Annotated in this window: 55 protein-coding genes and 1 riboswitch (1 of these 56 only partly in view); of the genes, 30 read left to right on the top strand and 25 right to left on the bottom strand. The window is 69.4% G+C overall.

What is annotated here, in order from left to right; genetic code table 11:
• The first annotated feature begins 365 nt into the window (after nt 1-365).
• Nucleotides 366-776: a hypothetical protein gene (locus ABD298_RS18160; RefSeq protein ID WP_344301242.1), complete on the top strand. Its 411-nt coding sequence runs from the start codon at nt 366-368 to the stop codon at nt 774-776.
• A 1,627-nt stretch (nt 777-2,403) separates the two neighbouring features.
• Here ABD298_RS18160 and ABD298_RS18155 read toward each other — a convergent pair.
• Complete coding sequence (locus tag ABD298_RS18155; protein ID WP_344301241.1) at nt 2,404-3,144, bottom strand: helix-turn-helix transcriptional regulator; 741 nt, start codon at nt 3,142-3,144, stop codon at nt 2,404-2,406.
• A gap of 149 nt (nt 3,145-3,293) precedes the next feature.
• On the opposite strand from ABD298_RS18155, the gene ABD298_RS18150 reads away from it, so the two are divergent.
• From ABD298_RS18150 to ABD298_RS18120, 7 genes are all read left to right on the top strand, one after another.
• Nucleotides 3,294-4,637 (top strand): MFS transporter, encoded by a 1,344-nt coding sequence (locus ABD298_RS18150; RefSeq protein ID WP_344301240.1) that lies wholly within the window; start codon nt 3,294-3,296, stop codon nt 4,635-4,637.
• Nucleotides 4,638-4,709: 72 nt separating this feature from the next.
• Entirely contained in the window at nt 4,710-5,102 is a 393-nt protein-coding gene (locus ABD298_RS18145; RefSeq protein WP_344301239.1) for a RidA family protein, read from the top strand.
• 26 nt (nt 5,103-5,128) lie between these two features.
• Complete coding sequence (locus ABD298_RS18140; RefSeq protein ID WP_344301237.1) at nt 5,129-6,439, top strand: type III PLP-dependent enzyme domain-containing protein; 1,311 nt, start codon at nt 5,129-5,131, stop codon at nt 6,437-6,439.
• A gap of 24 nt (nt 6,440-6,463) precedes the next feature.
• On the top strand, nt 6,464-8,044 hold the full coding sequence (locus ABD298_RS18135; RefSeq protein ID WP_344301236.1) for an N-acyl-D-amino-acid deacylase family protein: 1,581 nt from the start codon (nt 6,464-6,466) through the stop codon (nt 8,042-8,044).
• A gap of 7 nt (nt 8,045-8,051) precedes the next feature.
• Nucleotides 8,052-8,996, top strand: coding sequence for a sugar kinase (locus ABD298_RS18130; RefSeq protein ID WP_344301235.1), 945 nt, complete (start codon nt 8,052-8,054; stop codon nt 8,994-8,996).
• 17 nt (nt 8,997-9,013) lie between these two features.
• Nucleotides 9,014-9,646, top strand: a complete 633-nt coding sequence (locus tag ABD298_RS18125; RefSeq protein ID WP_344301234.1) for a bifunctional 4-hydroxy-2-oxoglutarate aldolase/2-dehydro-3-deoxy-phosphogluconate aldolase — start codon at nt 9,014-9,016, stop codon at nt 9,644-9,646.
• A gap of 2 nt (nt 9,647-9,648) precedes the next feature.
• Nucleotides 9,649-10,077, top strand: coding sequence for a rhodanese-like domain-containing protein (locus ABD298_RS18120; protein WP_344301233.1), 429 nt, complete (start codon nt 9,649-9,651; stop codon nt 10,075-10,077).
• Nucleotides 10,078-10,144: 67 nt separating this feature from the next.
• Here ABD298_RS18120 and ABD298_RS18115 read toward each other — a convergent pair whose 3' ends face one another.
• The 7 genes from ABD298_RS18115 to ABD298_RS18085 form a co-directional block, all read right to left on the bottom strand.
• Nucleotides 10,145-10,525 carry a cupin domain-containing protein gene (locus ABD298_RS18115; protein ID WP_344301232.1) on the bottom strand — a complete coding sequence of 127 codons (381 nt, stop codon included), beginning with the start codon at nt 10,523-10,525 and terminating at the stop codon, nt 10,145-10,147.
• A gap of 65 nt (nt 10,526-10,590) precedes the next feature.
• Nucleotides 10,591-12,264: a helix-turn-helix transcriptional regulator gene (locus ABD298_RS18110; RefSeq protein WP_344301230.1), complete on the bottom strand. Its 1,674-nt coding sequence runs from the start codon at nt 12,262-12,264 to the stop codon at nt 10,591-10,593.
• A gap of 86 nt (nt 12,265-12,350) precedes the next feature.
• Entirely contained in the window at nt 12,351-13,154 is an 804-nt protein-coding gene (locus ABD298_RS18105) for a DeoR/GlpR family DNA-binding transcription regulator (protein WP_344301229.1), read from the bottom strand.
• Between the two features lie 98 nt (nt 13,155-13,252).
• Nucleotides 13,253-13,933: an SDR family NAD(P)-dependent oxidoreductase gene (locus tag ABD298_RS18100; protein ID WP_344301227.1), complete on the bottom strand. Its 681-nt coding sequence runs from the start codon at nt 13,931-13,933 to the stop codon at nt 13,253-13,255.
• Complete coding sequence (locus ABD298_RS18095) at nt 13,926-15,179, bottom strand: sialidase family protein (RefSeq protein ID WP_344301226.1); 1,254 nt, start codon at nt 15,177-15,179, stop codon at nt 13,926-13,928. The genes ABD298_RS18100 and ABD298_RS18095 overlap by 8 nt, the downstream gene beginning before the upstream one ends.
• Nucleotides 15,180-15,186: 7 nt before the next feature.
• Nucleotides 15,187-15,981 carry an HpcH/HpaI aldolase family protein gene (locus ABD298_RS18090; RefSeq protein WP_344301224.1) on the bottom strand — a complete coding sequence of 265 codons (795 nt, stop codon included), beginning with the start codon at nt 15,979-15,981 and terminating at the stop codon, nt 15,187-15,189.
• Between the two features lie 34 nt (nt 15,982-16,015).
• Nucleotides 16,016-16,999: an aldo/keto reductase gene (locus tag ABD298_RS18085; protein WP_344301223.1), complete on the bottom strand. Its 984-nt coding sequence runs from the start codon at nt 16,997-16,999 to the stop codon at nt 16,016-16,018.
• A gap of 223 nt (nt 17,000-17,222) precedes the next feature.
• On the opposite strand from ABD298_RS18085, the gene pdxA reads away from it, so the two are divergent.
• Nucleotides 17,223-19,487 (top strand): 4-hydroxythreonine-4-phosphate dehydrogenase PdxA, encoded by a 2,265-nt coding sequence (pdxA, locus tag ABD298_RS18080; protein WP_344301222.1) that lies wholly within the window; start codon nt 17,223-17,225, stop codon nt 19,485-19,487.
• A 44-nt stretch (nt 19,488-19,531) separates the two neighbouring features.
• Nucleotides 19,532-20,866 carry an MFS transporter gene (locus ABD298_RS18075; protein WP_344301220.1) on the top strand — a complete coding sequence of 445 codons (1,335 nt, stop codon included), beginning with the start codon at nt 19,532-19,534 and terminating at the stop codon, nt 20,864-20,866.
• A 207-nt stretch (nt 20,867-21,073) separates the two neighbouring features.
• Here the strand turns inward: ABD298_RS18075 and ABD298_RS18070 are convergent, their stop codons facing one another.
• A complete protein-coding gene (locus ABD298_RS18070) occupies nt 21,074-22,027 on the bottom strand; it encodes a LysR family transcriptional regulator (RefSeq protein WP_344301219.1) in 954 nt (317 codons plus the stop codon).
• 285 nt (nt 22,028-22,312) lie between these two features.
• Between ABD298_RS18070 and ABD298_RS18065 the strand changes: the two genes are divergently transcribed.
• From ABD298_RS18065 to ABD298_RS18055, 3 genes are all read left to right on the top strand, one after another.
• Entirely contained in the window at nt 22,313-23,515 is a 1,203-nt protein-coding gene (locus tag ABD298_RS18065; RefSeq protein WP_344301218.1) for an MFS transporter, read from the top strand.
• 155 nt (nt 23,516-23,670) lie between these two features.
• A complete protein-coding gene (locus ABD298_RS18060; RefSeq protein ID WP_344301217.1) occupies nt 23,671-24,900 on the top strand; it encodes an FAD-dependent monooxygenase in 1,230 nt (409 codons plus the stop codon).
• Nucleotides 24,897-25,517 (top strand): NADPH-dependent F420 reductase, encoded by a 621-nt coding sequence (locus ABD298_RS18055; protein ID WP_344301216.1) that lies wholly within the window; start codon nt 24,897-24,899, stop codon nt 25,515-25,517. Before ABD298_RS18060 ends, ABD298_RS18055 begins: the two co-directional genes overlap by 4 nt.
• 258 nt (nt 25,518-25,775) lie before the next feature.
• Here ABD298_RS18055 and ABD298_RS18050 read toward each other — a convergent pair whose 3' ends face one another.
• Together ABD298_RS18050 and ABD298_RS18045 are read right to left on the bottom strand one after the other, a co-directional pair.
• Nucleotides 25,776-26,030 (bottom strand): Txe/YoeB family addiction module toxin, encoded by a 255-nt coding sequence (locus ABD298_RS18050; protein ID WP_344301215.1) that lies wholly within the window; start codon nt 26,028-26,030, stop codon nt 25,776-25,778.
• Nucleotides 26,027-26,272, bottom strand: a complete 246-nt coding sequence (locus tag ABD298_RS18045) for a type II toxin-antitoxin system Phd/YefM family antitoxin (protein ID WP_344301214.1) — start codon at nt 26,270-26,272, stop codon at nt 26,027-26,029. The genes ABD298_RS18050 and ABD298_RS18045 overlap by 4 nt, the downstream gene beginning before the upstream one ends.
• Before the next feature lie 111 nt (nt 26,273-26,383).
• Between ABD298_RS18045 and ABD298_RS18040 the strand changes: the two genes are divergently transcribed.
• A complete protein-coding gene (locus ABD298_RS18040; protein ID WP_344301213.1) occupies nt 26,384-26,824 on the top strand; it encodes an SRPBCC domain-containing protein in 441 nt (146 codons plus the stop codon).
• Nucleotides 26,825-26,836: 12 nt separating this feature from the next.
• Here ABD298_RS18040 and ABD298_RS18035 read toward each other — a convergent pair whose 3' ends face one another.
• Nucleotides 26,837-27,484, bottom strand: coding sequence for a dihydrofolate reductase family protein (locus tag ABD298_RS18035; RefSeq protein WP_344301211.1), 648 nt, complete (start codon nt 27,482-27,484; stop codon nt 26,837-26,839).
• A gap of 127 nt (nt 27,485-27,611) precedes the next feature.
• Complete coding sequence (locus tag ABD298_RS18030) at nt 27,612-28,274, bottom strand: NADPH-dependent F420 reductase (protein WP_344301210.1); 663 nt, start codon at nt 28,272-28,274, stop codon at nt 27,612-27,614.
• A gap of 118 nt (nt 28,275-28,392) precedes the next feature.
• On the opposite strand from ABD298_RS18030, the gene ABD298_RS18025 reads away from it, so the two are divergent.
• The 7 genes from ABD298_RS18025 to ABD298_RS17995 all read left to right on the top strand — a co-directional run bounded on the left by ABD298_RS18025 (nt 28,393) and on the right by ABD298_RS17995 (nt 34,677).
• On the top strand, nt 28,393-28,971 hold the full coding sequence (locus ABD298_RS18025) for a TetR/AcrR family transcriptional regulator (protein ID WP_344301209.1): 579 nt from the start codon (nt 28,393-28,395) through the stop codon (nt 28,969-28,971).
• 218 nt (nt 28,972-29,189) lie between these two features.
• Nucleotides 29,190-29,301: riboswitch (SAM riboswitch) on the top strand.
• A gap of 35 nt (nt 29,302-29,336) precedes the next feature.
• Nucleotides 29,337-29,582 (top strand): hypothetical protein, encoded by a 246-nt coding sequence (locus ABD298_RS18020; RefSeq protein WP_344301208.1) that lies wholly within the window; start codon nt 29,337-29,339, stop codon nt 29,580-29,582.
• Nucleotides 29,583-29,680: 98 nt separating this feature from the next.
• Entirely contained in the window at nt 29,681-30,691 is a 1,011-nt protein-coding gene (locus tag ABD298_RS18015; RefSeq protein ID WP_344301207.1) for an ABC transporter substrate-binding protein, read from the top strand.
• A gap of 2 nt (nt 30,692-30,693) precedes the next feature.
• Nucleotides 30,694-31,491, top strand: coding sequence for an ABC transporter ATP-binding protein (locus ABD298_RS18010; RefSeq protein ID WP_344301206.1), 798 nt, complete (start codon nt 30,694-30,696; stop codon nt 31,489-31,491).
• The gene (locus ABD298_RS18005; protein WP_344301205.1) at nt 31,491-32,366 is read left to right on the top strand and encodes an ABC transporter permease; all 876 of its coding nucleotides are present in this window, start codon (nt 31,491-31,493) and stop codon (nt 32,364-32,366) included. The genes ABD298_RS18010 and ABD298_RS18005 overlap by 1 nt, the downstream gene beginning before the upstream one ends.
• Before the next feature lie 29 nt (nt 32,367-32,395).
• Nucleotides 32,396-33,331 carry a TauD/TfdA dioxygenase family protein gene (locus ABD298_RS18000; protein WP_344301204.1) on the top strand — a complete coding sequence of 312 codons (936 nt, stop codon included), beginning with the start codon at nt 32,396-32,398 and terminating at the stop codon, nt 33,329-33,331.
• 2 nt (nt 33,332-33,333) lie between these two features.
• On the top strand, nt 33,334-34,677 hold the full coding sequence (locus tag ABD298_RS17995; RefSeq protein ID WP_344301203.1) for an LLM class flavin-dependent oxidoreductase: 1,344 nt from the start codon (nt 33,334-33,336) through the stop codon (nt 34,675-34,677).
• A gap of 243 nt (nt 34,678-34,920) precedes the next feature.
• Here ABD298_RS17995 and ABD298_RS17990 read toward each other — a convergent pair whose 3' ends face one another.
• From ABD298_RS17990 to ABD298_RS17975, 4 genes are all read right to left on the bottom strand, one after another.
• Nucleotides 34,921-35,487 carry a dihydrofolate reductase family protein gene (locus ABD298_RS17990; protein ID WP_344301202.1) on the bottom strand — a complete coding sequence of 189 codons (567 nt, stop codon included), beginning with the start codon at nt 35,485-35,487 and terminating at the stop codon, nt 34,921-34,923.
• A gap of 114 nt (nt 35,488-35,601) precedes the next feature.
• Nucleotides 35,602-36,555: a ketopantoate reductase family protein gene (locus tag ABD298_RS17985; protein ID WP_344301201.1), complete on the bottom strand. Its 954-nt coding sequence runs from the start codon at nt 36,553-36,555 to the stop codon at nt 35,602-35,604.
• A gap of 85 nt (nt 36,556-36,640) precedes the next feature.
• Complete coding sequence (locus ABD298_RS17980; protein ID WP_344301200.1) at nt 36,641-36,916, bottom strand: muconolactone Delta-isomerase; 276 nt, start codon at nt 36,914-36,916, stop codon at nt 36,641-36,643.
• Nucleotides 36,917-36,942: 26 nt separating this feature from the next.
• Nucleotides 36,943-37,665 (bottom strand): alpha/beta fold hydrolase, encoded by a 723-nt coding sequence (locus ABD298_RS17975; protein WP_344301199.1) that lies wholly within the window; start codon nt 37,663-37,665, stop codon nt 36,943-36,945.
• A 109-nt stretch (nt 37,666-37,774) separates the two neighbouring features.
• On the opposite strand from ABD298_RS17975, the gene ABD298_RS17970 reads away from it, so the two are divergent.
• Complete coding sequence (locus ABD298_RS17970; protein ID WP_344301198.1) at nt 37,775-38,428, top strand: hypothetical protein; 654 nt, start codon at nt 37,775-37,777, stop codon at nt 38,426-38,428.
• 15 nt (nt 38,429-38,443) lie between these two features.
• On the opposite strand, the gene ABD298_RS17965 is transcribed toward ABD298_RS17970, so the two are convergent.
• Nucleotides 38,444-39,334, bottom strand: a complete 891-nt coding sequence (locus ABD298_RS17965) for a LysR family transcriptional regulator (RefSeq protein WP_208710760.1) — start codon at nt 39,332-39,334, stop codon at nt 38,444-38,446.
• A gap of 108 nt (nt 39,335-39,442) precedes the next feature.
• Between ABD298_RS17965 and ABD298_RS17960 the strand changes: the two genes are divergently transcribed.
• The 7 genes from ABD298_RS17960 to ABD298_RS17930 are packed head-to-tail and all read left to right on the top strand — an operon-like array spanning nt 39,443 to nt 46,176.
• Nucleotides 39,443-40,471 (top strand): amidohydrolase family protein, encoded by a 1,029-nt coding sequence (locus ABD298_RS17960; protein ID WP_344301196.1) that lies wholly within the window; start codon nt 39,443-39,445, stop codon nt 40,469-40,471.
• Nucleotides 40,472-40,486: 15 nt separating this feature from the next.
• Nucleotides 40,487-41,179 carry a 4-carboxy-4-hydroxy-2-oxoadipate aldolase/oxaloacetate decarboxylase gene (gene ligK / locus ABD298_RS17955; RefSeq protein ID WP_222703663.1) on the top strand — a complete coding sequence of 231 codons (693 nt, stop codon included), beginning with the start codon at nt 40,487-40,489 and terminating at the stop codon, nt 41,177-41,179.
• A 2-nt stretch (nt 41,180-41,181) separates the two neighbouring features.
• The gene (locus ABD298_RS17950; RefSeq protein ID WP_344301195.1) at nt 41,182-42,117 is read left to right on the top strand and encodes an amidohydrolase family protein; all 936 of its coding nucleotides are present in this window, start codon (nt 41,182-41,184) and stop codon (nt 42,115-42,117) included.
• Between the two features lies 1 nt (nt 42,118).
• Nucleotides 42,119-43,516: a protocatechuate 4,5-dioxygenase subunit alpha/beta gene (locus ABD298_RS17945; RefSeq protein WP_255405374.1), complete on the top strand. Its 1,398-nt coding sequence runs from the start codon at nt 42,119-42,121 to the stop codon at nt 43,514-43,516.
• A 34-nt stretch (nt 43,517-43,550) separates the two neighbouring features.
• A complete protein-coding gene (locus ABD298_RS17940; RefSeq protein WP_344301193.1) occupies nt 43,551-44,504 on the top strand; it encodes a Gfo/Idh/MocA family oxidoreductase in 954 nt (317 codons plus the stop codon).
• Nucleotides 44,501-45,475: an aldo/keto reductase gene (locus ABD298_RS17935; RefSeq protein WP_344301192.1), complete on the top strand. Its 975-nt coding sequence runs from the start codon at nt 44,501-44,503 to the stop codon at nt 45,473-45,475. Before ABD298_RS17940 ends, ABD298_RS17935 begins: the two co-directional genes overlap by 4 nt.
• Nucleotides 45,472-46,176: a substrate-binding domain-containing protein gene (locus tag ABD298_RS17930; protein ID WP_344301190.1), complete on the top strand. Its 705-nt coding sequence runs from the start codon at nt 45,472-45,474 to the stop codon at nt 46,174-46,176. The genes ABD298_RS17935 and ABD298_RS17930 overlap by 4 nt, the downstream gene beginning before the upstream one ends.
• A gap of 72 nt (nt 46,177-46,248) precedes the next feature.
• Here the strand turns inward: ABD298_RS17930 and ABD298_RS17925 are convergent, their stop codons facing one another.
• Nucleotides 46,249-46,590: a YciI family protein gene (locus tag ABD298_RS17925; protein ID WP_344301189.1), complete on the bottom strand. Its 342-nt coding sequence runs from the start codon at nt 46,588-46,590 to the stop codon at nt 46,249-46,251.
• A gap of 144 nt (nt 46,591-46,734) precedes the next feature.
• Here ABD298_RS17925 and ABD298_RS17920 point away from each other — a divergent pair, with 144 nt between their 5' ends.
• Complete coding sequence (locus tag ABD298_RS17920; RefSeq protein ID WP_344301188.1) at nt 46,735-47,514, top strand: IclR family transcriptional regulator; 780 nt, start codon at nt 46,735-46,737, stop codon at nt 47,512-47,514.
• A 53-nt stretch (nt 47,515-47,567) separates the two neighbouring features.
• On the opposite strand, the gene ABD298_RS17915 is transcribed toward ABD298_RS17920, so the two are convergent.
• The 6 genes in view from ABD298_RS17915 to ABD298_RS17890 are tightly spaced (at most 45 nt apart) and all read right to left on the bottom strand, a layout consistent with a single transcriptional unit that may run on beyond the window.
• A complete protein-coding gene (locus tag ABD298_RS17915) occupies nt 47,568-49,595 on the bottom strand; it encodes an acetoacetate--CoA ligase (RefSeq protein ID WP_344301187.1) in 2,028 nt (675 codons plus the stop codon).
• 10 nt (nt 49,596-49,605) lie between these two features.
• A complete protein-coding gene (locus ABD298_RS17910) occupies nt 49,606-50,700 on the bottom strand; it encodes a PEP/pyruvate-binding domain-containing protein (protein WP_344301186.1) in 1,095 nt (364 codons plus the stop codon).
• Between the two features lie 25 nt (nt 50,701-50,725).
• A complete protein-coding gene (locus tag ABD298_RS17905) occupies nt 50,726-52,603 on the bottom strand; it encodes a PEP-utilizing enzyme (protein WP_344301185.1) in 1,878 nt (625 codons plus the stop codon).
• 45 nt (nt 52,604-52,648) lie between these two features.
• Nucleotides 52,649-53,521 carry an HAD-IIA family hydrolase gene (locus ABD298_RS17900; protein ID WP_344301184.1) on the bottom strand — a complete coding sequence of 291 codons (873 nt, stop codon included), beginning with the start codon at nt 53,519-53,521 and terminating at the stop codon, nt 52,649-52,651.
• Complete coding sequence (locus ABD298_RS17895; RefSeq protein WP_344301183.1) at nt 53,518-55,011, bottom strand: pyruvate/oxaloacetate carboxyltransferase; 1,494 nt, start codon at nt 55,009-55,011, stop codon at nt 53,518-53,520. Before ABD298_RS17895 ends, ABD298_RS17900 begins: the two co-directional genes overlap by 4 nt.
• Nucleotides 55,011-55,712, bottom strand: partial view of an acetyl-CoA carboxylase biotin carboxylase subunit gene (locus tag ABD298_RS17890; protein WP_344301181.1) — the 3' portion only. Its footprint extends 708 nt past the window's final position; the window shows 702 of its 1,410 coding nt (coding positions 709-1,410); its start codon lies off the right edge, out of view; the stop codon is at nt 55,011-55,013. Before ABD298_RS17890 ends, ABD298_RS17895 begins: the two co-directional genes overlap by 1 nt.

The following is a 55,712-nucleotide window of genomic DNA, read 5'->3' as shown; positions in this document are numbered from 1 at the left end:
GGCGGCTTGCTGCCCACGCTGGCGGAGGGCCCTCGGCGAAAGGTCCTTGACCTCCGCACCTCCGATCGTCGCTGACGCCCTCAGCTACAGCGATCAGAGCCCCTCCTTCCAGCTGACCAGCGAGGAACTATGCGGCCCGCGCGGCGTTTCACTCGTTGACGAGTCGAAGCCGGATGTAGATTTCGAACCACCAATCAGGACTGTTTCGCGAGCGAAGGCAGAGATACGATGAACGGGTCGGTGACTAGCTCAATTGGCCTGATGCTGGGAGGCGTGAGTGAAGATCGCTCCGGTCGTCGCCACCCCGATGACTGGCCAATCCAGAGGCGAGAGAACATTTTGCCCGATTGAGGAGGTTGGCTGCTATGACTGATGCATCCGCAGTCGTCGGCCAGGATCTGGATCCTGGTGTTCATTGGGTGGCCGACCTCAATGAGGCAGTGGTTGTCGAAAGAGACATTCGGACGCTCAGGCGAAACTGGCTCTACTTGACCTTACTGAGGGACATAGGAACCGGCGCTCGAACGATTGATTCTATCAAGCCCGAAGATTTGCGCGGCGCGATCGCCTTAGCACTTCTTGACGGGAAAAAAGATCAGCTATGCAGCGAATTGCGGAGATGGGCGCTTTACTTCGCTGAACCCCTTCTCGATCTCAAAGAGTACGTCGTTGAAATTGAAGAGGACAAACTTCGCGACGCGGCGTCAATTGCCGAAGTTGCACGAATGTCTCGAGAACTGGTCGAGATTGCCGACAAACTCTTTGAAAACGATTGATTTGGTGACAGCCTACTTGAAGCCGCCCCTCACCCTCAGATCTTCGATATTTTTCGCGGTCTTCCTGACGTCTCTGCGAGATCGCCCCTGAGAAACGCCTAAACGCAGAGAGCTGTCTCGGCCGAGGGGAATTTCCAAATTAACATCCTTTCGCTCTAAGGCCAAAAGTGCGACCAATGAAGCGGCGATGACGGTGCCGCCTCCAATGAACACCCACTGAGGGGCCGACTTCGAGCTGCACTCGACGGTCGTGTCAGCTTTGGTTTGTCGCTCCTGGGAAACCGGGCCTGCGAATTCCGAGTGCGTGGTTGTCGAGCAGAACATCGAATCATCACGACCAGAAATGGGTGTTGAGAAGTATAAGAGAGCCGCAACAAACAGGCCGAGGGAAACGAAGAATAGGATGTAAATTGCTCGCCGATATGGGGATCTTATCCAAGGGTCGTATGGTGAGGGGTCCTCACTCAGGACAGATTGAGCTTTCCTTTTCTTGTTTTCTGTCATGACGCAAGGAGCATTCCAGCGAGGAGTTGCAGTAATTCGTCACCTGAATGTCCGGCCATGATTGACAAGCGAAGGGTTGCCAAAGCCTCGTTGGAGTCGATTCTGGCTCGCCTGCATTCTGGACCACAGCTGCGCCAATGACCTCCGGTGCCCATCAGCCCATCGATGGTCGCGAGACGAGAAGTCGTCCACTCGTGTACGAAATCTGAGATATTATTGATCGCGTACTTACGCCCAGTCCTTCCGACCCGAGCGAGCAACCACTTAAGATGTGACGGTGGATTTCGCTGAAGAAGTTCCATACGGAGGCGATCTATGTCAGCGGGGTCACCGTTCACCGGTGCAATTGTGACAGACGAGAGATCCGAGACGATTACCTCCCATTCGAAGGCGGCCCGCATTGCCGTGAGCCGGTGCGACTTCCGCACCACGAGCGGCCTCCTATAGCAGTTTTGATAATCGCTCGCGGCATGGGCGAACGCTCTGTGGGCGGCCGCCTGCTCATCAGCCTCATCGAGCACCTGCATACAGAACCTCCTTTGGTCCGCCGAACCACTATCGCAGCGCTGGGGGCAGCATTGCAATCCTGTCGGCCGCAAATCCTCGTACTGCCACCGAACGTAGCGTGTGTCTTCAGTTGTACGAATGAGGAGGTGCACTGTGCCATGGAAGTGTAGCTCTCAGTGAGAGAGGTGACATCTACCCCAGTTGGGATGTCTTCGACGTCGACCACGCCCTCTGAAGTTCCAGACCATCCGCTTTCGGGTGGTCCGGCTACTGGCCCTCTGAACTCTTAGCGGAGCCGTCGCTGATGTTCATGGCGGCGCCCTCTGTAAAGTTCTTCACGGCCGGTTCGAGGATGTGGGCTTTGGACACAGGGCTTTCCTTGGAACAGGCCCGCAGGAGGTTCCTCACATGGCAGCGGCATGGGGCGCGGTGCCCGTCGTCGGGGCTGCACTCTTCGAACGGCCTTCGCCCGAGAGCAGGACGGTCATGCGGTGGTGTGTGTGGTCGCGTGACCGGCGTGTTGAGCGCCGCTGGAATCCAGACCATATTCATCGAGCAGTCCGAGGGCGAACGGCTCGGCAAGTCAGCCGGGGTGGCTGGCAAATGCCGAGCACCATCACTTCCCCACGCCGTGGTTCCGCGCCTCATCCAGGTACGAATACGCCGTCACCCGCGAGATCCCCAGACGCGCCGCAATGCGGTCGATGCCCTTCCGCATCTGCAGCACGCCCTGCTGGTCGAGCTTCGTCAGGATCGCGATGCGGTCGTCGCGGCTCATCTGGTCCACGGGCTTGCCGACCTCGCGGATGGCCTCGGTGACCATCGCGTCCATCACCGCCACGAGGTCGCGACCGAAGAACTCGTTCGGCTGCTCGGGGGAGTCCGACGCCGCCGTCGGCAGGAGACCCTGGAGCAGGGACTGCAGGCGCTGGATGGTGCTGATGTCGAAGTTGATGCAGAGCGCGGCGATGATGCGCCCGGCCGAGTTGCGGAAGTACACCGAGGAGCAGCGGAGCTCGCGGCCGTCGGCCGTGAAGCCCCGGTAGCCGAACGCGTTGTGGTCCGCGCCCTGGTTGTGGAGCACGCCCGCGCCGAGGCTCGATGACGGGCCGCCCACCTCGCGTCCTGTGACGTGCCCGTTCTCGATCGCGGCGATCGTGTGCCCGAGGTCCACGTCCGGCGCCGAGAGGTCGTGCAGCACCACCTCGCAGCCCGGCCCGACCGCGGCCGCCATAGCGTGCATGGCCGGGCGGAACACCGCCAGGATGTCGGCCACCGACTCGTACGTCCCCATGTGGGCGAGCGGGTGGTCCGCCGCGGGCTGCGCCGAAGTCAGGGTCATGTCTACCTCGCTCATGGGTCAGTACTACGCGCCGACGATCGGCATAGACAAATTGTATTAGCCGTAGACAGACTGTTCAAGAGGGTGCTAGCTTCGAAAAGGAAGGGCGGAACGTCTAGCCCGCACTCACCACATCTGGCAGGCATCGGGGCAAGGAGGCTCTTGTGGCACAGACACACCAAGTTCAGCAATCTGGGTGGCGATCGATCTCCGCGAAGCGACGTCGCACGGTCGCGGGCGGGGCCATCGGCACGCTCATGGAGTACTTCGACTACTACCTCTATGGGCTGGCCTCCGCCACAGTGTTCCCCGCGGTCTTCTTCCCGGGCGACGACCCCGTCGTCGGAACGCTCTCCTCGTTCGCGAGCTTCGCCGTCGGCTTCCTGCTCCGCCCGATCGGCGGCCTGGTCTTCGGCCACATCGGCGACCGCATGGGCCGCAAGACGACCCTGATGATCACGGTCATCGGCATGGGAATCTCGACGGCGGCGATCGGCCTGATCCCGTCGGCCGGCACCATCGGGATCGCCGCACCGATCCTCCTGCTCTTCTTCCGGATGCTGCAGGGCCTCTTCGTGGGCGGCGAGATGGGCGGCGCGGCCGCGCTCGTCGTCGAGCACGCCCCGGCCGGCAAGCGCGGCCTGTACGGCGCGCTGCTGATCAGCGGCGCCGGCATCGCCAACGTCGCCTCGGCCGGCCTCATGGCGGCCTTCGGGGCAGGGCCCAAGTCGTTCTTCATGGAGTGGGGCTGGCGCATCCCGTTCCTCATCGCACTGGTCCTCGCGATCGTCGCGATCGTGCTCCGCTCCAAGCTGGACGAGTCCGACGAGTTCAAGGAACTCGCCGCGAACCGCGACGCCGCCCCGACCGCCCGCAAGTCCCCGCTCCGCGAAGTCTTCCGCCACCCCAAGAACGCCATCCTCGGCATCCTCATCGGCCTGCCGCAGAGCATCGCGGGCTACGTCGTGCTGACCTTCGGCCTCGCCTACATGGTGTCGAAGGGCACCCAGGCGCAGGTCGGGTTCATCGGGACGATGATCGTGGGTGTCCTGCAGATCTTCGTCGCGCCGATGTGGGGGAGCCTCTCGGACCGGATCGGGCGTCGCAAGGTCTACATCGGGGCCTGCATCGCCTTCGCCCTGCTGATCTACCCGACCTTCGCGCTCTTCAGCACCGAGACCGCTGTGCTGATCTGGCTGGGCATGGTCGTCGGCTTCGTCATCCCGGGCGTGGCCATGCAGGGCACCCTCCAGACGATGCTGGTCGAGATGTTCGACGTCGAGGCGCGCACCACCGGCGTCAACATCGGCTACCAGATCTCAAACACCATCGGCGGCGGGTTCGCCCCGCTCATCGCCACCGCGCTCTCCGCGGCCTTCCACAGCGTCTGGCCTGTGGTCGTCTACGTCGCGGTGATCGCCCTCATCGGTGTCATCGCCACCGCTTACGCCTCGTTCCGCCCCGACGTCGAGAACGCTGGCCGGCTGCACGAGCTGAACGCCAACTGAGCGCACGACGGCGCGCGGGAACCTCGCGCGCCGTCGTCCCCCCAGCCCTCATACAGACAGGAAAAGAAACCCATGAACGTCACCACCAAAACTGCCTTCCACACCACCAACGCCCCGCAGCCCGCCGGCCCCTACAGCCAGGCCATCGAGGCGAACGGATTCGTCTACACCGCAGGCTTCGGGCCGCAGGATCCCGCCACCGGAGCCGTCGCCGACTCCGTGGGCGAGCAGACCCGACAGGTGCTGCGCAACATCCAGGCCGTCCTCGCCGAACGCGAGCTCACCCTGGACGACTGCGTCAAGACCACCGTCCACCTCGCCGACCTCGCCGACTTCGCCGAATTCAACGAGGCCTACAAGGAGTTCTTCACCGAGCCCTACCCCGTGCGCACCACCGTCGGGTCGCAGCTGGCGAACATCCTCGTGGAGATCGACGTCGTCGCGGCTCTCCCCGACGCCCGCTGACACCCGGCGATCCACGGAGGGCACCAATGGCAGGCACACTGCGGCTGGGTGAGCTGGGGGAGAGCCGGCTCACGGCGCGCGACAAGGGGATCCCCGCACGGGCCGTCGGCATGACCGTGGCCGAGTTCCTCGCCAGCGAGCCCCGGCTCTCCGAGTTCTGGACGCCGATCGTCGCGCTCGACGACGAGCTCATCACGAACAACGTGGACGTGATGGCCCAGTGGTGCGCCTCCCGCGGGCTCGAGCTGATGCCGCACGGCAAGACCACCATGGCCCCGGCGCTCTGGCAGCGGCAGCTCGACGCCGGCAGCCTCGGCATCACGCTCGCCACCATGGGGCAGGTCCGCACGGCGCGCGCTTTCGGCCTGGACTCGATCATGCTCGCCAACTCCGTGGTGGATGAGAGGTCGCTGCGGTGGCTCGGCGCCGAGCTCGCCGACCCGGCGCTCCGCTTCGTCTGCTGGGCCGACTCGGTCGCGACGATCGAGGCCATGGAGCGCGGCCTCCGAGGCGCTGGCACGCCGCGCCCGGTCGACGTCTGCGTCGAGCTGGGCGCTCCCGGCGGGCGCACCGGGGCGCGGACCCTCGCCGAGGCGCACGACGTCGCGCGGCGGGCTGCCGCGTCCGACGTCCTCCGCCTCGCGGGGGTCGCCGGCTACGAGGGCTCCCTCGCGCACGACCGGTCGGACGCCTCCCTGGCCGCCGTCCGCGCCTACGTCGAGCGGCAGGTCGAGCTCCACCGCGATCTGGGCGAGCTGTACGACGACGGCGACATCTATGTGACGGCGGGCGGGAGCGCGTACCCCGACGTCGTGGCGGACGTCTTCGCGGGCGCGATGGCTGCCGATTCGGACACGGGCGACGCGCGCACCCTGTGGACGCTGCGCAGCGGCGCGTACATCACACACGACGACGGGTTCTACCGCCAGATCTCGCCCTTCGACGAGGGGAGCGCCCGAGCCGCTGACCCCGCAACGGTGGGCCGACTGCGCTCGGCGATGCGCGGCGTCGCCCGCGTGGTGTCCCATCCCGAACGGGGCCTGGCGCTGCTCGACGGCGGGAAGCGGGACTTCCCGTTCGACGAGGGGCTGCCGATTCCCCGCCAGGTCGCATCCGACCTGGACAGCGAGTGGGCGCCTCTCACGGACGCCTCGATCCTGGCCATGAACGACCAGCACAGCTACCTCGGGCTGGACGGGCAGGACGTGGCGCTCGGCTCCATCGTCGCGCTGGGCCTCTCGCACCCGTGCACGACCTTCGACAAGTGGCGGTACCTGCCCGTGGTGGCCTCGCAGGACTCCGACCGCGTGGTCGACCTCGTCCAGACCTTCTTCTGACCGACTAACGAAATGAGCAACAGGATGCGGCTGGTTCTTCGCGGCGGGACCGTCGTCGACGGCGACGGGATGCGGAAGGCCGACGTCGCCGTCGAGGGCGACACCATCACCGAGATCGGCGACATCGCCCCACGTCCGGACGATCAGGTCATCGAGTGCGGCGGCCGCTACGTCCTGCCCGGGTTCATCGACGCGCACTCCCACGCCGACGGCCTGCTCGCCGACGAGGACGTGCAGCGGGCCCTGCTCAAGCAGGGCGTCACCACGGTGATCGCGGGGCAGGACGGCGTCTCCTACGCGCCGGGCAGCGGGGCCTACGCGAGCGAGTACTTCGCCGCCATCAACGGCCCGCGCCCGCGCTACGCGGGCGGCGGGGTGGCCGAGTACCTGGCGGCGGCGGACGGGACGTCGCGGCTGAACGCCGCATACCTCGTCCCCGCCGGGACGGTGCGCTGGGAGGTGTGCGGACGGTCGACCGCCGCGGCCGACGAGGCCCAGCGCAAGGCGATGGCCGCGCTCGTCGACGAGGGCATGCGGGCGGGCGCGGTCGGCCTGTCCACGGGCCTCGACTACGTGCCGGGCATCTTCGCCGACGCGAGCGAGATCTCCTCGCTGTGCGTGCCCGTCGCCGAGGCCGGCGGCGTCTACGTCACCCACATGCGCGGCGGGTACGAGGCGAACTCCGCGGCGGGCATCGACGAGATCGCGGGCATCGCCGCGGCCTCCGGCGCGCGCGTCCACATCTCGCACTTCCACGCGCCGGCGGAGATCCTGCATGGACAGCTCGCGGTGCTCAGCCGCGCGGGGGTCGATGCGACCTTCGACGCGTACCCCTACACGCGCGGCTGCAGCCTCCTGGGCATGCCGCTCCTTCCGCCGGACCTGTCCCTGCTGCCGGTGGACGACGTCGTCCGCCTCCTCGCCGACCCGGCCGAGCGTGCGCGCCTGCGCCGCGACTGGTTCCCCCGCGTGGAGCGCAACGCGAGCCTCGGGCCGGAGTGGCCCTCGATGATCACCCTGGCCCACATCGCGGCCCCGGAGTGCGCGTGGGCGCACGGGCTGACGCTCGAGGCAGCGGCCGCGCGACACGGCACCGACGCGATCGATCTCGCCCTGGACGTGCTGGCAGCGTCCCGCCTGGAGGTCAACCAGGTCATGGCGGTGCGGCACGAGCGCCCTGTCTCCGAGCTGGCCAGCATCTTCTCCAGCCCGGGCCACATCGGCGGCTCGGACGGCATCTTCGTGGGAGCCCACCCGCACCCGCGGGCGCGCGGGACGTTTGCCCGCTACCTCCGCGAGTACGTGCGCGAGACGCGGACGTGGTCCTGGCCGGAGGCGGTGGGCCATCTTTCGGCCCTTCCGGCCGAGCGGTTCGCGCTGGGCCGCCGAGGGCGGGTGGCCTCCGGCTGGGTCGCCGACCTCATCGTCGTCGACCCCCAGACCGTGACGGACACCGCGACCTACGAGCAGCCCCTGGGCGAGGCCGCCGGCATCGATGACGTCATCGTGGCCGGCCAGCCGGTGCTCGCCGCGGGCTCGCTCGTTGACAGCGCGCCAGGCCGTGCCCCCGGGCTGGGCATCAGACGTGATCAGACCGGACGATAGGGAATCCATGACAACACCTGAGAACGCGCCGCACCTCATCACGATCGGCGAGACGATCATGATGGTCACCTCCGCAGGCGCCGAGTCCCTCGCAACCGCCGAGGACGTGCGACTCCCCCCGGGCGGTGCCGAGTCGAACGTCGCCTGCCATGTGGCGGACTTGGGCATTGCCGCCGCGTGGGTGAGCGCGCTGGGCGACGACGTCCTCGGCCGCCGGATCCTGGCATCGGTGCGCGGGCGCGGCGTCGACACGCGTTGGGTCGCGTTCGACCCCGCCGCTCCCACGGGGGTCTACTTCAAGGACCCCGGGCAGGGCGTCCTGTACTACCGCCGCGGCTCGGCAGCGTCCCGCATGGACCCGGCCACCGTCGCGGGCGTGCCCCTCGAGGACGCCGAGATCGTGCACCTCTCCGGGATCACTCCGGCGCTGTCGGCGACGTGCGCCGCGCTGGTGGACGCCGTCGTCGACCGCGTCGCGGCGAGCGCCGCCCTCCTGAGCTTCGACGTCAACTACCGGCCCTCGCTGTGGCACGACGGCGACGCCGCACCCGTGCTGCGGGAGCTCGCGAACCGGGCGGACCTCGTCTTCGTGGGGCTCGACGAGGCGCAGTCGCTGTGGGGCTGCGCGACGCCCGACGAGGTGCGGGAGCTGCTGCCGGGCCCCGGGACGCTCGTGGTCAAGGATGGGGATGTCGGCGCGACCGAGTACACCGCGGAGGTGAGCGTGTTCGAGCCGGCCATCCCCACCGAGGTCGTGGAGCCGGTCGGGGCGGGCGACGCGTTCGCCGCGGGCTACCTCGCGGCCCGGCTCCGGGGCGAGGCCGCGAGGGATCGGCTCCGCGCCGGACATGAACGCGCGCGGCCCGTGCTGCTGTCGACGAGCGACTTCGTTGCCGATGTGGCAGGCGCCCCGTCCGCGCCGTCCGTGCTGCTCACGCAGCTCACTGATTGAAAGGACCGACTCAACCCATGGTCGACAATTCGCAGTTCAACCAGATCTTCGGCGCGGCGCCGCTCATGGCGATCCTCCGCGGCATGGGGGCCGAGAGGAGCCTCGCGGTCTCCACGACGGCGTGGAACCTGGGCATCGACGTCGTCGAGCTTCCCATCCAGACGCCCGACGACGTCGAGGCCCTCCGCGTCGTCGCGGCCGCCGGGCGCGAGCGAGGAAAGATCGTCGGGGCCGGCACGGTGGTGTCGGTCGAGCACGTGCAGCAGGCCGCCGACGCGGGCGCTGCGTTCACGGTGAGCCCCGGGTTCGACCTCGAGGTGGTGCGGGCCTCCTCCGACGCCGGACTGCCCGCGCTCCCGGGCGTCTCGACCCCCAGCGAGGTGCAGCTTGCACTCAAGGAGGGGCTGACCTGGCTCAAGGCCTTCCCGGCGTCGGTGCTCGGCACCGAGTGGATCAAGGCCATGAAGGGCCCCTTCCCGCAGGCAAATTTCGTCACGACGGGCGGTATGAGTGCTTCGAATGCCGGTGACTTCCTTCGCGCGGGCGCACGCGTGGTCGCCGTCGGATCCGCCCTCGAGGATCCGTCCCAGCTGCCCGCGCTCGCGGCCTTGCTCGGCCCGGTCGACCCGTCTGTCTCGGCAGGGCGGTAGCCGTGGTCTCGCGGGCCGACGTTCTGGCGTTCCTCGAAGCCAAGCTGGCGTACGAGATCGACGTTGTCGCGGCCGCCGAGGCACAGGCCGACGGCACGGCCGTCGTCGTCGACACCCGGCGGCAGTCGTCGTGGGATCAGGGCCACGTTGCCGGAGCCCTCCACCTGCCCAAGGACGCACTGGATGCCCCGTTGGGGTGGCTGCCCGGTGACCGGATCCTCATCGTCTACGGGTGGGGGCCGGGGTGCAACGGTGCCGCCCACACCGCGCAACGGCTGCTGCTCGAGGGCTTCGACGTCCGCGATATGATCGGCGGGTACGAGTACTGGGTGCGGAACGGGCTCGCGGTGGGGCGGGGGAGTCAGGTCACGCACAGGGCGCCCGACCCGCTCGTCACGCACGTGGAGACCCATCAGCTGTCCGCCGACTAGGTCGCGGCGCACGACGGCGGGTGCGTTCCCGCCGTCGTGTCCTCACGGCCGTGCACCTCGCTTCGAGTCAGCGTTCCGCCGCCACCCGGGCGCTGTTGGCGGCGAGCATCGCGTTGACCTCTTCGATCTGGTCGGTGGGGCTGAAGGTGATGAGCTCGGTGCCCGCCGGGCACTCCGGGAGGTGACCGGGCGGCGCGTAGTAGGCGTCCCCTGCCTCGAAGGTTTCGTCGTGGTCGGCATAGTGGAACGTCAGGCGGCCTTCCAGCACCACCCCCCAGTGGGGGCAGGGGCAGCGGTCGTCCGGCAGGCCCTTGAAGAACGGCGAGGAGTCGCCGTCCCGGGTGATGCTCTCGAAGGCGACCGTATACTCGCCCAGCTTGGCCAGGCGGCCGGTATAGGCCGGGCTCTCGAGGGTGATGGGCGTGGTGTCTTTGCGTGCTCCTGGCATGGTGTCCTCCTTGGGATGCCACCCATTGTGTGCGCAGTGAGGCGCCGCCGCATCGGGGAACTGACCTATCTTCCGGCGCGGGATTCACCGGCGAGACGGAAGCTCGCGGCGAAGGCTGCGGCCTCACTCCGGTTGCGCAGGCCCAGCTTCGACAGGATGCTGCTCACGTGGTGCTCGGCTGTCCTCGGCGTGATGTGGAGGCGCTGGGCGATGTCCGGGTTCGTCAGTCCCCGGGGGAGCAGGTCCAGGACCTCGCGCTCCCGGTGGGTCAGCGCGGCGAGCGGCGCTGATGGTCGCGGGGCGGGCGACGCCGGCCGGCCCAGCTCGCGCAGCAGCTCCGACGCTGAGGCGGCCTCGGGGGCCCCGAGCCGCTCGTAGACCGCGAACGCCGTCTGCGCGTTCACCGTGGCGTCGGCGGGCCTGCTCCCAGCCTGGGCGCGGGCGAGCGCGAGGTGGAGCGCCGCGCGGAGGAGGGCGGCGCCGTCGTGCATCACGGCCAGGCCTGCCGCGAATCGCTCTGCCGCCTCGTCCGGGTCGCCACGCGCGGCCGCGGTACGCCCGACGGCGAGGGCTGCTTGGGCGGCGACGGTCGACACAGCCGTGAGCTCGGCCATCCGGGCGAGCTCCTCGGCCGCCTCGCCCGCCGCCTCGACGTTCCCGGAGGCGAGCTCGGCGTCGACGAGGACGAGGAGCAGCGGTGCGGCGCGCAGGCGATCGCCGTCGAGCTGGCGGAGCGCCTGCCGGGCGACGGCGGCGGCAAGGTCGCTGCGCCCCTGGGCGAGATGGAGGCGCGCCCGCGGGCCGAGGACCTCGACCCGGTCGCTGGCATCGTCGATGAGCCGCGCGGCCTCCTCGAACCGGCCCTGGCGGATCCGCAGCTCCGCGAAGGCGGCCCGCGTGGCGAGTCTCGCGAAATGGTACGACCGGTCCCCGCGGGCCAGCGCCAGGCGCAGCAGGGTCTCGGCCTCGGTCCACTGGCCGGCCTCCGAGAGCACCGAACCGAGGGCGCGCCAGCACTGCGCGAAGGTGTGGATCGACGGCCCCTGGCCCTCGGCAGGCGTGCGCTCCTCGACGAACCGGAGCCACGTCTCCGCCCGGGCCAGGTCCCCCGACCGGTCGCAGGCGTTGATCATCCCGCAGACCGCCTGGCTGATCACGGCAGGATCGCGGGTCTCACCTGCGGTGATCATGGCCAGAGCCTCGTCGAGGTGGGCCATCCCCTCGGCGATCTGCCCCCGCGAAACGAGCGCCAAACCCCAGTCCGCCAGCGCCTTGCACTCGAGGTTCGGATCGCGGAACTCGCGGGCGACGGCGAGCGCGGCCCGCGCGTTCTCCTGAAGTGCGTCGGCACTCGCCACGGCGATGCCGAAGAGCCCGACCAGCACGTAGCCCTGCTCGACGCAGGGCCCCTCCGGCTCGAGCAGGCGCCTCGCCCGGTCCAACCAGGCACGGGCCGCGATGCGCTCGTCGAGCAGGTCGAGGTGCACGGCGAGCCACGTCGCCGCCAGAGCCGCGCGACGCGGCAGGCCCCGTTCGCGGAACTCACGGTAGGCCCGCTCGAGCTGGTCTCGGGTCTCGCGGTCGTCCGTCAGGACCAGGGCCAGTCTGCCGATCAGCAGACGATCCTCCGGGTCGCCCGAGGCCTCGGCCAGCGGGCGCAGCATGGCGATCGCGCCGGACAGATGGCCCAGCGCGGCCTGTCGCAAGGCCTCCTCGCGCCGGGTTGGGTCTGCGCCCATGGGGTGATTTTTCACCCCGAGGCGGGCGCCCGGCAACCGGCCGAGGGGGCACGCGGTGGTGGCCGGGCGCCGTCGAACGCTTGAAGTCAGCTTGCCCGGCTGCGCTCGGCTTCCTGAACCTTGTGGCCGCTGACTACTTCCACGTCGATGCCCGCCTCCCGGAAGAGCGTGATCTGGTGGGGGTCGGCGCCGTCGTCGGTGACCAGCGTCCAGGGCAGCGGCAGGCGCACCCAGGCGTGGAAGGGGCGCTGGCCGAGCTTGCTGGAGTCGGCGAGGACGTAGACGGCGGCGCCCCGGCGGGCCATGAGTTCCTTGAGCCGGGTCTGGGCCTGGTCGGCTTCGCAGATCCCGTCGTCGGCGGTGACGGCGTCGGCACCCAGGAAGACCCTGTCGAAGGTCATGCGCTCGAGGGCCGCCTCGGCGAGCGGACCAACGAAGGTCTGGCTGACGCTGCGCAGCCGCCCCCCGAGGCAGTCGACGTGGATGCCGGGGGAGTCGGCGAGTTCCTGGACCGTGTTCACGGCAGGAGTGGTGACGGTAAGGCCACTGCGGTCCCGCAGGGCGTGGGCAAGGGCGCCGACGGTCGACCCGCCGTCGAGCAGGATCGACTCGCCGGCCTGGACCTGCCCCGCGGCCCACTGCGCGATGGCCTGCTTCTCCTCGAACGCCTCGCCGATCCGCTGCCGCAGGGACGCTTCGGGGTGCGCGCCGATCGCGAGCGCGCCGCCGTAGGTCCTGGCCAGCTTGCCCTCGTCGTTCAGGAGCGCGAGGTCCCTGCGGATGGTGGAGGCCGTGACGTTGAAGCGCTGCGAGAGCTCCTCGACAGAGGTCAGCCCGGCCGTGGTGGCGAGGCGGTAGATCTCTTCCCGCCGGGCCTTTGCCGTCGTCATCCGGATCCCCTTCGGCTCACGTGGGCGCATCTGTTCAACGGTGAGCGGGCGCCTTCCCTCATCGTAGCGAGTGGCGCGGCGGGGCCGCGGAGCGCGTGCTATAGCGACGCTCCCGCGCAGATGACGTAGTCCTGACCCGTGATCGAAGCCCCGTGGGGACCGACGAGAAGGCCGACGAGTGCGGCCACGTCGTCCGGGCCGACGAGGTGCCCGAGCGGGGTCGACACCGGGGGCACGTCCGCGCGCGCCGGGTCGGAGAGCATCGGGGTGTCGGTGGGGCCGGGCGAGACGACGTTGACGGTGATGCGGCGGGGTGCGAGTTCCTTGGCCCATGACCTGGCCAGCCCCAGGAGCGCTGCCTTGGTCGCGGCGTAGTGGCTCTTGCCGGCGGCGCCGGCCGCGGTCCTGCTGCCGAGGAGCACGATCCGGCCGCCGTCCGGCATCGAGGGGACGAGGGCGTCGGCGAGGGTGCTCGCCGCCGCGACGTGCACGGCGAACATCTCCTGCAGGGCGGACGCGTCCAGGCTGCCGAGGCGCCCGGTGCGCTGGAGCCCTGCCGCGTGGACGACGGCGTCGGCCGCGGGCAGGCCCTCTACCGCTTCGGTGAGTGAGCGCGAATCGGCGAGGTCGGCCTGCCGCCAGCTGAAACCGTCGCCGAGGTCGGTCTCCCTGCGGCTCAGCCCCGTGACGCGCCACCCCTCCGCCAGGAGGCGTGCGGCGATCGCCCGGCCGATGCCGGAGCTGCAGCCGGTGACGACGGCGTGCCCCACCTCAGGCATCGGCGTCCCCGCCCGGGGTGGTCGTGCCGGCGTAGGCCCATTCCGGGCTGACCTTGACGTACTTGATGGCCTGGCGGAAGTAGGTGTAGGCGATGTTGAGCCCACCGTCCGGCCCCTGGTGGATGGAGGGGTAGGAGAACTCGCGGTTCAGCCCGTCGCGGGAGTTGTTGGACAGGCAGTAGCCGTCCCCGACCTCGAGGTTCCGCCGGATCGGCCAGCTGCGGCCCCCGTCCTCCGAGATCGCGAGGGTCATGGGTGCGCGCGGGGTCCCCCAGAAGGCGCCCCGGCCGGCCGTGGCGGGCGAGGGCTCGACAGCGGGGGCGGCCGAAGCTGCTGCGCCATCATCGATCAGCCCGTCGTCGTCGATCTCGTCGTAGAGCGAGAGGCGCCGCTCCGTCGTCTCCTCCGCGCGGCGGTGGTTGTAGACCAGGGCGAGCCGCCCGTCGGCGAGGGCGGTGAACTGGATGGAGGAGTTGTTGTTCGGCAGCTCGGTCGGGACGGGCTCGCTCCAGGTGGCGCCGTCGTCGGTGGAGCGCGACTCGTAGATGGAGTCGGCCCAGCGGCTGCGGTAGAGGGCCAGGAGCGATCCATCGGGGAGGGGCTGGATGTCCATGTGGACGCAGCCGAGGCTGCCGGGGACGAGCTGCTCGCGCCAGGTGCGGCCGCCGTCGTCGGAGACCATCACGGCGCTGTCGTCGTTGTTGCCGACCCACTTCTCGCCAGGGGTGGTGAGGCAGCGGAAGATCGGGATCAGCCAGCGGCCCGAGGGGAGGATGAGGGGCTGATGCCGCACGAAGACGCCGCCGGCCTCGGTGGCGTGGAACAGGGTCTCCACCGGGCCCCACGTCGTGCCGCTGTCGCGCGAGATCCGCCGGCGGACTTCGGCGGTGTCCTGGTTGCCTGCCCTCTGTGCCGTGTACAGGAGCCAGACCTCGTCCCCGCCGGGGGCGAAGAGGATCGGGTTCTGCTCGGAGCGCGTGCTGTCATCGGAGAGCTGCTCGGGCTCGGACCAGTGGTCGCCGCTCGGTTCGAGGGCGGAGAACCAGACCGAGATGTCGCCGATGCCCTCCTGGGTGCCGCCGAACCACACGCAGCCCAGGCGCCCGTCGGGGAGGGTCTGGAGGTTCGCGGCGTGGGACTGCACGGTGGCTGCGGGCAGGTAGGCGAAGGTCGCCCCGTCGGCGCGGCGGAGGACGCCGTCGCGGGTGATGGCACTGTAGGCGCTGTCGATGGTGTTGCTGGTCATGGCGGTCTCAGTCCTGGGGAGTGGCTGCGTCGGAAGTGGCTGCGTCGAGGTGGGCCCTGGCGGCCAGCTCGAGGTGGGTCAGGTCGGAGGCGACGGTGGCGAAGGTGTACCCCTGCTGGAGCCGCTGTGCCGCGATCGCCCCGGCGGCGGTGTGGATGCCGGCGGCGATGCCGGCGGCCGCCGCGGCGTCCGCGACGGTGGCGAGGGCGTGGTCGAACTCGGGCTGGACGGCGGGGTCGCCGGGGAAGGCCCCGCCGACGGCGAGCGTGAGGTCGGAGGGGCCCACGTAGATTCCGTCGAGGCCCGGGGTCGCGCAGATCTCCTTGACGTTTGCCAGGCCCTCGGGGGTCTCGATCATGGCGAAGACCAGCGTCATGGCGTCGGCCTCGGCCGGGACGGGTCCGATCCGGAGCGCGGAGCGCATGGGCCCGTAGGAGCGGCGTCCCAAGGGCGGGTACTTGGCAGCGGCGACCGCGGCGGCGGCGTCCTCGGCGCTGTCGATGAGGGGCACGATGACGCCGACGGCGCCGGCGTCGAGGGCTTTCCCGATCGACGTCGGGCTGTTCCCGTCGACCCTGACCAGGCCGACTGCGCGCTGGGAGGCGTCGATGGCCATCAGCCCGTGGAGCACCCCCGAGTAGCCGAGGAGGCCGTGCTGGGCGTCGAGCGCGACGTAGTCGTAGCCGAGGCGCGCGATCCGCTCGGTGGCCACCGGCGCGTCGAGCACGGCCCAGTAGCCGACGGCGCGTTCCCGGGCGCGGATCTTCCGCGCGAACTCGAGTGCCTGAGGTGAAGACGTCATTGTTCTCCTGCTTTCGGTTTCTCGTCTGCTCGGCTCAGCGGTTGTAGGCGGGCATCGGGCCCCGCAGCATGGCGCCGACGCTATCGCACGCCTCCACCACGTCGGCCGGCAGGGGGCCCTTGGCGACAGCGGCGATGTTCGCGCGCAGCTGCTCGGCCTTCGAGCCGCCGAGGAGCACCGAGCCGACGCCGTCGCGGTGGGCCAGCCACCGCAGCGACAGCTCGACGAGCGACACGCCCGCCCCGTCGGCGATACCGCTCAGCGCCTGCACGGCCTCGAAGAGCCGCGGGTCCCAGTACCGCTGCGTGTACATCGCGGCGAGCCGCGAGTCGCCGAAGCGGCCCTCCGTCGGCTTCGCCTCGAAGCGGTGCCTGCCTGTGAGCAGGCCTCCGCCGAGCGGGTTGTAGACCATGGTGTGCACTGCGTGGGACGCGGCGAACTCGAGGTACTCCTCCTCGACCCGGCGCGCGAGCAGGTTGCAGAGCTGCTGCGCCACGACCGGACGGGGAGAGCCGACCTTGTCGGCGACGTGGATGAGGTCGGCGATCTGCCAGGCGGCGAAGTTGGAGACACCCAGAGCCTTGATCTTGCCCTCCGCGGCCAGTTCGGCGACGGCGCCGAGCGTCTCCTCGATCGGCACCGCACGATCCGGCTGGTGGAGGTAGAAGAGGTCGACGCTCTCGACCTCGAGGCGCCTGAGGCTGCCTTCGAGCGAGAGCCGCAGGCCCCGCGCCGAGAGCGGCGAGTGGTCCCCGTGGTCGGGGTGCGGCATGCCGGCCTTCGTGGCGAGGAGGACCTCGTCCCTGCGGCCCTTGAGCAGGCGGGACAGGATCTCCTCCGTCCGTCCGCCCGCGTAGCCGTTGGCGGTGTCGACCGCCGTGATGCCGGCATCGAGCGCCTCGTCGAAGATCACGCGCGCCGTGGCCTCGTCCGCGGTGTCGCCGAAGGTCATGGTGCCGAGGACCAGCTTCGAGAGCGGAAGCTCCTGCGGGGGAGCGGCGGCGGGGTGGTTACTCATAGTCGTCCTGTCGATGGAGGGTGGGATCTGCCGCGCGGGAAATTGCGCGTTCTGCGCGAAATGCGCACTGTCGCGCCGTAGTCCTTGCCCGACGATCTGCCTTCTGTGGGATCAACTATCCCACTGCTGCGCGAATTGAGCAATAGGACTAGCGCGTTTCGCGCAGCTATGTCATGCTTGCTGGTGACACAGCTCTCACACCGAATCGGAAAGGAGGAGGGACATGGCCAGGATCCTCGTTCAGGCGGACGACTTCTCGGGTGCCGCCGAGGTCGGCCAGCAGTTCACGGCCCACGGCTTCACTGCGCGGATCGCGCTCACGACGGCGGGGGCGCACCTGGGCGATGCGGCCTCCGACGATTCCGAGGTCGTCGTCCTGGACACGCACACGCGCAGTGCCTCGCCTGCGGCGGCCGGCGCGGCGGTCAAGACCGCCGCCGCGGGTCTCGGGACCGGGGCGGTCGTCTTCAAGAAGACCGATTCGCTCTGGCGGGGCAACGTGGGCCCGGAGCTGTCGGCCCTGGCCGAGCTCGGGTACGACGTCGTGCTTGCCGGTGCCCTCCCTGCGATGCACAGGACCGTCGTGGGGGCCGAGCCCCTCGTGGCCGGCGTGCCCCTCCGCGAGGCCGGGCTCTGGGGCGCCGAACCGCGCCCTGCCCCAGGGAACCTGGGGGAGCTCTTCACCACCGGAAGCAACGTCCTGAATGTGGGCCTCGAGGCGGTGCGGTCCTCGGGCCTCGCCGAGCGGATCCAGTCGGTCTGCGGCAGCGCCGAGCCTGCCATCCTGGTCGTCGACGGCGAGACGGAGGCGGACCTCGCGGCCGTCGTCGAGGCCGTCGCCTCGCTGGGGTTCTCGTCAGGCCGGCGTCCCCTTGCGCTCGCCGGCACGGGACAGCTCGCGGGCGTGCTCGCCCAGCGCCTGGCCAGGGAAGCTGCGCGCACCGCGCACACCCCCGCTGCGGCGATGCCAGCCGCAGGCCGCCGCGGCGCCGTGCTCGCCGTCGTCGGCTCCGCCTCCCCCGCCGCCCGGCGGCAGGTGGAGCGCCTCGCCGCGGAGGGCGTCGACGTCGTGCGCCTCCCCCCGCACGGGGGAGAGGCGGCGGGCGTCCGCGTTGCGCTCTCGGAGGGCCGGTCCGTCGCCATGGCTGTCCCCGAGGGTCCGGTGGATCCGGCCCGCTCGGCAGTCATCGTCGCCCAGCTTGCCCGGCTTGCCCAGGAGGCCCAGCAGGGCCTCCGGACGGACCTCATCCTCACCGGCGGGGAGACCGCCCGGGAGGTCCTCGATGCCCTCGGCATCGCCTCACTCGTCCCGCTCACCGCGGTCCAGCACGGCGCCGTGGTCAGCAGAGCCGACGATGGCCGGCTCGTTGCCACCAAGCCCGGCAGCTTCGGCGATCCGGAGGTCCTGGCCCAGCTGTACCGCGCCATCCAGTCCTCGAACCATCCCAGAGAAACAACGGAGATCCATATGACCCCCGCATACGATGACAGGCCCTTCATCGCCGTCACCATGGGCGACGGCGCCGGAATCGGGCCTGAAGTCACCGTCGGCGCCCTCGTCCACCCCGGCGCCTACGCCGACAGCCGCCCCGTGGTGGTCGGGGACGCCCACCGTCTGCGCCTCGGTGCCGAGGCGCTCGGTGTCCCGGCCGAGATCGTCACGGTCCAAGGGGTCGAGGACGCCGAGTTCACCCCCGGGCGGGTCAACGTCATCGACCCGGAGCTCCTGCCCGAGGACCTGCCCTGGGGCGAGGAATCCGCGGAGGCCGGCAACGCCGCCTACCACTACGTCAGGATCGCGTGCGAGCTCGCGATGGCGGGCAAGGTCCAGGGAATCTGCACCGCTCCCCTCAACAAGGCCGCGCTGCACAAGGCCGGGCACATCTACCCCGGCCACACCGAACTGCTCGCCCACTTCATGGGCGTCGACGAGGTGTCCATGATGCTCTCGACCCCCAAGGTCAAGGTCATCCACGTCACCACCCACATCGGCCTCCTCGACGCGATCCGCAAGATCGAGCCCGGACTCGTCGAACGCACCGTCCGCCGCGGCGACGAGGCGATGAAGCGCGCCGGCGTCGCGCATCCCAAAATCGGCGTCTGCGCCATCAACCCGCATGCGGGGGAGAACGGCCTCTTCGGCTACGGCGAGGAAGAGGAGAAGATCACCCCCGCCATCGAGAAGCTCCAGGCCGACGGAATCGACGCCCGCGGCCCGCTCCCGGCGGACACGGCCTTCTTCCTCGCCGGCCGCGGCGACTACGACCTCATCGTCGCCATGTACCACGACCAGGGCCACGGCCCCGTCAAGGTCCTGGGCATCGAGGCCGGCGTCAACATCACCGTCGGCCTCCCGGTCATCCGCACCTCGGTCGACCACGGCACGGCATTCGACATCGCGGGCAAGGGGATTGCCGACGTCCGCAGCATGATCGAAGCCCTCCGCCAGGCGGCAGAGATGTCGCCCCGCCCGTCCCTCCAGCCGTAGACCCCCCGCGCCAGCTCCCCTACAACGCAGTAGAAGGAACAGCAATGTCCAACGTCATGACCCCCACCCCCGAGCAGCGGACCCGCTGGGTCCGCCGGGCCATCATCGCCGGCGTCATCGGCACCACCATCGAGTGGTACGACTTCGTCCTGTTCGGCACCGCGTCCGCCCTCGTGTTCAACACCCTCTTCTTTCCCAAGTTCGACCCGCTCATCGGCACCGCCGCCGCGCTGACCACGACGGCGATCGGCTACTTCTTCCGCCCCCTCGGAGGCTTCGTCTTCGGCGCCCTCGGCGACCGGATCGGGCGCAAGAACGTCCTCGCCGCGACCCTTGTCCTCATGGGCGCCTCCACCGTCCTCATCGGCTTGCTCCCCACCTACGACCAGGTCGGCATCTGGGCCCCGATCCTGATGCTCCTCCTGCGCATCCTGCAGGGAATCGGCGCGGGCGCCGAGTTCGGCGGGGCCCAGGTCATGGTCTCCGAGCACGCCAGCAAGAAGCGCCAAGGACTCCTCACCAGCCTCCCCGGCGCGGGCCTGGCCCTGGGCATCATGCTCGGCACCTCCTTCTACTCCCTCCTGGACTTCATGCCCAAGGACGAGTTCATGGCCTACGGGTGGCGGCTCCCCTTCCTCGCCAGCGCGATTGGCATCGTGGTCGGCCTCTTCATCCGGATGCGCGTCATGGAGTCCCCCGAGTTCCTGGCCGTCACCCGGACCAAGGAGAAGCCCAAGAGCCCCGTCAGGGAGGTCTTCGCCTCCCACACGCGCAACTGGTTCGTGGCCATGTTCGCCTGCTTCGCCGAGAACGCCACCACCAACCTCGTCAAGACCTTCGTCCTGGCCTACGCGGCCACTTTCCTCCACCTCGACAAGAGCGTCGGGCTCAACGGCCTCTTCTTCGCCTCGCTCGTGAGCCTCTTCACCTATCCGCTCTTCGGATGGCTCGGCGACCGACTCGGCATCGCACGGGTCTACATCGGGTCGGCCATCGCTGTCGCGGCCTTCATCTTCCCGATGTTCTGGATGATCGACACCAAGTCGACCCCAATCGTCATCATCGCGATCGTCATCATCTACGCCATCGCCGTACGCGGCATGTCCGCCACCCAGGGCGCCTACCTGGCCAACCTCTTCCCCGCCCGCATCCGCTTCACCGGCCTCGCCTCCTCCCGCGAAGTCGGCAGCGCGATCTCCGGCGGCATCGGGCCCGTCCTCGCCACCCTCCTGCTGGCCGCGACCAACTCATACTGGCCCGTGGCCCTCTACATGATCAGCCAGGCGATCATCACGATCGTGGCCGTCTGGATCGGCCCCAGCAAGCGCGCGAGGGCCGAGGTCCAGGAGGACGAGCACGCGCGCCACGCCACCGCGTAGGATTCAGCGGCCGCTGGCACCAGCCGCCAGCCGCGCCAGGACGACCCTCCCGACCCGGGTGCCCACGCCAGCGGCCGCTGGCGCGGGGCCCGGGTCAGGAGCGTGGCAGACAACTGCAGTCGGCCTGATCGCCCGCTCCTCCGAGATGGGCAGCCGCCGGGACTCGGAGAAGGGGTGTCTTTCGCGCTGACGGCGGCCCGTCGGACCTCAGGCTGAAGTCACTTGGCGCAGCCAATCCGCCAACGCGTCGACGCTTTCCGGCCCCTCGTCCCCGGCACGGCGAACCAAGCCGATCTGGACCTGGGCCGTCGGGCCGTTGACCGCGAGCTCGACGAGCGGGGCCATGACCGTACCGCGGGCGTAGTTGGGGATAAACGTAGCGACCACGCCTAGGCCGGCTTCGGCCGCCAACACCCGGGCCTGCATCCCGTCCACCTCGATCACGGAGTGGTCCCCGGTGATCCCGCTTTCCCGGAGGATCTGCCGGTAGTACACCGACTCGAGGCTCGTGAGAGGGCTGGCAATAAGGCCAGCCTCCGCGATCTCCTCCAGCTGAACACTCTCCTTCAGGGCCAGGGGATGGGAACGTGGCGCCAGGAATCTCATGGGTGCCTTGTGCAGCGCTTCGAAGGACGCCTCGGGGGGCAGTTGCCACTTGATCACATACGCAAGGTCCACTTCCCTGTCCAAGACTGCCTGGGCGTACTGGCCGCTGTGGCCGAAGCGCAGGGAGAGCAATGTCCCTTGATGGCTCCGGCAGAACGGGGCTATCACTTGGTCCAGGAAGTAACGCTGCTCGAAGGCGATGCTGGCTCCGAGCCGGACCCTGCCACGCCGGCCATGCTTCAGGTCCTTGAGCGATTCCTGCAGTGACTCCTGTTCACGGAGCATGAGCAAGGCCGAGTTGTACACCTCGTGGCCAGCGGGCGTGAGGTGTATCGCACGCTGTTCGTAGCGGAGAAGGTCCGAGCCGAGTGCCTTTTCGAGTTCCGCCACGTGGTGCGAAACGGTGGGCTGCGCTAGGTGGAGGTGACGGGCAGCGGCCGAATAGCCGTTGCGTTCGACCACGGTGACGAAGACCCGCAGCCGGAAGAGGTCGAGCGCCAGAAGGTCGGGGGATCCCATTGGGAAACCATAAAACAGTGAAATCGACGTGCCCATGCTGTGGACCTGCGTCCGATCGCTGCCGTCAGCTCGCGCCGTCTCAGAAACCGGACCCCTTTCCCGTAGCTGGTGGACTCACCGCCGAGCTCCCGGTCGAGCAGGTCCCAGCCCTTCACCCATACTTCCGCATTTCCTTCTAGGCGCTGCGGGACTTGCCCTTCCCCTGAAACGCGCCCCGGTGTTTAGGCCATAGATAAGTTCCATAGGTCCATCGATGTGAGCCCGTTGAGGGTGTAATGCACGCCGCATACGCTCGATGCATTGATGCGTTTAGGAGGCACTGTGCGATTCTCGAATTCCAGCCCGGGCCGCGGGGTACAGCTGCTGTGCTGGTCGTCAGTCGCCCTTGATGGGTTCGACCTTATTGCGTTGGCCGTAGTATTTCCGGTCCTCTTGAAGGGCAACGTGTGGGGACTCACCGCGGCCACGGCGTCGGTCATAGCCATGATCGGTCTGGTCGGCATGACGGTCGGAGCCATCGTCATCGGCAGCGTTGCCGAAAGAATCGGCCCGGCAAAGGCGCTGGTGGCATCTGTGGCCTTCTTCTCCGTGTTCACGCTGCTCTCAGCGTCAGCACCGTCGGCGATCCTTTTCACGATCCTGAGGTTCCTCGCGGGTGTGGGTCTCGGTGGCTGCATGCCCATCGCGGTCGCCATTGTGGCCGCGCACCGAGCTGGCCAGGGCAAGAGCAGTAGCGCCACCACAACACTCATGACTGGGTACAACGTCGGTGCGGTGCTCTGCGCGCTGCTCGGAATGTTCCTGATCCCCTGGCTTGGATGGCAGTCCATGTTCGTTGCCGGAGCACTGCCGGCGCTAGTGCTCGTCCCCCTGATGATCCGCTACCTTTCAGACCCTGACACTCAGGGGACCACCGCGGTGCCCGCGGCGAGAATCGGCCGCGCGAGCCGCGAGACCATCAGTGGCCTCTTCCGGGGCGTTCAGCTGCGAGCGACGCTAGCGTTCTGGACCGCCACGTTCATGGGTCTGTTGTTGATCTATGGGCTCAACACCTGGCTTCCCGAGATCATGCGCGCAGCAGGGTACTCGGTAGGAAATTCACTGGCGTTTCTGCTGACCCTTAATCTGGGAGCAATTCTGGGCTATCTTCTCGGAGGACGTTTCGCCGACCGCGGAGGAGTTCGTCGAACAACCATCGGCTGGTTCGCTGGAGCTGCGATCTTCTTGGCCGTATTCGCGCTTCCGTTGCCAGAGCCGATTCTCTATGCAGCTCTGTTCCTTGCAGGTTTCTTCGTCTTCAGCTCGCAGGCGTTGACCTATGCCTACACGCAGAAGGTCTACCCGAACCGCCTCCGCGCAACAGGCGTCGGCAATCTGCGGGCCTCTGCTCGGAGGAGTCCTATTGACCGCAGGCATCGCCTATCCGTGGGGTTTCTATGTCTTCGCCATCGTTGGTGTCCTCGGGGCAGCGGCCGCCTGGACCGTGCCAGGGCAGACACCGCAACAGCACGAAGCCACCGATGACCTGGCAGTTGCCATCGATCTGACCCCGAAAGGTGGCGGGACGGTATAGGTCTTTGGCGGCCTTGAGGCGCAGGGAACCATATCACCACGATCTCGTCACGCCCTTTCGGGCCGGCCGGCCAACTGCAACACGGATGTATTAGAGGAGAACCAAAATGGATAATCGTGCGACTCGAGTCGCGATCATTGGCGGGGGGCTGGGTGGGCTCACTGCCGCGATCGCACTCATGAAGATTGCCGGGGCCGAAGTCACGGTGTTCGAGCAGGCGCGGAAGCTTGCGGAAGTGGGCGCAGGCGTCGGGGTCGCCCCGAACGGCCAGCGCGGACTCGACAGGTTGGGTCTGCTTGACGAGGTCAAGCTAGCAGGTGCGCCATGGGACGGACCGGGTGTGAACCTTGGCACGGATGGCAGGCCGGTGGCGGAGGTTGCTTGGTCGGACTCTGCCGGGCGGTACCAGAGTTTTGGCATTCACAGAGCCGATCTCATCGATGTCCTGCGCCGGTCAATTCCCAGTGATGCGGTTCGTCTGGGGCACAGGTTGGCATCGATTCACGCATTGGACTCGAGCGTCCGCCTTGAATTCGAAAATGGTGTGAATGCCGAGTTCGAGGCTGTGGTGGGTGCGGACGGTGTCCATTCGCTCGTGCGCGACTCAATCACCCAGCCCTCGGATCCCGTCTACTCCGGATCCATCGCATATCGCGGAGTGCTTGACGCGAGCCTCCTTCCCGAAGACTGGCCGATGACGAGCCAAGTCTGGATGGGAGGCGGGAAGCATTTCATGTGCTACCCGGTGCGGCAGCGCAAGCTGTTCAACTATGTCGGCTTTGTCCCAAGTGACGGGCCCCTCAAGGAATCATGGTCGGCCGAGGGTGACGTAAGCGAACTCGCCGCCGAGTTCGGGGGCGAGGAATGGGACCCCAGGCTCCGCGAGTTCATCAAACTCATCGACAAGACCTTCTGGTGGGGACTGTACGACCGAGAGCCTCTAGCCAACTGGTCACGAGGTCGAGTCACATTGCTCGGCGACGCAGCACACACCATGCTCCCTTACGTCGGCCAAGGCGTGAACCAGGCAATTGAGGACAGCGTAAGCCTTGCCATTTTCCTCAGGGAGACTGAAGGCCCCGAGGGCATCGTCGATGCCTTCAAACGCTACACAACGGCTCGCTTGCAGCGAACAGCCATTATGCAGGCAAGCTCGCGCAGGAGCGGTTCACAGCTCGACTCCCAAGCCGAGTATGAGGACATCACGAAACGCGACGCCGACGTGCGCGCCGGACGAGATTTTCGCAGAAGCTTCTTCTACGACTACGACGCAGCGGCTGTCGCTGAGAAGACTCTAATGCGATCACACAATGCAAGAAGGGCACTGTTCGCATGACATCGATCAGCATAATCGGTACCGGTAAGATGAGTTCGGCGATCGCCGATATGTCCGTGAGGGCGGGTGCTGATATCCAAATAATTAGGCGCCGGGCCGGTGCCAGCTCCTCGCCCGAGCGGCCCGATGCCAGATACGGGGTGATGGGCGATGAGCTCACGGGTGACCTCGTGGTCCTCGCAGTTCCATACGAAGCGGTCGCGGACGTGCTTATGCATTACCCGGATGGACTCAGCGGAAAGGTTGTCATCGACATCAGCAACCCGATCGACTTCACCACTTTCGATGAGTTGGCCGTGCCATCCGACTCTTCTGCTGCAGCTGAAATCGCCAAGGACATTCCGGATGCGGCAGTCGTCAAGGCGTTCAACATCAACTTCGGAGAAACCTTGGTCAGCGGCACCAATGGTGGAGCGCGCACGACGGTTGTGCTTGCCGGGGACGATGCCGACGCGAAGATCGCAGTCATCGGCCTCGTCGAGGCCGCCGGTCTCCGGGCCGTAGACGCCGGACCACTTTCGCGTGCGCGGGAGCTCGAGGCGTTGGGTTTTCTGCAGATCACCATGGCAGCACTCGCAAAGACCAGTTGGGATTCCGGGTTCGCGCTACTGCCGTGAGCAAGGAGCAGCGATTCAAAGATGCCGGTCAGCCTATCGGCTCCATGTGCGAAGTTGCCCCCTAGGGACTGCGATGAACGAGGGGTCATAGACTGTCCAGTGCCGCGAGAAGGGACCGGCCTTCCACACGGTGGAGGCCCTCCACACGGTGGAGAGGCCGGTCCACGGCAACAGCCCGACCCAAGACGACGCCGAGAAGATGGTCGCCAATGCGTGGGAACCACGTGCGAGCGATGAAAGGCCCAAGGTCGCAGGCCGTCAGTAGTGGTGGCGCACGGCGATGATCACGAGCTGGCCGTCATCGACCGTGTACACGAGGCGGTGCTCGTCCGTGATCCGGCGCGACCAGTAGCCGGCGAGCTGGTGCTTGAGCGCCTCGGGCTTGCCGATGCCGGCGAACGGTGTCCGGAGGCATTCCTCGATGAGGCGGTTGACCCGCTTGAGCGTGGCGCGGTCGGTGTCCTGCCAGAACCTGTAGTCGGCCCAGCCGTTCTCGGTGAAGAGGACCTTCATTCGGAGAGCTCGTGCGGCGCCGCGGTGCCTGCGCGGTGCTGGGCGATGCTCTCGAGCAGGTGCTGGGCGTTGGCCGGGGTCCTCAGGAGGTAGGCCGTCTCCTGGAGTGCCTCATAGTCGGCAAGGGACATCAGTACCGCGTTGCCGCGCTTCGAGACGATCTCGACGGGCACATGGTCTTCGTTGACCTGCTGGATGAGAGGAAACAGGTGAGCACGTGCTTCCGATGCGGTGATTGCCATGACGCCTCCTCAAGTGGTACTGGATATTGTACTGCTCGTCCTGGACGGAGGGCCGACCCAATCTACACGCCAGCCCTCGTCCCCTCCCGTATACGGCATTACGATCGCGCCATGGCGGATACCTATTCAGCCCAGACGTCGATCACGATCAACGCCCCAATCGAGCGCGTGTGGGACGCGCTTGTCGACCCCGAGACGGTCTCGCTGTACCTTCACGGGAACACGCTCGAAGCCGACTGGCGGGTAGGCGGCTCCGTGACCTGGAGCGGGGAATGGAAGGGGCAGCCCTACACCGACAAGGGCACGGTCCTTCGCTACGAGCCGCCCAGGGTCGTCAGCACGACCCATTGGAGCCCGTTGGCGGGCACCGAGGACTCGCCCGAGAACTACCACCACGTCACCTACGAGCTGACGGAGCACGACGGCGCCACAACCCTGACCCTCACCCATGGCAACAGCCCGACCCAGGCCGACGCCGACACCATGGTCGCCGATGCGTGGGCGCCCGTCCTGGCGGACATCAAGCGGGTGGTCGAGGAGGGCCGGCCCTAGAGCGTCGCGGCGTCAGTCCCGCGCGAAGGTCATGTGCACGACGCCGCTCTCGGCGACCTCGCTGGTGACGCTGTAGCCGGCCTCGAGCCCGCGCAGGTCCTCCCACAGGCTCTTCCCGCGGCCGAGCAGGATGGGCGAGATCGCCACGTGCAGACGGTCGACGAGCCCAGCCTTCAGGAACGCCCGCACGGTGTCCACGCCGCCGCCGATCCGCACGTCGGCCCCGCCCGCGGCCTCGGTCGCCTTGGCCAGTGCCTCCTCGGGGGTGGCCGAGAGGAAGTGGAACACCGTGCCGTTGTCGAACTCGATGGGCGCGCGGTCGGCGTCGTGCGTCAGGACGAAGACCGGCGCGTGGAACGGCGGCTCGTCGCCCCACCATCCGCGCCAGTCCGGATTGTCCGGGAACGTGTGCAGGCCGAACATCCCAGCGCCCATGATCTCGGCGCCGATGCCCTCGAAGTAGGCCGCCCCGTAGCGGTCGTCGACACCGGTGGTGCCCTCCCCGGAGCGGTCGCCGAGGACCCGCTCGCGGAACGTCCTGGTGCCGGTGTATGCGGCGACGAGGCGCGCCCAGTCCTCGCCCATCGGGTTCTCCGGCGTCTGGTCGGCGGTCGACGCGTAGCCGTCGAGGGAGATGTTGAGGTCGAGGCGAACGGCCATGTGTGGCTCCTTCGGGGGTGGGGGAGTGACGAGGCAGCGCGGCGACGCGGCCCCACCGCAGCCCCGGGGCCTTGTCATCCAGTGCCATTGTGCCGCTCGGGCTCCCGCTGGGCGAGGAGGCGCCCAGTCAGCGGACGATCTTGAAGTTGAACTCCGGCGTCCCAAGAGCGCCCCACAGGCGCAGCCACACGGGAAGGAGCATCTCGGTGCCGCGGGCCGTCGTGATGTCGCCGAGGTCGATGATGTCCTGGTGGCCCATCTCCGCCAGGAGCCCGGACACGGTGGCCTTCGCCGCGGCGTCGTTCCCGGAGACGAACACAGTGCTGGCCTCGCCCAGCTTGGCGGGGTCCGCCATGAGGGACGCGTTGAGCGTGTTGAGGGTCTTCACCACGAGCGCGTCGGGGTGTGCGCGCTGGATCTGCTCGCCGAGCGAGTCGGTGTCCTTCACGAACAGTGTCGGCGGCATGCCGGCGCTGAGGTCCAGCGGGTTCGCGATGTCGACGAGGACCTTGCCCGTGAGGTTCTCCTGGCCTGCCAGTGCGAGGACCTCGAGGGCTGCTCCGCCGCTGGTGGCGTTGATGGCGAGCTCGGCGGCCGAGGCGGCGTCGGTGAACGCGGCGAGCCCCACGGCCGGGTTCGCCGCAGCCCAGGCGGCGAACGCGTCGTCGCCGGTACGGGCGAGGGTCTCGTCCGGGTTGCGGGTGCCAATGGTGACGGCGTGGCCGAGCTCGGCGAGGCGGGCCGCGAGGGCGCGCCCGACCATGCCGGTGCCGAGTACTGCGATCTTCATGGTGCTCCTTCGAGTCGCCATCCGTTCGATGTGACGGATCGTTCCGTCTATTATTTGTGACGGATCGGTCCGTCTGTCAAGCTGGAAGGGCACGGACGGCACGAGGAGGAAGATCGCGGTGACGCGGCGGACGGCTGAAGAGAACAGGCGCAACATCCTGGAGGTGGCCACGCGCCTCTACTACCAGCAGGGGATCCGCGCGGTGGGCATGGACGCTGTCGTGAAGGAGTGCGGCGTTGGGAACGCCACGGTCTACCGGCAGTTCCCCACCAAGGACGCTCTGGCCACCGCCTATGTCCGAGGCGGTGCCGACGCGTGGTTCGAGCGCATGGAGCAGGCCGCGGCCGAGTATGTGGACCCCCGGCAGAAGCTCAGCGCAGTGTTCGAGGTCCTCGCGGAGGACACCGCTGGGGCGGGGTACCGGGGCTGCCCCATGCTGAACACGAATACCGAGTTCCCCGAGGGCGACCACCCTGCGCACCGTGTCGCCGTCGACCACAAGCAGAGGGTGCGTGACTGGCTCCGCACGCTTGCCGAGCAGGCAGGCGCCGAAGATCCCGGCCTCCTGGCCGAGGAATTGCTGATCGTGCTGAACGGCGCCTACGCCACCGCGGCGGTCCTCGATGGGCGCACGTACGGCAACCGCGCGCTCGGTCTGGCCCGGCGGCTCATCGACGAGGCCTGCCCGCAGCGCTGACGCGTATCCGGCGTGCAGGTCCCTGAGCTGACCGGAACACCGCCAAGCCGTCGTCGTGGATGTATGCCTTCGATACTCAGTCGTTTCGTCATCGAGGGTCATGTGGGCCGGAGGCAATGTGACCTTTTAGGGCGCGCTGTTGCCCACCGCGACGTCACGGGTCGTTGTTACGGAGATGGATAGACGGGACTGGTGGGGTTCCGTAGATTCGGGCCCAGGATCAAGAGTCCCGGCGTGAAGCTCTGGCTGGCCGGGCGGCAACCCTCTCCCGTAGTGGGGTGCCCCAGATGAAGATCCGGCCGCGGTGGCCATCCGCGGCAAGTACGGCGCCCGCGAACCGCGGGCGTCCGGGGGATTGGACCACCATGACTGTCACCATCGGGGAGCAGGCCGTCGGCGGCGCGGACGTGCCCCGCGCCATGGGGCACTGGGCCGCTGGCATCGCCGTCGTCCCCTTCGCCGCGGCGGCCGACGACGTCCCGCACCTCGAGTGTCGCCGCTGGCAGCGGGTGGACGCGGGGCACCGCCTCATCCTGACCGGGCAGGCTGTGGGCCCGTGGTGTCCGGGGAGTTTCCTTCCTCTGACCAACCACGAGTACCGGGCCAAGTAGCGCGCCCAGGTTCTTTCTCTTTTCTCCTTATCGCGCGCGGAGTGCCGCTGCGCCCATGAGGGCTGCCTCCGTGCGCCCAGAAACCCTAGGAAAACCCGATGAAAACACTTGCATCCATTGCCGGAGCCGCGCTGGCAGCCGTCCTCGCCGCGGCCGTTTCGGCCTGCTCAGGCCCTGCCGCCGCCACAGGCGCAGGTCAGGAGACCACCGAGCTGCGGTACCAGGGATCCGCGAACAACGTCACCCTCCCCGAACTCGCACAGGATCTCGGCTTCCTCGGCGACGTCAAGCTCGTCTGGGTGGGCAACACGACCAGCGGGCCCCAGGACATCCAGTCCGCCGCGACCGGCCAGACGGACTTCGGCGGCGCCTTCACCGGCGCCGTGGTCAAGCTCGCCGAAGCCGGCGCCCCCGTGAAGGCGGTCGTGAACTACTACGGCGAGGACGAGAAGACCTTCAACGGCTTCTACGTCAAGGACGACAGCCCGATCCGCACCGCCCGTGACCTCATCGGCAGGAAGGTCGCCGTCAACACTCTCGGGGCGCATTCCGAGGCCGTCCTCGACACTTGGCTCGAGAAGAACGGGCTGACCCCCGAGGAGATCAGGCAGGTTCAGCTGGTGGTCCTCCCACCCAACGACACTGAGGAAGCGGTCCGCCGCGGGCAGGTCGACGTCGGCGTGCTGGGGGGAGTCCTCCAGGACAACGCCGTCGCCGGAGGCGGCCTGCGTTCGCTCTTCAGCGACTACGCCCTGTTCGGGGCCTTCGCCGGAGGACAGTACGTCTTCCGCAGCGATTTCATCGCCAAGAACCCTGACACGGTGCGCGCGTTCACGACCGGCGTCGCCAAAGCCATCGAGTGGGAGCGCACCACTCCGCGGGAGACCGTGATCGAGCGCTTCACCCAGATCATCGAGAAGCGCAACCGCGGCGAGAGCACCAAGAACCTGAAGTACTGGAAGAGCGTGGGCGTACCCCGCGCCGGGATCATCACCGACACGGACTTCACCCGCTGGGACGCCTGGCTGAACAGGGCCGGGATCGTGGGTGGGCCCATCACGCCGTCCAAGTACTACACCAACGAATTCAACGATCTCGCGAAGGGATGACCATGACCCCTAAGATCAGCCTGCGCGGCGTCAGCCAGCACTTCCAGGTCCGCGGCGGAGGGACCCTGACGGCCCTCGACAGCCTCACCCTCGACGTCCAGGACGGCGAATTCCTCACCCTGGTCGGACCGAGCGGCTCCGGCAAGACCACCCTCCTGGATCTGCTTGCCGGCCTCACGAGACCCGCCTCGGGTGAAGTCCTCGTGGACGGCACGCCGATCACCGGCCCCGGGCGGGACCGGGCCGTCGTGTTCCAGCAGTACGCCCTCTTCCCCTGGCGCACTGCCTCCCAGAACGTCTCGATCGGACTCGAAGGGACAGGGCTGGGCAGGGGCGAACGGGCCGAGCGGGCCACCCACTACCTCGGCCTCGTCGGGCTCGCCGGCTTCGAGGACCGCTACCCCCACGAGCTCTCGGGCGGCATGAAGCAGCGCGTGGCGATTGCCCGCAGCCTCGCGTTCGAACCCGACATCCTCCTCATGGACGAGCCCTTCGCCGCGCTCGACGCCCAGACGCGCGAGCAGCTCCAGGGCGAGCTGCTCCGGATCTGGCGAGCCACCGGCAAGACGATCGTGTTCATCACCCACGGCATCGAGGAGGCGGTCTACCTCGGACAGCGGGTCGCCGTCCTCAGCTCCCGCCCGGGCCGCCTCAAGGCCCTGGTGGACATCCGCCTCCCGGACCACGACGACGAAGCGGACATCCGCTCGCACCCCGCCTTCGTGGAGTACCGCCACGAGGTCTGGAACCTCCTGCACGACGAGGTCCGCCGCGCCACCACAGAAAGGATCCCCGCCTGATGAGCACGCTCACCGCACCCTTCCGGCCCGCCGAAGCTGTCGCAGATTCCCCCTCCGCCACGCACCGGCCGGACGCAGGCCGGGGCCGCCCGCTCCGGCGAGCCGGCGCCGTCGTGCGCTCCGGCCTGTGGAAGTCTGCCGCGATCGCGGCGTTCCTGCTCCTGTGGGAGGTGGGGCCGCTGTGGTTCGCCGCGCCCTCGACGCGCGTCTTCCTCCCGCCCCTGCACGAGGTCCTCGGTGCGGGGTGGAAGCTCCTGGCCAATGGGGCGCTCGAGGGGCACCTGGCCGCGAGCCTGACCCGCTCGGTCGCGGGGTTCGGTGTTGCCGTCGTCCTCGGGGTCACGGCCGGGCTCCTCATCGCCTGGTTCCGGCCCGTGAGCACCTTCATCACGCCGCTGCTGGAAGTCTTCCGCAACACGGCCGCCCTCGCGCTGCTGCCGGTGTTCACGCTCCTGCTCGGGATCGGCGAGGAATCCAAGATCACGATCGTGGCGTACGCGGCGTTCTTCCCGGTGCTGCTCAACACGGTCGCCGGGGTGCGGACCGTGGACCCGCTGCTTGTGCGTGCGGCCCGCTCGCTCGGCCTCTCCCACCTCTCGCTGTTCCGCAAGGTCATCCTGCCCTCGGCGGTGCCTCCGATCTTCACGGGCATCCGTATGGCCGGCACGGCCTCCATCCTCGTCCTCATCGCCGCCGAGATGGTCGGGGCCAAGGCCGGGCTCGGCTACCTGATCGTCAACGCGCAGTCGAGCTTCCTCATCCCGGACATGTACGCAGGCATCCTCACCGTCTCACTCCTCGGCCTCGCCGTGAACACGCTCCTGGTCGCCCTCGAGCGCCACCTCTCCCGGTGGCGCGTCGAGGCCAACTCCTGAACCTGCCCTTCCAACCGAAAGGACCCGTCATGACCAGCACCGCCATCTCCACCCGTCTCGCCTTCACCAAGATCGGCGCGCGCATCGGCGCCGAGATCCGCGGCCTCGACCTCAGCCGAGACCTCTCGGAGGAGACAGTCCGCGAGATCCGTGGCGCCCTCAACGAGCACAAGGCCCTCGTGTTCCGTGAGGCGAACATCCGCACCGACGAGGACCAGGTCCGCTTCGCCTCGCGCTTCGGCCCGCTCACCAAGGCCCACCCCACCGTCGCCTCGGTGGACGGCGCCGAGAACGTGCTGCCCGTGGACAGCGAGGACGGATCGGCGAACACGTGGCACACCGACGTCACCTTCGTGCTCAACCCGCCTCAGGCCACGACCCTGCGCAGCGTCACGGTCCCCTCGTACGGCGGCGAGACGCTCATCGCGTCCTCGGCGGCCGCGTACGAGGACCTGCCCGCCGAGCTGCGGAACTTTGCCGACACCCTCTGGGCGATCCATACGAACGACTACGACTACGCGGTGCCGAAGAACCTCGAGCACGCCACGGCTGAGGAACGGCGCAAGGTGTTCACCCGCATCAAGTACCAGACCGCCCACCCCGTGGTGCGAGTCCATCCCCTGACCCGGGAGCGCGGCCTGTTCATCGGCGGCTTCGCCCAGCGCCTGAGGATCGTGGGGCTCTCCAACACCGAGTCCCGGGACATCCTGCGGCTCCTCCAGGCCTACATCACCCGGCCCGAGAACGTCGTCCGGGTCAACTGGGAGCCCAACCAGCTCGTCCTGTTCGACAACCGCATCACGCAGCACTACGCACCCTCCAACTACGACGACCAGCCCCGCAAGCTCAACCGCGTCACCATCGCCGGAGACATCCCGGCAGCGATCGACGGAACGCGCAGCCAGGCGATCGAGGGCGACTCCTCGCACTATTCCGAGGTCGTCTCCATCGGGACGGGGGCCTGAACATGGGCAAGAAGCTGCATCTCAACGCGTTCCTCATGAGCACCGGCCATCACGAGGCGTCGTGGCGGCTCCCCGAGAGCGACCCGCACGCGGGAACAAGCCTCGCGCACTTCACACGCCTTGCCCAGACCGCCGAGCGGGGGAAGTTCGACTCGGTGTTCTTCGCTGATTCGCCCGTGCTGTGGGGCTCCGTGGGCCGGCGGCCGATCGGCGCCGTCGAGCCCACCGTCCTCCTGGCCGCCCTCGCGGCCGGGACGGAGCGGATCGGGCTCATCGCGACTGCGTCGACGAGCTACAACTCCCCGTACAACCTCGCGCGCCGATTCGCGTCCATCGATCACCTCTCCGGCGGCCGCGCAGGCTGGAACGTCGTGACGACCGCGGGGGCCGACGCCGCACGCAACTTCGGACTCGACGACCAGCCGCTGCACCGGGACCGGTACGAGAGGGCGGCCGAATTCCTCGACGTCGCCTCCGAGCTGTGGGATTCGTGGGACGACGAGGCGATTCTGGCCGACAAGGAGGCCGGCATCTGGGCCGACGCTGCGCGAGTGCGTCCCGTGGACCATTCCGGCCCTCACTTCTCCGTGAAGGGCCCGCTCGACATACCCCGCTCCCCGCAGGGCAGGCCCGTCATCGTCCAGGCTGGCTCGTCGGAGGACGGGAAGAGCCTCGCCGCGCGCTACGCCGAGGCCGTATTCACTGCGCAGCAGACGCTGGGGGAGGCGCAGGCGTTCTACAGCGACCTCAAAGCCCGCACCGCCGCGGCCGGGCGGGACCCGGAGGGGATCAAGATCCTTCCAGGCATTGTCCCCGTCCTTGGGGGGACCGAGGCCGAGGCGCAGCGGCGCGAGCGGGAACTGGACGAGCTGATCCGCCCGGAATACGCGCGGGACGAGCTCGCGAAGACCCTGCGTCTGGCCCCGGAAGACCTCCCGCTGGACCGAGAGCTGCCCGCTGGGCTCCCCGAGGAGGACGAGATCGAGGGCGCGAAGAGCAGGTACACGCTCATCGTGGGCCTGGCACGACGCGAGCGCCTGACCGTGCGGCAGCTGATCGGGCGCCTTGGCGGGGGAAGAGGACACCGGACCATTGCGGGCACGCCCGAGCAGGTCGCGGACGCCCTCCAGGCTTGGTTCTCAGGTGGGGCCGCCGACGGCTTCAACATCATGCCTGCGGCCCTGCCCTCTGGGCTCGACGAGTTCGTGGACCACGTCGTGCCGCTGCTCCAGGCCCGCGGCCTGTTCCGCGAGGACTACATCGGTAGGACTCTGCGAGAGCACTACGGGCTCCCCACACCGTCGCGCCAGTCCAGCGCCGAGCAGGGTCTCGCGCACGCGTCCTGACGCCCTCATCCACGACGGAGTGCTGGTCGCACGGCCACGAGGCACGACGGCGGGTGCGCACCCGTCGTCGTGCGCTCACTCCCGCTCGGGGGCTCATCGCATTTGAGGGTGCAGTCGGCCACGTCCCCGCCGCGGCGCTTGAGGGTGTGAAACGAGGTCATCCAGGACGTGGCACCTGACCTGGCTGCGAGGCCGCCGGCGGAGAGCTGACGCGGGGGCGGTGGGGCACGCGGCTCCGCCGGCTCAGCGCCTCACCTCGTACCGCGTCATCACGACGCCGCCGGGGAACGTCCGCGTCTCCATCAGGTCAAGGTTCACCCAGCTGTCCATTGCGGTGAAGAACGGGGTGCCGCCGCCGACCAGGACGGGATGGGTGGCCAGCACGTACTCGTCGATCAGCCCTGCCTGCATGGCTGCTGCCGCGAGCGTTGCGCCGCCGATGGTCATGGGGGCGCCGTCCTCGTCCTTGAGCCGGGCAATCTCGGCGACCGCGTCCCCGGCGACGAGGCGGGTGTTCCAGCCGAGGTCGCCGTCCAGCGTCGAGGAGAACACGACCTTCGGCGAGTCGCGCCAGTTCCGCGCGAACTCGATCTCCAATGGGTTGGCGTCGGGCTGCTGGTCCGCGGTCGGCCAGTAGACGCTCATCGTCTCCCACAGCTTGCGTCCGTACAGGGTCAGGCCGCTCGCTCGCTCCTGGTCGAGCCACCACCCGAACAGCTCTTCGCTGGGCCCGCTCCAGCCGATGTCGTCGCCAGCCGCTGCGATGTAGCCGTCCAGGGTCACGTTCATGCCGTAGATCAGTTTCCGCATGGCGCCAGCCTTCCACCAGCCGGCCGCCAGCGTAAGAGCGGGCGGACCTGACCCGCGGATCGATGCTCTCACGCGACCGCGCACGACGGCGGGCGCCCACCCGCCGTCGTGCGCTCACTCCTGCTCGGGGACGGTGGGGCTTGAGGCAGCCGCCGCCTTCGCCCGGTCGTGGACTCGGATCTGCAGGAGGGCAAGGTCCGTCAGGGGCGTCTCGACGCCGAGCCCGCGTGCGGTGGCGGCGAAGTCGCCGATGAGGTGCTCACCCTCGTGGTCCCGGCCTCCGGTGAAGTCCCGGTAGAGCGAGGGGACGAACGGGGAGCCCGGCTGGGTCAGCATCTCCAGCGACGACCGGTGCGAGGACTCGGACGCCGGGTAGCCGGCCGCCTTGAGGACCCCTTCGGTCTCGGCGATCACGTCCCGGATGAACGACTGCCCTTCCGGCACCGCCGAGATCTCGCCGAAGCTGGCCCGCATGAGGATCGATCCGACTCCGGAGGCCACGATGAACGCCCACTTGTGCCACATCGTCGTCAGGATGCCCTGCGTGACCCGCAGCCTGTAGCCCGGCACGGAGAGCTCGCGCCCGACCGCCTCGGCGCGTGCGGTAGGACCGCCCGGCTGGGCTCCGAGGACGATCTCGGCCAGCGGGAGCACCTGGCGGATCGCCCCGTCCGCGGTGACGTGGGTGACGACGCGCACCGACCCGCCGAGCACACGGTCCGTGCCGAACCGGTCGTTGAGGAGCCGGAGGTGCCGCATGCCGTTGAGGAAGGGGAGGACCAGCGTCTCCGGGCCGATCGCCGGCCCGAGCTGGTCGAGCACGCTCTCGAGGGCGCTCGCCTTGAGTGCCAGGATCACGAGGTCGTACGGCCGGTCCTCGAGCTGCTCGGCCGTCAGAGCGTGCACCGGCACCGTCTCGTCGGTGTCCGGGCCGGTCAGCCGCAGACCCTTCCCCAGCTGTTCCGCCCGTCCTGCCCGGACCAGGAAGGTGACGTCCCGGCCGGCCTGGGCCAGTCGCGCCCCGAAATAGCCGCCCGTCGCCCCAGCGCCCGCGATCAGTATCCTCATTGCCTCGCCTCCTCCGTCAGGGTACCGGCGCCGCGCAGGGTACCGGCACGGCGCGGCGTGGCACGGCGCGTTCGACGGCGCCGCCTCACTCGCGCTGGAGCGGCTGCTCCTGCGGGTGGGTGGCCAGCGCCTCGACGGTGATCGTCTGCCACGGGAACGTCGGCAGAGCCGACAGGACGTCGTGGAGCTCCGTCGCGTCGTCGGCCTCGTACCAGCCGATCGCCGTGCGCGTGCCCGGAACGCGCCAGAGGCGGCGGAGGATCCCGCGGTCCCGCAGCTGCTGGGCATACTCCCGCTCGGCGGCCTTGATCCGCGCAGCCTCCTCCACCGGCATGACCGGCATCCGGTTCTCCTGCCTCACCAGGAATTCCATGGTCGTCTCGCTCTCTAGTCGGCCGACGCCGCGGCGCCGGACTGGAGGAGGTGCTGCGCGAGCAGCTCGGGGTTGGTCACGAGGACTTCGTGGTCGGCGTCGAGCTCGGTGACGTTCCAGCCGGCGGAGTCCGCCCGCTCCGCGAACCGGGCGAACGGCGTGCGCCAGCCAGAGCACAGGAGGTAGTCGCCGGTGAACGGGAGCTCTCCGAGCCCGCGCCCGATCGAGTCCATGTAGGTCTTGGCAGGCTGCGGCGTGAGCCGCGGGGTGAGCTCGTCGATGACCTGCTGGTCCGTCACGCCGAGGTTGGCAACCGGCCGCGGGTCGATCACGAGCCCGTCATTGGCCTCCGCCGATTCGAGGTAGTGCGCCGCCGCGTGCTCGGGGAGGAGCCGGATGGCGGCCTCGCCGGCCTCGGGCAGGAAGCCGTCGACGATGACAAGGCGTTTGATCCGGTCCGGGATCTCGGCCGCGACCCCCGTCACGACCATCCCCGCGTAGCTGTGGCCCACCAGGACGACGTCGCGCAGCTCCTCCGTCTCGATCGCGGCCCGCACGTCGGCGATGTGGGTGTCCAGACCGACGTCGGGAGTCAGCAGGTGGGCCCGGTCGCCCAGACCCGTCAGGGTTGGGGTGAAGACCCGGGCGCCGGCGGCTTCGAGGAGGCGCTCCACCGGTCTCCAGCACCACGCCCCATGCCACGCCCCGTGGACGAGCACATACGTCTCCTGATCCAAGTGCCGCTCCTTCTCACTGGTTCTCACTGCCGGGTTCTCACTGTCGCCGTTGCTCGGACTCAGTGTACGGGCGGGTATTCGGCGCCCATCGCGTGGGTAACCTTGAGCCATGGCCTCTTCCGCACCCACTCCCGAGACGAGGTGGGAGCCCCTCAGCGCGCAGGCTGCCGCAGACCTGCTCGCGTCGTCGCCCGTCCGCTGGTGGCTCTCGGGCGGCGTCGCCCTCGACCGCTGGCTCGGCGAGCCCATCCGCGAGCGGTCCAACACCGACGTGAGCGTGGTGTTCGGCGACCTGCCGCAGCTCGTGGCGAGCCTTCCGGCCGGCTACGACGCGTGGGCAGTGCGCGATGAGGACGACCTCGTGCCGTTCGCAGAGGTCCAGGCAGGCGACGAGGTGCAGCCCGTGCTCATCCGCGACGTCGGCAAGGACGCGTGGGTGCTGAAGGTCAACCTGGAGGATGGCGCGCCGCGGGCGTGGGTGTACAAGCGGGACCCGCGGCTCCAGCTGCCCTGGGACCGCGCGGTGCTCGACGTCGGCGGCATTCCCACCGGTGCGCCCGAGGTGCAGCTGGTCTGGAAGGCGCTGCGGCCGCGCCCGGAGGACGACGTCGACAAGGACGCGGTGCTGCCCCAGCTCTCCGACGAGGCGCGCGCCTGGTACGAGCGGTGCATCCTCTCGATCCACCCGCACTCCTCGTGGTCGATCCACGTTCGCAGCCCCTTCGCCCCGGCGAAGGCGAGCTGGAACCGCAAGCGCAGCTGACCGCCGTCGTCCGCCCTATTCGCGCACCGCGGCCAGGACCAGCGAGCGGAACCACCGCTGGGCCGGCGTCAGGCTCGCCTCGCGCCGTGTGTACAGCGACACCGGGGTGCTCTGCCCCGGCCACGGGAGGTCCGCGATCAGCAGCCCCGGGAACCAGCCGGTGAACACCTCGGCGACGTGTCGCGGCAGCAGGACGACGAGGTCGGTGGCCTCCAGGACCGCGGGCACGGTCGCGTACTCCTCGACGGTCAGGACGATCTGCTGCATCAGCCCGTGCTCGGTGAGCGCCTGCAGCGGGAAGATGTGGCCGCCGCGCGCCGAGACGCGCAGGAAGTGCCGGCCCGCGAACATGTCGGGCCCGGTGGGCGGCAGGGGGTGCTCGCCCGAGACGAGCGCGACGTACTCGACGGCGCGCACGTGCGAGCGCCACAGCCGCGGGCTGCCGATCATCGACACGGTCATCGCCAGGTCCACCGTTCCGCGGGTGAGCCCGTCCTCGACCAGGTCCGAGTCCAGCCGCTCCACCTGCAGGTGCGGCCGGGAGGCCTCGCGCGTCAGCGCCGTCATGATCGGCGGGAGGAACGTCTGCTCGCCGATCGAGGTGAGCCCGAGCGTGAGCTGGCCGTTGAAGCCCGCGGGCTCGAAGGCCTCCGTCTCGTTCACGGTCGCGTCGATCTGCGCGAGCGCATCGTGCAGCGGGCCGAACAGCTGGGTGGCCTTCGCGGTGGGCACCATGTCATGCCCCTCGCGGCGGAACAGCTCGTCGTCGAACCGCGCCCGGAGCCGCCGGAGCGTGTAGCTGACCGTCGGCTGGGTGACGTGCAGGCGCTCGGCGACGGCGGTGACGCTGCGCAGTTCGTAGAGCACCACGAACGTGCGCAGCTGGTTGAGGTCGGTGAGCGCCATCCATTGATGATATCTATGCAGGCGCCAATGAATATCTATTCGACTGCATCCGAGCGCCCTGCCTAGCATGGTTGGAGACAAGCCTCCAAGTGACAAGGACGACACTCGTTGATCATCGACATCCATGGCCACTACACGACGGCCCCGGCCCAGCTCGGCGCCTGGCGCGACCAGCAGATCGCCTTCACGGAAGGACGGGGCGAGGCTCCGGACCCGGCGACGCTGAAGATCTCCGACGATGACATCCGCGAGACCATCGAGGCGAACCAGCTGCGGCTCATGAACGACCGCGGCAGCGACATCACGGTCTTCAGCCCGCGCGCCTCGTTCATGGCCCACCACATCGGCGACCTCGAGGTCAGCAAGACCTGGGCCCGCATCTGCAACGACCTCTGCGCGCGGGTCAGCGAGCTCTTCCCCGACCGGTTCCTCATGGGCGCCATGCTGCCGCAGTCGCCCGGCGAGGACCCGGCCACCACGGTCGCCGAGCTGACCCGGGCCGTCGAGGAGCTCGGCGCGGTCACGGTCAACCTCAACCCGGATCCGTCAGGCGGCAAGTGGACCGCACCGGCGCTGACCGACCGGTCCTGGTACCCGATCTACGAGAAGCTCGTCGAGTACGAGATCCCCGCGATGGTGCACGTCAGCACCTCCTGCAAGCCGGTCTTCCACACCACGGGCGACCACTACCTCAACGCGGACACGACCGCCTTCATGCAGCTGCTCAAGGGCGACCTGTTCAAGGACTTCCCCGAGCTCAAGCTCGTCATCCCGCACGGCGGCGGCGCGGTGCCGTACCACTGGGGCCGGTTCCGTGGCCTCGCCATGGCCCTGGGCAAGCCGGAGCTCGAGGAGCACCTGCTCAACAACGTCTTCTTCGACACCTGCGTCTACCACCAGCCCGGCATCGACCTGCTCACGAAGGTCGTCCCGACGGACAACATCCTCTTCGCGAGCGAGATGATCGGCGCCGTCCGCGACATCGACCCGCGCACCGGCCACTACTTCGACGACACGAAGCGGTACGTCGACGCCACGGAGAGCCTGACCGACGCGCAGCGCGCGCAGGTCTTCGAAGCCAACGCCCGCCGCGTGTACCCGCGCCTTGACCGCGCCCTGACCGCCCGCGGGCTCTAAAGAGGAGGAACCACCTTGCGACTGAACAACCTCGGACTCATCCACACCAACATCGAGCGTCCCGACCCCGAGGACGTGGCACGCCTCTCGAAGTTCGGCGTCGCGACGATCCACGAGGCGATGGGCCGCGTCGGCCTCCTGCGCCCCTACATCCGCCCCGTCTACAACGGCGCCAAGCTCTGCGGCCCGGCAGTCACCGTGCTGCTCCAGCCCGGCGACAACTGGATGTTTCACGCCGCCGCCGAGCAGGTGCAGGAGGGGGACGTCATCGTCGCCGGCTGCACCACCGAGAGCGAGGACGGCTTCTTCGGCGAGCTGCTCGCCACGTCGCTGAGCGCCCGCGGCTGCAAGGGCCTGGTGATCGACGGCGGTGTCCGCGACGTGGCGGACCTCGAGAAGATGGACTTCCCCGTGTTCTCCCGCGCCATCAACGCCAAGGGCACGGTCAAGGCCACGCTCGGCTCCGTGAACGTCCCCGTCGTCGTGGCCAACGCGCTCGTCAACCCGGGTGATGTCGTCGTCGCGGACGTCGACGGCGTCGTCGTCGTGCCCCGCGAGCTCGTCGGCGCGGTCGCCGAGGCGAGCCAGAAGCGCGAGGACAACGAGGAGAGCAAGCGCCAGAAGTTCCGCGAGGGCGTCCTCGGACTCGACCTCTACGGCATGCGCGAGCCGCTTGCCGCCGCCGGCCTCGAGTACGTGGAGAACTGACCATGGCGCACGGAAAGACGACGGGCGACTTCGAGAAGACCCCCGGCTGGCTCGACTGGTACGAGGGCCCCTCCAAGCCCACCTTCCGCCTGCCCGCCGGCGCGGTCGACGCCCACTGCCACGTGTTCGGCCCCGGCGCCGAGTTCCCCTACGCCCCTGAGCGGAAGTACACGCCCTGCGACGCCTCCGCGGAGGAGCTCTTCGCCCTGCGCGACCACCTCGGCTTCGACCGCAACGTGATCGTCCAGGCGACTTGCCACGGCGCCGACAACCGCGCACTGGTCGACGCGCTGCGCCGCAGCGAGGGCCGCGCCCGCGGCGTCGCGACCGTCCGCCGGGACGTGACGGAGGAGCAGCTCGCGGAGCTGCACGAGGCCGGTGTCCGCGGCGTGCGGTTCAACTTCGTAAAGCGCCTCGTCGACCGGGTCCCCACCGACTCGCTCGAGGAGATCGTCGAGAAGATCGCGCCGCTCGGCTGGCACGTGGTGATCTACTTCGAGGCCGCGGACCTGCCCGACCTCTACGACTTCTTCTCCGCCATCAAGACCGACGTCGTGGTGGACCACATGGGCCGCCCCGACGTGACGAAGGACCCGGACGGCCCGGAGTTCGAGCTGTTCCTGCGCTTCATGCGCGAGAACCCGAACGTCTGGACCAAGGTCTCCTGCCCTGAGCGCCTCTCCGTCACCGGGCCGCGCGCCCTGGACGGCGAGCAGCACGCCTACACCGACGTGGTGCCGTTCGCCCGTCGCGTGGTCGAGGAGTTCCCCGACCGCGTCCTGTGGGGTACGGACTGGCCCCACCCCAACCTCAAGGACCACATGCCCGACGACGGGCTCCTGGTCGACTACATCCCCCAGATCGCGACGACGGCGGAGCTCCAGCAGCGCCTCCTCGTGGACAACCCCCATCGCCTCTACTGGCCCGAAGGAGCATGACATGGCACTCGACAAGCCGTACAAGCAGGTTCCCGGCACGATCATCTTCGACGCCGAGATGGCCCGTAAGGGATACCACCTGAACCAGTTCTCGATGTCGCTGATGAAGCCCGAGAACCGCGAACGGTACCTGGCCGACCGCGAGGCGTACCTCGACGAGTGGCCCCTCTCCCCGAAGCAGCGCCAGGCCGTGCTCGACATGGACCTCAACGCCATGATGGCCGAGGGCGGCAACATCTACTTCCTGAGCAAGATCGGCGCCACCCACGGCCTGAGCTTCCAGCAGATGGCCGGCTCCATGACGGGCATGTCCGAGGCCGCCTACCGCGACATGATGATCGGCGGGGGCCGGCGCCCCGAGGGCAACCGCGCCAAGGACCTCGACGGCTGGGTCCCGCCCGCGCCGCACGAGAAGTCCGAGACCATGCGCGAGAACGCCCCGGCGAAGTACACCTCGGCGCTGTTCACTTCGCACGTGCCGGCGATCGGCGCCGCGATGGACCTCGGCAAGACCGAGGAGCCGTACTGGAAGAAGGTCTTCGACGGCTACGAGTGGACCCGCAAGTGGGCCAAGGAGAACACGCCCGACGTCGTCATCCTCGTCTACAACGACCACGCGACCGCGTTCGACTCCTCCATCATCCCGACCTTCGTGCTCGGCACGGGCGTCGAGTACCCCGTCGCCGACGAGGGCTACGGTCCCCGCCCGGTGCCGGACGTGAAGGGCTACCCGGAGTTCGCCGCGCACATCGCGCAGTCGGTCATCCAGGACGACTTCGACCTCACCCTCGTCAACGAGATGGTCGTGGACCACGGCCTCACCGTGCCGCTCTCGCTCGTCTTCGGCGACGTCAAGGAGTGGCCGTGCAAGGTCATCCCGCTGGCCGTCAACGTGGTCCAGTACCCCGTGCCGTCCGGCCGCCGCTGCTACGAGCTCGGCAAGGCCCTGCGCCGCGCCCTCGACAAGTGGGACGGCCCGGAGCTCAACGTGCAGATCTGGGGCACCGGCGGCATGAGCCACCAGCTCCAGGGCCCGCGCGCCGGCCTCATCAACGAGGAGTGGGACAACGCGTTCCTCGACCACCTCATCGCGGACCCGCTGGGCCTCACCGAGTGGGACCACATGGAGTACGTCGACGAGGCTGGCTCCGAGGGCATCGAGCTCGTCGACTGGCTGATCGCCCGCGGCGCGATGGACGACCAGTTCGGCGGCGAGGCTCCCCGAGTCGACCACCGGTTCTACCACGTGCCCGCCTCCAACACCGCGGTCGGGCACCTGGTGATCTCGAACCCGGTGGCGCCGACAACCGGCTCCGCCGACGACGCGGTCGCGGCCGAGTCCGCGGATCAGGTGCCAGCCCCCGAGCCCGCGGAGACCGCGGCCGTTCCGAACGCCTGACACTCTCATCCTGATCCGCGAAAAGGAGTAACGAATGACCGACAAGATCCGCGTCGCCGTCGTCGGCGCCAACGGCGCCTTCGGCATGAAGCACCTCGACGGCCTGAAGAACATCGAGGACGCCGAGGTCACCGTCGTCAGCGCCACCTCGCAGGAGAAGGCGGACGGCGTCGCCGCCAAGTACGGCATCGCCAACGCCGTCGTCGGGCTCGACGCCGTGCTTGAGCGCGACGACGTCGACGCCGTCATCCTCGCCACCCCCACGGGCCTCCACGCGTCCCAGACGCAGGAGGTCCTCAAGGCGGGCAAGCACGTGCAGGTCGAGATCCCGCTCGCGGACTCCCTGGCCGACGCGGAGGCGACCCTCGCCGCCGCGGAGGCCTCAGACCGCATCGCGATGGTCGGCCACACGCGCCGCTTCAACCCCTCGCACCAGCTCGTGCACAACCGCATCGCTGCGGGAGAGTTCAACGTGCAGCAGATGGACGTCCAGACGTACTTCTTCCGCCGCACCAACACCAACGCCAAGGGCGAGCCCCGCTCCTGGACCGACCACCTGCTGTGGCACCACGCCGCCCACACGGTCGACCTGTTCGCCTACCAGGCGGGCAAGATCGTGCAGGCGAACGCCATCCAGGGCCCGATCCACCCCGAGCTCGGCATCGCCATGGACATGTCGATCCAGCTCAAGAGCGAGACCGGGGCGATCTGCACGCTGTCCCTGTCGTTCAACAACGACGGCCCGTTCGGCACGTTCTTCCGCTACATCGGCGACACCGCGACCTACATCGCGCGCTACGACGACCTGTACACCGGCAAGGACGAGCAGATCGACGTGTCCAAGGTCGCCGTCAGCATGAACGGCATCGAGCTGCAGGACCGTGAGTTCGTCAGCGCCATCCGCGAGGGCCGCGAGCCGAACTCCTCGATCCGCCAGGTCATCGACTGCTACCGCGTGCTCGGCCAGCTCGAGGAGCAGCTGGCGTGATCCTGCCGAAGATCGGCCTCGGCTGCATGTCGCTGAGCCACGCCTACGGGGTTCCGCCGTCGGTCGAGGACGGTCTGGCGTTCCTGCGCTCGGCGCTCGACGAGGGCGTGCGGATGCTCGACACCGCCACGCTCTACGGCGGCGGCCGCAACGAGGAACTGGTCGGGCAGGCGATCGCCGGGCGCCGCGACGAGGTCGTGCTGGCCAGCAAGTGCGGCATGGCGATGGTCGACGGCGTCAAGGTCATCGACGGGCGCCCCGAGACGCTGCGCGCGCAGGTCGACGCATCGCTCGGGCGCCTCGGCGTCGAGCACATCGACCTGTACTACCTGCACCGGTGGGACAAGCAGGTGCCGATCGGCGAGAGCGTCGGTGCGCTGGCCGAGATGGTGGCCGCCGGCAAGATCGGCGCGATCGGGCTCTCCGAGGTGTCGGTGCAGCGCCTGCGCGACGCGCAGGCCGTCGCTCCGATCGCCGCGGTGCAGAACGAGTACTCGCTGTGGAGCCGCAACCCCGAGCTCGGCATGCTCGAGGCGACCCGCGAGAGCGGGGTCGCGCTCGTGGCGTTCTCGCCGCTCGCACGCGGCTTCCTCAGCGACGGCTTCGACGACCCGGCGGAGTTCGCGCCGAAGGACATCCGCCGGAACATGCCCCGCTTCCAGCCGGAGCACTGGGCCGCCAACGCGTCCCTGCTGCCCCAGTGGCGGGCGCTGGCGGAGGAGGCAGGCTGCACTCCGGGCCAGCTCGCGCTCGCCTGGGTGCTCTCCCGCGGAGACCACGTGGTGCCGATCCCGGGGACGACCCGGCTGGACCACCTCCGCGAGAATCAGGCGGCCGCGGACCTCACGGTCGACGCCGGGCTGCTCGCCCGCGCGGGCGAGCTCATCGGAACCTCCACCGTGTCCGGCCCGCGCTATGCGCCCGCCGCGTCCCGCGAGGTCGACGCCGAGTCCTTCGAGGACGCCGCATGAGGGGGATCTCCTCGATGGCGACGCGCCACGTCCTCACCGACCTGGCGGCAGCCGCCGTCAGGGCCGGCCTGCCCGAGGTGGAGCTCGAGTCGGTCGGCGGCGTGGACGCTGCCAAGCGAGTGGCCGAGGGCGAGAAGCTTGACCTGGTGTTCCTCGCCGAGGGTGCGCTGCGCCGGCTCGCCGACGGCGGCCACGTCGTGGCGGATTCGGTCACGCCGCTCATGCTGTCGCAGGTCGCCGTCGCCGTTCCCGCCGAGTCCGAGGAGCCTGCCGCCCACGACGGCGGCCACGCGTTCCCGGACGCCGCGGGCCTGCGCGAAGCTCTCCAGCAGGCCTCTCGCATCGGCTACTCGACCGGACCCAGCGGCGTCGCGCTCGTGAAGATGATCGACGGCTGGGGGCTCGGCGACGAGCTGGGCCAGCGGATGGTCCAGGCGCGCCCGGGCATTCCGGTGGCGCGCTCGCTCGCCGAGGGCGAGGTCGACCTCGGCTTCCAGCAGCTCAGCGAGCTCGTGGGGCAGCCGGGCATCCGGATCCTCGGCGTCCTGCCGCCGGACTGCGCGATCGACACCGTCTTCGCCGGAGCGGTCGCGACCGCGGCGGACGACCGCGCTGCAGCGCTCGAGGTACTGCGGTTCTTCACCTCGGAGGCCGCGGCCCCGATCGTGGCGGAGCACAGCTTCGCCCCTGCCGGCTCCTAGCGCTCAGGCGAGCAGCAGCCCCATACTACGGTCGGGCTGCTGCTCGCCTGCGGCGTCAGCGGGCCCGCAGCTCTAGCTGGCCGGGTCGTACTGGAAGGCGCGCACCTCCTGCGCGCAGCGGCAGGCGGCGGCGATCTTCGCGGCCCACTCCCGGGCCGCATCATGCGAGGGCAGCTCCAGCACCGAGTAGCCGCCCTCGAGCTGCGCCGTCTGCGGGTAGGTGCCCTCGCGCGCGGCCCCGTCGGCGTCGACCAAGACGGGCGGGACGCTCTCGTCGATGCCGCCGCCGAACACCCAGACGCCTGCGTCCTTCGCCTCCTGGACCACGGCGTGCGCCGCCGCCGCCACGGACTCGAGCTCCTCGGCAGGAACGACCATGGCAGCACTCGGAAACGAGATCAGGTACTTCGTCATTCGTGTCGCACTCCTTCGTCGCGGCGCGGAGGCTCGTCCTCACCCCCGCGGAGGCCATCGTGTCCCGGATGCGGCGTCCGGCTCAACACCCTTGCGAGAATGGACCGGAGCGGCCGCACAGTGCGGGCGCGGGACGGGGTGAGGATGGCTGAGGGCAGCGGGGGAGAAGCGAGCCCGATCGAATCCGTGGACCGCACGCTCCGGCTGGTGGAGCTGCTGCGCGAGCGGGGGTCGCTGTCGGTCAAGGAGACCTCGGAGGCGCTCGCGATCGCTCCCTCGACGGCGCACCGGATGCTCGCCACCTTCGTCCTGCGGAACTTCGCCGCCCGCACGGGCGACCGCCGCTATCGGGTCGGCCCCGCGCTCGTCCCCGACCGGGCCCACGGCGCCTCACTGGCCCAGCTGCGCCGCGCCGCCGAGGGCCCGCTGAACGAACTCGCCGAACGGCTGGGCGAGACGGTCCAGCTCATGGTCCGCCGCGGCGGGAACATCATGTTCGTCGACGGCGTGGAGGCCGACGCCGTCCTGCGCGTCACCGCCCGCCGGGGGGACCAGATGCCCGCCTTCGCCTCCGCGGGAGGGAAGGCGATCCTTGCGGAGCTGAGCAACCCGGAGCTCGAGGAGATCTACCGCAACGGCCTGCCGCCCTGGCCCACGAGTCCCATCGCCACCGTCGGCCGGCTCAAGAAGTCCATGGCGGACGTGCGCCGGGCCGGCTTCGGCACCAACTTCGAGGAGACCGAGCCCGGCGTGGTCGGCCTCGGCGTCGCCATCCACGATCCCGCCGGCCAGCCCGTCGCGGCGATCACGACGGCGATCCCCGCCTCGCGCTTCAAGCGCCCGGCCATGCCGGACATCGTCAACAGGCTGCGGGACGCCGCCGCCGCGATCGAGGCGCGGCTCGCCGTCGGCCTCCAGGGCTGACACCCCGGTACCCGCCGGCCCGACCGTACCGCCCGCCCTGCTACTCGGCACCACTACTCCGCGCCGAGCGCCGCCCGGATCGCCGCGACGGTCGCCGCGAGCCCCTCCGGGTCCACGAGCACCCCCTTGTCCACGACATCCTCCGCCGCCGCCCCCAGGACGATCCGCTTGAGCGGGACCTCGAGGCGCTTGCCGATCGAGGAGCGGGGAACGCTGGGCACCGTCACGATCACGTCGGGCACGTGCCGTGGCGAGAGCTGCGATCGGATGAGCGACTTCAGGGACGCCACGAGCGCGGCTGGTTCCCCGCCCGGCTCTCTCGGCACCACCGCGAGCACGAGCTTCCCCATCCCGTTGCCGTCCTCGAAGTGCAGCACCATCGAATCGGCCACTCCGGGCGCCTGGTCGAGCACCGCGTAGAACTCCGCGGTCCCGTGCCGCACCCCGCCGCGGTTGAGCGTCGCGTCGGAGCGCCCGGTGATCATCCACCCTCCCTCGGCGGTGTGCACGAGCCAGTCGCCGTGGCACCACACGCCGTCGAACGTGTGGAAGTACGAGTCCCGGTAGCGCTGCGCCCCGTCCGGCCCCCAGAACCCCGCGGGCATGGAGGGCATCGGCTGCTTGACCACGAGCTCGCCCGGCTCGCCCACCGGCACGGGCCCGCCCTCCGGAGACCACGCCTCCACGTCCGCCCCCAGCGCCCGGCAGGACATCTCCCCGGCGCGCACCGCCGTGAGGAACGTCCCGCCCACGAACGCGGTGCACACGTCCGTCCCGCCCGAGGTGGGGCCGAGCAGAACGGTGGGGGACACGGCGTCGTACACCCACTCCGCCGCCTCGGCGGAGAGCGGCGAGCCCGAGCAGTTGATCTCCCGCAGCCGGCTCAGGTCCCAGACCCCGCCGGGGCGCAGCCCGGCCTTCGCGCACGCGGCGAGGTACGCCGACCCGGAGGCCAGGTACGTCGCGCCGGTCTCGGCCGCGACCGCCCACTGCGACCACTCGCCGTCGAGCGCGGGCCATCCCGGGTCCCCATCCACGAGCACGAGCCCGCACCCGGTCAGCAGCGAGGACACCATGAGCGTCCACACCATCCACCCCGTGGTCGTGTACCAGTAGGCGAGGTCCTCCGGCCCGAGGTCGAACTGCAGCGGGATCGCCTTGGAATGCTCCAGCAGGATCCCCCCGTGCGAGTGCACGATCGCCTTCGGCTTCCCCGTGGTCCCCGAGGAGAACAGCACCGTCAGCGGGTGCGCAAATGGCACCGGCACCGCCTCGAACGCGCCCGCCTCGGCGCGCAGCGACTCGTAGGTCTCGACGCCGCCCGGCAGCTCAGCACCCGGGTCGAGGTATCGCAGGAGCACGACGGCGGTCCCCGGCAGCGCCTCGCGGATCTCCTCGAGCTCGGCGAACCGCGGGACATCGCGTGCGCCCCACCGGTACCCGTCCAGGGCGATCAGCAGCTTCGGGTCCAGCTGCCCGAGCCGGTCGATCGCACTGCGCGGGCCCATCTCCGGGGGCACCGCGGCCCACACGAGCCCGAGGCCCGCGGCGGCGAGGTATGCGGCGAGCGCCTCGGGCGTGTTGGGCAGGTACCCCGCCACGCGGTCGCCTGCGACGAGCCCGAGCCGCCGGTACCCCGCCTGGAGCCGCCCGATCTCCTCGATGAGCCGGTTCCCGGTCCAGTCGATCGCCGCCCGCGTCTGGCTGCGGGCCTTGAGCACGACGCCGTCGCCCCGGTCCCGCAGGGCCCTCACCACGTGCTCGGCGTAGTTGAGCGTGGCCCCGGGGAACCATTCGGCCCCGGGCATCTCCCGCCGCCCGAGCACCCGCTCCGGCGGGGTGTGCGCGATGATCCGCGACTCGTCCCAGACGAGCTGCCAGAAGCCCTCGAGATCCTCCACGCTCCAGGCCCACGCGTCCTCGTAGTCGGCGAACGTGCGGCCCGTGGCCTTCTCGGCCGTGAGCAGGAACCGGCCCAGTCGGGTCTGCGGCCACTCGTCCTTGCCCGGGGCCGGGCGCAGGAGGGCGCCCTGCCCGGTGCCCGCCCGCGGCGGGGTCTCCTGTCCGGCCGTCGTCGTCATTCCGTGCCCCCTAGGCCGAGTGCTTGTGCGCGAGGTCGTGCGTGTGGCCTGCGGCGGTGGCCGTGCCTCCGGAGATGGACCCTGTGATCCAGGACATCATCCCGGCCGAGGCGTCGAAGGCCGGCTTGCGCTCGGCCCCGCTCCACACGGTCTCCGGCCGGCACTGCAGCAGGATCAGGTTCGAGCCCTCGGGCAGCTCCTCGTCCACCGCGAACTCGATGTCCTGCGCGGAGCCGTGGATGCGCTCGAGGCGCTTGCCGAGCTTTGCCAGCGCGGTGACCTCGGCGTCGTCGAGGCACAGCGTCCGGTGGCGGGCCTCCTCCACGGGAGTCGGCGCGGCGCCGGTGCGGTACTCGATCCGCTTGTCCCCGGGGGTGCGCTCCGCGATCTCGAGGCCGATCTTGTCCACGAGGAACCGGTCCGGGGTGACCTCACCGCCCACCACCGCGAGGCCCAGGCCCCAGCTGGCCTCGACGACGATCTTGGAGCGGTCCCCGCTCGTGGGGCTGAGGGTGAACATGACTCCGGCGGCCCGCGCCCGGACCACCTTCTGCACCACGACGGCCATCTCGATGGTGCGGGGATCGAGCTCCTGCTCGATCGCGTACCCGAGCACGCGGGGCGCGAAGACGCTCTCGTAGCACTTGAGGATGTGCGCCAGGACGTCCTCGGCGCCGTGGATGTCGACCCACGTCTCGAACTCGCCGGCGAACGAGGCTCCGGCGGAGTCCTCGGAGGTGGCGCTCGAGCGCACGGCGACGGAGACGTCGTCGAGCCCCGTCGTGGTGCACAGCTCCGCGTAGGCTGCCCGGACCGCCTCGGCGAGGTCCTGCGGGATCGCGGTCTGGCGGACGGCCTCCATGAGGGCGTTGCCGGTCCGCTCGAGCGCGGCGAGGTCGTGCGGGTCGAGCGGGTCCGCGAGCAGGCCCCCTATCGTCTCGCCCAGCCCGGTCGGGCCGAGGAAGTGGCGGTAGGCCTCCGCGGTGACGGCGAAGCCCGGTGCCACGGGCAGCTCGTTGGCCGTCATGTCGGCGAGGCTCTTGGCCTTGCCGCCGGTCTCGCGGACGTCGCGGCAGGCGGGGTCGGTGAAGGTCAGCGTGAACATCGTGTCTCCTCTGGCGTCTTCGGGCTCAGACGAGAGCGGTGTCGGACTGGGCGGCTTCCCCGGCGCCCGCGGCGGGCGCGGCGTCGAGCAGCTCGACGGTGCCCTTGCGCCCGTCGATCCGCACGCGCTGCCCGGTGGTGAGCCGCGCCGTCGCGAATCCGGTGCCGACCACGGCGGGGAGCCCGTACTCGCGGCACACGATCGCGGCGTGGCACATCATGCCGCCGATGTCCGTGATGACCCCCGCGGCGACGGAGAACGCCGCGGCCCATGACGGCGCGGTGATCGGCGCGACGAGGATCTCGCCGGGCTGCAGCTGGGGCAGGTCGTTCTCGGAGCGCAGCACGCGCACCGGGCCCTCCACGACGCCCAGGGAGCCGGGGATGCCGTTCAGGCCCGCGGCGGACTCGTCCGAGGCGCCGAGCCAGTCGTTGACCCGCTCGGTGGTGACGCCGTAGTTCATGACCGCGAACGGGTCCGTGACCTGCTCGGGCGGGATGCCGTAGGCCGGGGCGGCCGGGACCGACTGCAGGGCGGCGACGATGGGCTTGCGGCGCTCGATCTCGGAGGCCCAGCGCTTCTTGCCGCGTGCCTCGACCCCGATCGCCCACGAGTCGACCACATCGAACAGGACTTGGTCCACCTCGAAGCGGTTGAGGTAGTAGAAGTCCTCCTTCTCGGCCAGGAAGCCCGCGGAGACGAGGAACTGCGCGAGGTCGTCGGCCTTCTGCCAGAAGACGTTGTGCGACCAGTGCTCCACGTAGATGTTGTGCTCCTCGATGTACGGGAACACCTTGCGGGCCAGGCCGAGCAGCTCGTCGAACTGGGCCGCTTCCGCCGGGGCCAGGAGGGCGCGGTACTCGTCCACGATTTCGTCGCGCTCCTCGCGCAGCCGCTCGATCGGGCGGGAGATGTCCTCGCCCGCGGCGATCTTCGTGGCGTAGCGGGAGATGTTCTTCAGCGGGACGGAGAGGTCCTGAGCCCACGTGACCTGGTCATGCGTGAAGCCGTACTCGGTGAAGTAGTTGAACCACGGGTCCTTCGCGGCCTCGAAGGCCGCGATCCACTCGTCCCCGTGGGGAGCGGCGGCGATGCGGTCGAGGATCTCCTGGGGCGAGCCGCCGGCGTCGAGCGCGTCAACGAGCCCGAGCTGGTTGGCCTTCGCCGCTAGGGCGCGCAGCTCGTCGTCGGGCCGGAACGCGAGCACGTCCACGCCCGCGACCATGCGCGAGATCTGCTGCTCGGTGATGAGGGGGAACGCCTGCTTGCAGAACTGGAAGAACGTGATGTAGCCGCCGTAGCCGAGGTTGAGGAACTCGAAGTGGTACTGCCAGATGGCGAAGAACTCGTCGATGAGACGGTGGTAGTTCTCGATGACCGCCATGGCCTCCGAGCGGCCCTTGGCTTCGAAGACGACCTCCTTCGGGTCGTACTCGGTCAGCGCCGGGAATGAGATGGTCTCGAGGGACTGGATGGCCTGGTCCATCTTGGCCTTCCACTTCCCGTACAGCTCGTCCCAGTTCGTGTAGTAGTAGCCCGCGCGCTCCTGGAACACGGCGGCGCGCGCCTGGATCTGCGCCGAGTCCGTCACGGCCAGCGGGGAGATGTAGACGTAGCCGTTGAACATTCGCACGTCGAGGCCCAAGGAGACCGGGAGCGCGAAGATGCGCGTGCTGAACGTGCCGACGCCGAGGTACACGGCCTCCGCGCCGATGCTGTCGAACGGGTGGGCGCCGCGGGACCAGTGCATCGTGTCGGCGAACCAGAACTGCCCGTCCTCGTGCGCCTGCGTCTCCTCCGAGGGGACGAGGTAGTAGGGGTACATGGACTGCCAGCCGTCGCCGCCGGCGGGGGCGGAGGCCTCGGAGAAGAACGGGAAGCGGCGGGTGTTGTCGAGGGACATCGTGGGTTCCTTACTGCGTCGGAAGGAGTTGCGGGAGGGAGTTGGCTAGGAGACGGTGGTGGACTGGGAAACGAGGAGGGTGTAGAGGTCGCCTACTCCCGGCAGTGCGAGGTCGGGTACGTCTGGGCCGGTGCGCTGGGCGAGCTTCTCGGGAGTGGTCGATCCTGTGAGCACGAGGACGCTTACGGCGCCCATGCTGCGGGCGAGCTGCGTCTCGACGATGGCGTCGCCCACGACTGCGACTGCTTCTGCCTGCGGCACCGTCCCTGCGGACGACGACGCGCCGATCCGGTGCATGAGCGCCTCGCCGAGCGCAGGGGACGGCTTGCCTAGGACCGTCGGCGTGGCCCCGGCGGCCCAGCCGATCGCGTGCGCGATCGCGCCGGAGACCACGAGCGACTTCTGGATCCCGCCGTGGAACCACGGCACGTCCACGGTCGTGTAGAGCGGCGCCCCGGCGTCGACCGCAAGGGCCGCCGCGTTCAGCTGCGCACTCGTGTAGGAGTCGTCCGCGCCCACGAGCACGACGTCGGCGGGCTCGCCATGGGCTGGATCTGCCAGCGTGTGCCCGCCCGCCTCGAGGGGCTCGGTGATGCCGGCCCCGCCGACGGCCAGGACGCGGGCACGGGGATGGTGGATCGAGAGGTAGTCCGCGGCGGCCGAGCCGGCGGTGACGAAGTCCTCGTCCGGGACGTCGATGCCGTGTCCGCGCAGGTGCTCGGCGTAGACGCGCGGCGGCTGCTGGGACGCGTTCGTGCACACGAGCACGCGGTCGCCGCGGCCGTGGAGGAACGTGACGAGCTCTGCGGCGCCGGGCATCGCCTCGCCGCCAGCGCCGCCGGCCTTGGCGGTGCGCATGAGGCAGCCGTCGACGTCGAGCACCCAGGCCCGGACCTGGTCGAGTGGGTTCGAGGTCATGCTGTGGCCTCCTCGGCGGCGTTCTTGGCAGCACGGTTGAGCGAGAACGCGGTGTCCCCGCTGCTGACGGACACCGACAGGCCCGACGACGGCGACCCGGCCGCCGCGATCAGCCCGGCGAGCGTGGCGTTCGTCGAGTCCTTCTTCGCGGCCACCATCCGGTCCACCTGCTCGGCCGGCATGACCGCGCGCAGGAGCAGCTCCTCGTCGCTGAGGTGGATCCCGAACTGCTGCCGGAGCCCCTTCAGGGTGACCTCGCCGCCGTCGTCCGGCTTCTCCCGGCCCCGCGGGGTGGCGAGGGCCCGGTCGAGGAGGTCCTCGTTGACCTTGCCGGGCAGGGCGCCGAAGTCGCCGCGGAGCAGGTCCACGACCTCGTTGGAGATGGTCCTGTAGCGCTCGCCGGAGATGACATTGAGCGCGGCCTGGGCCACGATGTACTGCGCGAACGGCGTCATGACGATCGGCCAGCCGAGGTCCTCGCGGACCTGGAGGGACTCCTCGATGACGGCGTCGAACAGCTCGGGGCGGCGGATCTCGGCGAGCTGGCGGCGCGTGGTGGACTGCACGCCCCCGGGGATCGTGTGCCGGTAGTAGGCCTCGTCGTACTGCGCAGGCTGGCCCTGCGGGAGCCGCTTGATGCGGGCCTGCCGGGCCAGGTACTCCGATGCGCAGTCCATGGCCGTGACGTCCACGTCCACCTCGTGCCCGCGGGCGCGCAGGTTCGCGACGAGCTGCTGTGCCTTCGGGTGTGAGGGCCCGTCCGCGAGCGGCGGGAGCGCGCAGTGCAGCGTCGGCACGCCGAGGTCCGCGGCCTCCAGAAGGGTGATGGGCGAGAGGCCCGTGGTCGAGTGCGAGTGGACCTCGCGCAGCTGCGGGCCGTCCGCGATGCGGCCGAGCGAGGCCTGCAGCGCCGGGACGAGCGTGCGGACGGTGTCCGGGGTGAGGATGCCGGACGGGTCCTTGAGGTACACGCCGTCGATGTCCGGGCTGTCGCCGAGCTCGCCGGCCTTCTCGGCGAAGTACTCCGGCGTGTGGACAGGGCTCATCGTGTAGCAGACCCCGCCGATGACCTCCTCGAAGCCCACGCGCTTGGCCATCGCGGCCGTGCGCTTGGCGCCCTCCATGTCATGCATCGGGTCGATGACCCACAGCTTCCGAACCCCGTTGCGGGCCAGGAGGGTGAAGGCGAGCTCGAACACCGCGTCCGGCGTGCGGCCGAACGTGATGAAGCGCTTGCCCGTGGTGAGGAAGCCGAGCTGGGTGTTCGGTGCGAGCTGCCGCGCGGTGCGGATCCGCTCCCACGGGTCCTCGGAGTGGTAGCGGACGGCCGTGGCCATGAGCGTGCTCGAGACGAGCTCGATCGTGCGGTAGCCCACGGCGTCGAGCAGCGGGGCGACTCCGCGCACCATGCGCGTGGTGATGCCCGTGGCGCCCCACAGGCTCTGGTTGCCGTCGCGGAGCGAGACGTCGACGAGGCTGATCTTCGCCATCAGCGCACATCCGCCTGAGCGTGGAGGGAGCTCGTGGTCTGCATGATGTCCTCCAGATGGTCCGTGAGCCAGTGGGTCGTGACCCGGTTGGTGCGGTAGTCGGGGTGCCCGAGGATGCGGCGCAGGAGCGGGAGCGAGGTGGTCAGCCCCTCGATCCCGAAGCCCGCCAGCGCCGACTCCATGCGCTCGATCGCCGCGTCCCGGTCCGGGCCCCACGCGATCTGCTTCGCCATGAGCGCGTCGTAGTAGGGCGGGAACAGGTAGCCCTCGTAGATGTGGGTGTCGAGGCGGAGCCCGCCGCCCGCGCTGGGGCGCCAGCGGGTGACGCGGCCGGGGCTCGGGGCGAGGCCGCGGTCTGGGTCCTGCGCGGTGATGCGGCACTCGATCGCGTGGCCGGTGACCACGACGTCGTCCTGGGTGACCGAGAGCGGCTCGCCCAGGGCTGCGAGGATCTGCTCCCGGACGAGGTCGACGCCGGTGATCGCCTCCGTGACCGGGTGCTCCACCTGCAGGCGCGGGTTGACCTCGAGGAACGCCAGCTCGTCGCGCGCCGGGTCGTAGAGGAACTCGACGGTGCCTAGGCCCACGTAGTCGAGCACGTCGGCGAGGCGGAGGGCACTCGCATGGAGCAGGCGGCGCGTCGCCTCGGGCAGCGCCGCGCAGGGAGCCTCCTCCACGGCCTTCTGGTAGCGGTACTGCAC

Source organism: Sinomonas flava (assembly GCF_039531875.1).
Taxonomy (GTDB): Bacteria; Actinomycetota; Actinomycetes; order Actinomycetales; family Micrococcaceae; genus Sinomonas; species Sinomonas flava.
The sequence above is the reverse complement of the archived record's forward strand: the minus strand, read 5'-3'. Positions and strand labels throughout refer to the sequence as shown.

Coding starts and splice junctions, on each gene's coding strand:
- ABD298_RS18085 (WP_344301223.1), bottom strand. CDS start 16,999: ATGAGTAACCACCCCGCCGCCGCTCCCCCGCAGGAGCTTCCGCTCTCG.
- ABD298_RS18155 (WP_344301241.1), bottom strand. CDS start 3,144: ATGAGCGAGGTAGACATGACCCTGACTTCGGCGCAGCCCGCGGCGGAC.
- ABD298_RS17895 (WP_344301183.1), bottom strand. CDS start 55,011: ATGGCGAAGATCAGCCTCGTCGACGTCTCGCTCCGCGACGGCAACCAG.
- ABD298_RS17970 (WP_344301198.1), top strand. CDS start 37,775: ATGGCCTCTTCCGCACCCACTCCCGAGACGAGGTGGGAGCCCCTCAGC.
- ABD298_RS18075 (WP_344301220.1), top strand. CDS start 19,532: ATGTCCAACGTCATGACCCCCACCCCCGAGCAGCGGACCCGCTGGGTC.
- ABD298_RS18130 (WP_344301235.1), top strand. CDS start 8,052: ATGACAACACCTGAGAACGCGCCGCACCTCATCACGATCGGCGAGACG.
- ABD298_RS17945 (WP_255405374.1), top strand. CDS start 42,119: ATGGCACTCGACAAGCCGTACAAGCAGGTTCCCGGCACGATCATCTTC.
- ABD298_RS17930 (WP_344301190.1), top strand. CDS start 45,472: ATGAGGGGGATCTCCTCGATGGCGACGCGCCACGTCCTCACCGACCTG.
- ABD298_RS18100 (WP_344301227.1), bottom strand. CDS start 13,933: ATGCCTGAGGTGGGGCACGCCGTCGTCACCGGCTGCAGCTCCGGCATC.
- ABD298_RS18040 (WP_344301213.1), top strand. CDS start 26,384: ATGGCGGATACCTATTCAGCCCAGACGTCGATCACGATCAACGCCCCA.
- ABD298_RS17965 (WP_208710760.1), bottom strand. CDS start 39,334: ATGGCGCTCACCGACCTCAACCAGCTGCGCACGTTCGTGGTGCTCTAC.
- ABD298_RS18095 (WP_344301226.1), bottom strand. CDS start 15,179: ATGACCAGCAACACCATCGACAGCGCCTACAGTGCCATCACCCGCGAC.
- ABD298_RS18020 (WP_344301208.1), top strand. CDS start 29,337: ATGACTGTCACCATCGGGGAGCAGGCCGTCGGCGGCGCGGACGTGCCC.
- ABD298_RS18045 (WP_344301214.1), bottom strand. CDS start 26,272: ATGGCAATCACCGCATCGGAAGCACGTGCTCACCTGTTTCCTCTCATC.
- ABD298_RS18105 (WP_344301229.1), bottom strand. CDS start 13,154: ATGACGACGGCAAAGGCCCGGCGGGAAGAGATCTACCGCCTCGCCACC.
- ABD298_RS18030 (WP_344301210.1), bottom strand. CDS start 28,274: ATGAAGATCGCAGTACTCGGCACCGGCATGGTCGGGCGCGCCCTCGCG.
- ABD298_RS17925 (WP_344301189.1), bottom strand. CDS start 46,590: ATGACGAAGTACCTGATCTCGTTTCCGAGTGCTGCCATGGTCGTTCCT.
- ABD298_RS17900 (WP_344301184.1), bottom strand. CDS start 53,521: ATGACCTCGAACCCACTCGACCAGGTCCGGGCCTGGGTGCTCGACGTC.
- ABD298_RS18115 (WP_344301232.1), bottom strand. CDS start 10,525: ATGCCAGGAGCACGCAAAGACACCACGCCCATCACCCTCGAGAGCCCG.
- ABD298_RS18145 (WP_344301239.1), top strand. CDS start 4,710: ATGAACGTCACCACCAAAACTGCCTTCCACACCACCAACGCCCCGCAG.
- ABD298_RS18055 (WP_344301216.1), top strand. CDS start 24,897: ATGACATCGATCAGCATAATCGGTACCGGTAAGATGAGTTCGGCGATC.
- ABD298_RS17915 (WP_344301187.1), bottom strand. CDS start 49,595: ATGACGACGACGGCCGGACAGGAGACCCCGCCGCGGGCGGGCACCGGG.
- ABD298_RS17995 (WP_344301203.1), top strand. CDS start 33,334: ATGGGCAAGAAGCTGCATCTCAACGCGTTCCTCATGAGCACCGGCCAT.
- ABD298_RS17920 (WP_344301188.1), top strand. CDS start 46,735: ATGGCTGAGGGCAGCGGGGGAGAAGCGAGCCCGATCGAATCCGTGGAC.
- ABD298_RS18010 (WP_344301206.1), top strand. CDS start 30,694: ATGACCCCTAAGATCAGCCTGCGCGGCGTCAGCCAGCACTTCCAGGTC.
- ABD298_RS18060 (WP_344301217.1), top strand. CDS start 23,671: ATGGATAATCGTGCGACTCGAGTCGCGATCATTGGCGGGGGGCTGGGT.
- ABD298_RS18015 (WP_344301207.1), top strand. CDS start 29,681: ATGAAAACACTTGCATCCATTGCCGGAGCCGCGCTGGCAGCCGTCCTC.
- ABD298_RS18090 (WP_344301224.1), bottom strand. CDS start 15,981: ATGACGTCTTCACCTCAGGCACTCGAGTTCGCGCGGAAGATCCGCGCC.
- ABD298_RS18125 (WP_344301234.1), top strand. CDS start 9,014: ATGGTCGACAATTCGCAGTTCAACCAGATCTTCGGCGCGGCGCCGCTC.
- ABD298_RS17905 (WP_344301185.1), bottom strand. CDS start 52,603: ATGTCCCTCGACAACACCCGCCGCTTCCCGTTCTTCTCCGAGGCCTCC.
- ABD298_RS17985 (WP_344301201.1), bottom strand. CDS start 36,555: ATGAGGATACTGATCGCGGGCGCTGGGGCGACGGGCGGCTATTTCGGG.
- ABD298_RS18070 (WP_344301219.1), bottom strand. CDS start 22,027: ATGGGCACGTCGATTTCACTGTTTTATGGTTTCCCAATGGGATCCCCC.
- ABD298_RS18110 (WP_344301230.1), bottom strand. CDS start 12,264: ATGGGCGCAGACCCAACCCGGCGCGAGGAGGCCTTGCGACAGGCCGCG.
- ABD298_RS17990 (WP_344301202.1), bottom strand. CDS start 35,487: ATGCGGAAACTGATCTACGGCATGAACGTGACCCTGGACGGCTACATC.
- ABD298_RS18135 (WP_344301236.1), top strand. CDS start 6,464: ATGCGGCTGGTTCTTCGCGGCGGGACCGTCGTCGACGGCGACGGGATG.
- ABD298_RS18005 (WP_344301205.1), top strand. CDS start 31,491: ATGAGCACGCTCACCGCACCCTTCCGGCCCGCCGAAGCTGTCGCAGAT.
- ABD298_RS17940 (WP_344301193.1), top strand. CDS start 43,551: ATGACCGACAAGATCCGCGTCGCCGTCGTCGGCGCCAACGGCGCCTTC.
- ABD298_RS18140 (WP_344301237.1), top strand. CDS start 5,129: ATGGCAGGCACACTGCGGCTGGGTGAGCTGGGGGAGAGCCGGCTCACG.
- ABD298_RS18000 (WP_344301204.1), top strand. CDS start 32,396: ATGACCAGCACCGCCATCTCCACCCGTCTCGCCTTCACCAAGATCGGC.
- ABD298_RS18160 (WP_344301242.1), top strand. CDS start 366: ATGACTGATGCATCCGCAGTCGTCGGCCAGGATCTGGATCCTGGTGTT.
- ABD298_RS17950 (WP_344301195.1), top strand. CDS start 41,182: ATGGCGCACGGAAAGACGACGGGCGACTTCGAGAAGACCCCCGGCTGG.
- ABD298_RS18050 (WP_344301215.1), bottom strand. CDS start 26,030: ATGAAGGTCCTCTTCACCGAGAACGGCTGGGCCGACTACAGGTTCTGG.
- pdxA (WP_344301222.1), top strand. CDS start 17,223: ATGGCCAGGATCCTCGTTCAGGCGGACGACTTCTCGGGTGCCGCCGAG.
- ABD298_RS17910 (WP_344301186.1), bottom strand. CDS start 50,700: ATGTTCACGCTGACCTTCACCGACCCCGCCTGCCGCGACGTCCGCGAG.
- ABD298_RS18035 (WP_344301211.1), bottom strand. CDS start 27,484: ATGGCCGTTCGCCTCGACCTCAACATCTCCCTCGACGGCTACGCGTCG.